The sequence below is a fragment of the Amycolatopsis sp. NPDC003865 genome, from assembly GCF_053605345.1.
In genome coordinates this window covers 506,178-561,616 of the sequence record NZ_JBSGJA010000002.1, presented here as the reverse complement: position 1 = coordinate 561,616, position 55,439 = coordinate 506,178, and the positions used below count along the sequence as shown (strand labels likewise).

The 55,439-nt window shown below is 70.3% G+C and carries 57 protein-coding genes (2 of these 57 cut by a window edge); 36 read left to right on the top strand and 21 right to left on the bottom strand.

What is annotated here, in order from left to right; genetic code table 11:
- The 3 genes from ACWEVP_RS07595 to purD form a co-directional block, all read right to left on the bottom strand.
- On the bottom strand, positions 1-91 hold the start of the coding sequence (locus ACWEVP_RS07595; RefSeq protein WP_452061958.1) for a DUF3558 domain-containing protein. Its footprint begins 476 nt before the window's first position; 91 of the gene's 567 nt are visible here — the first part of the coding sequence; its start codon is at positions 89-91; the stop codon falls past the left edge of the window.
- A gap of 25 nt (positions 92-116) precedes the next feature.
- On the bottom strand, positions 117-497 hold the full coding sequence (locus tag ACWEVP_RS07590) for a hypothetical protein (RefSeq protein ID WP_452061782.1): 381 nt from the start codon (positions 495-497) through the stop codon (positions 117-119).
- 115 nt (positions 498-612) lie between these two features.
- The gene (gene purD / locus ACWEVP_RS07585) at positions 613-1,884 is read right to left on the bottom strand and encodes a phosphoribosylamine--glycine ligase (RefSeq protein ID WP_452061781.1); all 1,272 of its coding nucleotides are present in this window, start codon (positions 1,882-1,884) and stop codon (positions 613-615) included.
- A gap of 588 nt (positions 1,885-2,472) precedes the next feature.
- On the opposite strand from purD, the gene ACWEVP_RS07580 reads away from it, so the two are divergent.
- From ACWEVP_RS07580 to ACWEVP_RS07570, 3 genes are all read left to right on the top strand, one after another.
- The gene (locus ACWEVP_RS07580; RefSeq protein ID WP_452061780.1) at positions 2,473-3,612 is read left to right on the top strand and encodes a glycerophosphodiester phosphodiesterase; all 1,140 of its coding nucleotides are present in this window, start codon (positions 2,473-2,475) and stop codon (positions 3,610-3,612) included.
- Between the two features lie 40 nt (positions 3,613-3,652).
- A complete protein-coding gene (locus tag ACWEVP_RS07575; RefSeq protein ID WP_452061779.1) occupies positions 3,653-4,567 on the top strand; it encodes a serine hydrolase domain-containing protein in 915 nt (304 codons plus the stop codon).
- 70 nt (positions 4,568-4,637) lie between these two features.
- Positions 4,638-6,182: an amino acid permease gene (locus tag ACWEVP_RS07570; protein ID WP_452061778.1), complete on the top strand. Its 1,545-nt coding sequence runs from the start codon at positions 4,638-4,640 to the stop codon at positions 6,180-6,182.
- Here ACWEVP_RS07570 and ACWEVP_RS07565 read toward each other — a convergent pair.
- On the bottom strand, positions 6,166-7,395 hold the full coding sequence (locus ACWEVP_RS07565; protein ID WP_452061777.1) for an MFS transporter: 1,230 nt from the start codon (positions 7,393-7,395) through the stop codon (positions 6,166-6,168). The two genes, ACWEVP_RS07570 and ACWEVP_RS07565, sit on opposite strands and share 17 nt — an antisense overlap.
- A 149-nt stretch (positions 7,396-7,544) precedes the next feature.
- Between ACWEVP_RS07565 and ACWEVP_RS07560 the strand changes: the two genes are divergently transcribed.
- The gene (locus tag ACWEVP_RS07560; RefSeq protein WP_452061776.1) at positions 7,545-9,077 is read left to right on the top strand and encodes a cation:proton antiporter; all 1,533 of its coding nucleotides are present in this window, start codon (positions 7,545-7,547) and stop codon (positions 9,075-9,077) included.
- 25 nt (positions 9,078-9,102) lie between these two features.
- Here the strand turns inward: ACWEVP_RS07560 and ACWEVP_RS07555 are convergent, their stop codons facing one another.
- Positions 9,103-9,330, bottom strand: coding sequence for a hypothetical protein (locus ACWEVP_RS07555; protein ID WP_452061775.1), 228 nt, complete (start codon positions 9,328-9,330; stop codon positions 9,103-9,105).
- Between the two features lie 198 nt (positions 9,331-9,528).
- Here ACWEVP_RS07555 and ACWEVP_RS07550 point away from each other — a divergent pair, with 198 nt between their 5' ends.
- Positions 9,529-10,026: an OsmC family protein gene (locus ACWEVP_RS07550; RefSeq protein ID WP_452061774.1), complete on the top strand. Its 498-nt coding sequence runs from the start codon at positions 9,529-9,531 to the stop codon at positions 10,024-10,026.
- On the opposite strand, the gene ACWEVP_RS07545 is transcribed toward ACWEVP_RS07550, so the two are convergent.
- Positions 10,023-11,309, bottom strand: a complete 1,287-nt coding sequence (locus ACWEVP_RS07545; RefSeq protein ID WP_364447908.1) for an adenylosuccinate synthase — start codon at positions 11,307-11,309, stop codon at positions 10,023-10,025. The two genes, ACWEVP_RS07550 and ACWEVP_RS07545, sit on opposite strands and share 4 nt — an antisense overlap.
- Before the next feature lie 76 nt (positions 11,310-11,385).
- Between ACWEVP_RS07545 and ACWEVP_RS07540 the strand changes: the two genes are divergently transcribed.
- From ACWEVP_RS07540 to ACWEVP_RS07505, 8 genes are all read left to right on the top strand, one after another.
- Positions 11,386-12,066, top strand: a complete 681-nt coding sequence (locus ACWEVP_RS07540; protein ID WP_452061773.1) for a hypothetical protein — start codon at positions 11,386-11,388, stop codon at positions 12,064-12,066.
- A gap of 140 nt (positions 12,067-12,206) precedes the next feature.
- Positions 12,207-12,845, top strand: a complete 639-nt coding sequence (locus tag ACWEVP_RS07535) for an HNH endonuclease family protein (protein WP_452061772.1) — start codon at positions 12,207-12,209, stop codon at positions 12,843-12,845.
- 127 nt (positions 12,846-12,972) lie between these two features.
- A complete protein-coding gene (locus ACWEVP_RS07530) occupies positions 12,973-14,580 on the top strand; it encodes an ABC transporter substrate-binding protein (protein ID WP_452061771.1) in 1,608 nt (535 codons plus the stop codon).
- Positions 14,577-15,530, top strand: a complete 954-nt coding sequence (locus ACWEVP_RS07525; RefSeq protein WP_452061957.1) for an ABC transporter permease — start codon at positions 14,577-14,579, stop codon at positions 15,528-15,530. Before ACWEVP_RS07530 ends, ACWEVP_RS07525 begins: the two co-directional genes overlap by 4 nt.
- Positions 15,531-15,573: 43 nt before the next feature.
- A complete protein-coding gene (locus ACWEVP_RS07520) occupies positions 15,574-16,362 on the top strand; it encodes an ABC transporter permease (RefSeq protein ID WP_452061956.1) in 789 nt (262 codons plus the stop codon).
- On the top strand, positions 16,359-17,909 hold the full coding sequence (locus tag ACWEVP_RS07515; protein WP_452061770.1) for a dipeptide ABC transporter ATP-binding protein: 1,551 nt from the start codon (positions 16,359-16,361) through the stop codon (positions 17,907-17,909). The genes ACWEVP_RS07520 and ACWEVP_RS07515 overlap by 4 nt, the downstream gene beginning before the upstream one ends.
- Positions 17,910-17,978: 69 nt before the next feature.
- Positions 17,979-18,872 (top strand): glycosyl hydrolase family 18 protein, encoded by an 894-nt coding sequence (locus ACWEVP_RS07510; protein ID WP_452061769.1) that lies wholly within the window; start codon positions 17,979-17,981, stop codon positions 18,870-18,872.
- Positions 18,873-18,889: 17 nt separating this feature from the next.
- Positions 18,890-19,996: a glycosyltransferase gene (locus ACWEVP_RS07505; protein WP_452061768.1), complete on the top strand. Its 1,107-nt coding sequence runs from the start codon at positions 18,890-18,892 to the stop codon at positions 19,994-19,996.
- Here the strand turns inward: ACWEVP_RS07505 and ACWEVP_RS07500 are convergent.
- Complete coding sequence (locus tag ACWEVP_RS07500; protein ID WP_452061767.1) at positions 19,980-21,857, bottom strand: FAD/NAD(P)-binding protein; 1,878 nt, start codon at positions 21,855-21,857, stop codon at positions 19,980-19,982. The two genes, ACWEVP_RS07505 and ACWEVP_RS07500, sit on opposite strands and share 17 nt — an antisense overlap.
- A gap of 185 nt (positions 21,858-22,042) precedes the next feature.
- Between ACWEVP_RS07500 and ACWEVP_RS07495 the strand changes: the two genes are divergently transcribed.
- From ACWEVP_RS07495 to ACWEVP_RS07480, 4 genes are all read left to right on the top strand, one after another.
- Entirely contained in the window at positions 22,043-22,333 is a 291-nt protein-coding gene (locus tag ACWEVP_RS07495; protein WP_452061766.1) for a hypothetical protein, read from the top strand.
- Between the two features lie 81 nt (positions 22,334-22,414).
- A complete protein-coding gene (locus tag ACWEVP_RS07490) occupies positions 22,415-23,560 on the top strand; it encodes an LLM class flavin-dependent oxidoreductase (protein WP_452061765.1) in 1,146 nt (381 codons plus the stop codon).
- A 312-nt stretch (positions 23,561-23,872) separates the two neighbouring features.
- On the top strand, positions 23,873-25,132 hold the full coding sequence (locus ACWEVP_RS07485) for an MFS transporter (RefSeq protein WP_452061764.1): 1,260 nt from the start codon (positions 23,873-23,875) through the stop codon (positions 25,130-25,132).
- 319 nt (positions 25,133-25,451) lie between these two features.
- Complete coding sequence (locus tag ACWEVP_RS07480; RefSeq protein WP_452061955.1) at positions 25,452-26,618, top strand: GGDEF domain-containing protein; 1,167 nt, start codon at positions 25,452-25,454, stop codon at positions 26,616-26,618.
- Here the strand turns inward: ACWEVP_RS07480 and ACWEVP_RS07475 are convergent.
- On the bottom strand, positions 26,615-27,259 hold the full coding sequence (locus ACWEVP_RS07475) for a TetR/AcrR family transcriptional regulator (RefSeq protein WP_086671830.1): 645 nt from the start codon (positions 27,257-27,259) through the stop codon (positions 26,615-26,617). The genes ACWEVP_RS07480 and ACWEVP_RS07475 overlap by 4 nt on opposite strands.
- 88 nt (positions 27,260-27,347) lie before the next feature.
- Here ACWEVP_RS07475 and ACWEVP_RS07470 point away from each other — a divergent pair, with 88 nt between their 5' ends.
- Complete coding sequence (locus ACWEVP_RS07470) at positions 27,348-28,562, top strand: alpha/beta fold hydrolase (protein ID WP_452061763.1); 1,215 nt, start codon at positions 27,348-27,350, stop codon at positions 28,560-28,562.
- A 42-nt stretch (positions 28,563-28,604) separates the two neighbouring features.
- On the opposite strand, the gene ACWEVP_RS07465 is transcribed toward ACWEVP_RS07470, so the two are convergent.
- Positions 28,605-29,015, bottom strand: a complete 411-nt coding sequence (locus tag ACWEVP_RS07465) for a DUF3151 domain-containing protein (RefSeq protein WP_452061762.1) — start codon at positions 29,013-29,015, stop codon at positions 28,605-28,607.
- Positions 29,016-29,301: 286 nt separating this feature from the next.
- On the opposite strand from ACWEVP_RS07465, the gene ACWEVP_RS07460 reads away from it, so the two are divergent.
- Genes ACWEVP_RS07460 through ACWEVP_RS07450 form a run of 3 tightly spaced genes read left to right on the top strand, consistent with a single transcriptional unit; the run spans position 29,302 to position 31,172 of the window.
- Positions 29,302-30,474 carry a hypothetical protein gene (locus ACWEVP_RS07460; RefSeq protein WP_452061761.1) on the top strand — a complete coding sequence of 391 codons (1,173 nt, stop codon included), beginning with the start codon at positions 29,302-29,304 and terminating at the stop codon, positions 30,472-30,474.
- A gap of 22 nt (positions 30,475-30,496) precedes the next feature.
- On the top strand, positions 30,497-30,775 hold the full coding sequence (locus ACWEVP_RS07455) for a type II toxin-antitoxin system Phd/YefM family antitoxin (protein WP_452061760.1): 279 nt from the start codon (positions 30,497-30,499) through the stop codon (positions 30,773-30,775).
- Positions 30,768-31,172 (top strand): type II toxin-antitoxin system VapC family toxin, encoded by a 405-nt coding sequence (locus ACWEVP_RS07450; protein WP_452061759.1) that lies wholly within the window; start codon positions 30,768-30,770, stop codon positions 31,170-31,172. The genes ACWEVP_RS07455 and ACWEVP_RS07450 overlap by 8 nt, the downstream gene beginning before the upstream one ends.
- Positions 31,173-31,225: 53 nt before the next feature.
- Here ACWEVP_RS07450 and fbaA read toward each other — a convergent pair whose 3' ends face one another.
- Both fbaA and ACWEVP_RS07440 read right to left on the bottom strand, forming a co-directional pair.
- Positions 31,226-32,257 (bottom strand): class II fructose-bisphosphate aldolase, encoded by a 1,032-nt coding sequence (gene fbaA, locus ACWEVP_RS07445; protein WP_452061758.1) that lies wholly within the window; start codon positions 32,255-32,257, stop codon positions 31,226-31,228.
- Positions 32,258-32,412: 155 nt separating this feature from the next.
- Positions 32,413-33,234 carry an LLM class F420-dependent oxidoreductase gene (locus tag ACWEVP_RS07440; protein ID WP_452061757.1) on the bottom strand — a complete coding sequence of 274 codons (822 nt, stop codon included), beginning with the start codon at positions 33,232-33,234 and terminating at the stop codon, positions 32,413-32,415.
- Between the two features lie 63 nt (positions 33,235-33,297).
- Between ACWEVP_RS07440 and ACWEVP_RS07435 the strand changes: the two genes are divergently transcribed.
- The 6 genes from ACWEVP_RS07435 to ACWEVP_RS07410 all read left to right on the top strand — a co-directional run bounded on the left by ACWEVP_RS07435 (position 33,298) and on the right by ACWEVP_RS07410 (position 39,064).
- The gene (locus ACWEVP_RS07435; protein WP_452061756.1) at positions 33,298-34,224 is read left to right on the top strand and encodes an aldo/keto reductase; all 927 of its coding nucleotides are present in this window, start codon (positions 33,298-33,300) and stop codon (positions 34,222-34,224) included.
- Positions 34,225-34,279: 55 nt separating this feature from the next.
- Positions 34,280-35,191 (top strand): SDR family oxidoreductase, encoded by a 912-nt coding sequence (locus tag ACWEVP_RS07430; RefSeq protein ID WP_452061755.1) that lies wholly within the window; start codon positions 34,280-34,282, stop codon positions 35,189-35,191.
- A 2-nt stretch (positions 35,192-35,193) separates the two neighbouring features.
- Entirely contained in the window at positions 35,194-35,670 is a 477-nt protein-coding gene (locus tag ACWEVP_RS07425) for a pyridoxamine 5'-phosphate oxidase family protein (RefSeq protein WP_452061754.1), read from the top strand.
- 81 nt (positions 35,671-35,751) lie between these two features.
- Entirely contained in the window at positions 35,752-37,224 is a 1,473-nt protein-coding gene (locus ACWEVP_RS07420; RefSeq protein WP_452061753.1) for a flavin-containing monooxygenase, read from the top strand.
- Positions 37,221-38,078, top strand: coding sequence for a metal-dependent hydrolase (locus tag ACWEVP_RS07415; protein ID WP_452061752.1), 858 nt, complete (start codon positions 37,221-37,223; stop codon positions 38,076-38,078). The genes ACWEVP_RS07420 and ACWEVP_RS07415 overlap by 4 nt, the downstream gene beginning before the upstream one ends.
- 50 nt (positions 38,079-38,128) lie before the next feature.
- A complete protein-coding gene (locus ACWEVP_RS07410; protein WP_452061954.1) occupies positions 38,129-39,064 on the top strand; it encodes a PDR/VanB family oxidoreductase in 936 nt (311 codons plus the stop codon).
- On the opposite strand, the gene ACWEVP_RS07405 is transcribed toward ACWEVP_RS07410, so the two are convergent.
- Positions 39,059-39,343 (bottom strand): YciI family protein, encoded by a 285-nt coding sequence (locus tag ACWEVP_RS07405; RefSeq protein WP_364447974.1) that lies wholly within the window; start codon positions 39,341-39,343, stop codon positions 39,059-39,061. The genes ACWEVP_RS07410 and ACWEVP_RS07405 overlap by 6 nt on opposite strands.
- A 189-nt stretch (positions 39,344-39,532) precedes the next feature.
- Between ACWEVP_RS07405 and ACWEVP_RS07400 the strand changes: the two genes are divergently transcribed.
- From ACWEVP_RS07400 to ACWEVP_RS07385, 4 genes are all read left to right on the top strand, one after another.
- On the top strand, positions 39,533-40,105 hold the full coding sequence (locus ACWEVP_RS07400; RefSeq protein ID WP_163046624.1) for an RNA polymerase sigma factor: 573 nt from the start codon (positions 39,533-39,535) through the stop codon (positions 40,103-40,105).
- A 91-nt stretch (positions 40,106-40,196) separates the two neighbouring features.
- Complete coding sequence (gene nagA / locus ACWEVP_RS07395; protein WP_452061953.1) at positions 40,197-41,348, top strand: N-acetylglucosamine-6-phosphate deacetylase; 1,152 nt, start codon at positions 40,197-40,199, stop codon at positions 41,346-41,348.
- Positions 41,349-41,372: 24 nt separating this feature from the next.
- Positions 41,373-41,726 (top strand): hypothetical protein, encoded by a 354-nt coding sequence (locus ACWEVP_RS07390; RefSeq protein ID WP_452061751.1) that lies wholly within the window; start codon positions 41,373-41,375, stop codon positions 41,724-41,726.
- A gap of 45 nt (positions 41,727-41,771) precedes the next feature.
- Positions 41,772-42,479 carry a DedA family protein gene (locus tag ACWEVP_RS07385; RefSeq protein ID WP_452061750.1) on the top strand — a complete coding sequence of 236 codons (708 nt, stop codon included), beginning with the start codon at positions 41,772-41,774 and terminating at the stop codon, positions 42,477-42,479.
- Positions 42,480-42,620: 141 nt separating this feature from the next.
- Here ACWEVP_RS07385 and ACWEVP_RS07380 read toward each other — a convergent pair whose 3' ends face one another.
- Together ACWEVP_RS07380 and ACWEVP_RS07375 are read right to left on the bottom strand one after the other, a co-directional pair.
- Positions 42,621-44,012, bottom strand: coding sequence for an FAD-binding oxidoreductase (locus ACWEVP_RS07380; protein WP_452061749.1), 1,392 nt, complete (start codon positions 44,010-44,012; stop codon positions 42,621-42,623).
- 57 nt (positions 44,013-44,069) lie between these two features.
- On the bottom strand, positions 44,070-44,495 hold the full coding sequence (locus tag ACWEVP_RS07375; protein WP_452061748.1) for a PPOX class F420-dependent oxidoreductase: 426 nt from the start codon (positions 44,493-44,495) through the stop codon (positions 44,070-44,072).
- Between the two features lie 186 nt (positions 44,496-44,681).
- Between ACWEVP_RS07375 and ACWEVP_RS07370 the strand changes: the two genes are divergently transcribed.
- The 4 genes from ACWEVP_RS07370 to ACWEVP_RS07355 all read left to right on the top strand — a co-directional run bounded on the left by ACWEVP_RS07370 (position 44,682) and on the right by ACWEVP_RS07355 (position 49,399).
- Positions 44,682-45,212 (top strand): MarR family winged helix-turn-helix transcriptional regulator, encoded by a 531-nt coding sequence (locus ACWEVP_RS07370; RefSeq protein WP_452061747.1) that lies wholly within the window; start codon positions 44,682-44,684, stop codon positions 45,210-45,212.
- On the top strand, positions 45,209-47,782 hold the full coding sequence (locus ACWEVP_RS07365) for an MFS transporter (protein WP_452061746.1): 2,574 nt from the start codon (positions 45,209-45,211) through the stop codon (positions 47,780-47,782). Before ACWEVP_RS07370 ends, ACWEVP_RS07365 begins: the two co-directional genes overlap by 4 nt.
- The gene (locus ACWEVP_RS07360; RefSeq protein WP_452061745.1) at positions 47,779-48,600 is read left to right on the top strand and encodes a YceI family protein; all 822 of its coding nucleotides are present in this window, start codon (positions 47,779-47,781) and stop codon (positions 48,598-48,600) included. The genes ACWEVP_RS07365 and ACWEVP_RS07360 overlap by 4 nt, the downstream gene beginning before the upstream one ends.
- A 130-nt stretch (positions 48,601-48,730) precedes the next feature.
- Positions 48,731-49,399, top strand: coding sequence for a DedA family protein (locus ACWEVP_RS07355; RefSeq protein ID WP_452061744.1), 669 nt, complete (start codon positions 48,731-48,733; stop codon positions 49,397-49,399).
- A 1-nt stretch (position 49,400) separates the two neighbouring features.
- Here ACWEVP_RS07355 and ACWEVP_RS07350 read toward each other — a convergent pair whose 3' ends face one another.
- The 7 genes from ACWEVP_RS07350 to ACWEVP_RS07320 all read right to left on the bottom strand — a co-directional run bounded on the left by ACWEVP_RS07350 (position 49,401) and on the right by ACWEVP_RS07320 (position 55,002).
- Positions 49,401-49,811, bottom strand: coding sequence for a VOC family protein (locus ACWEVP_RS07350; protein WP_452061743.1), 411 nt, complete (start codon positions 49,809-49,811; stop codon positions 49,401-49,403).
- Positions 49,812-49,986: 175 nt separating this feature from the next.
- Positions 49,987-50,727 carry an SDR family oxidoreductase gene (locus ACWEVP_RS07345; protein WP_452061742.1) on the bottom strand — a complete coding sequence of 247 codons (741 nt, stop codon included), beginning with the start codon at positions 50,725-50,727 and terminating at the stop codon, positions 49,987-49,989.
- Positions 50,724-51,359 (bottom strand): nucleoside/nucleotide kinase family protein, encoded by a 636-nt coding sequence (locus tag ACWEVP_RS07340; RefSeq protein ID WP_400866600.1) that lies wholly within the window; start codon positions 51,357-51,359, stop codon positions 50,724-50,726. The genes ACWEVP_RS07345 and ACWEVP_RS07340 overlap by 4 nt, the downstream gene beginning before the upstream one ends.
- Positions 51,356-52,183: a PfkB family carbohydrate kinase gene (locus ACWEVP_RS07335; protein ID WP_452061952.1), complete on the bottom strand. Its 828-nt coding sequence runs from the start codon at positions 52,181-52,183 to the stop codon at positions 51,356-51,358. Before ACWEVP_RS07335 ends, ACWEVP_RS07340 begins: the two co-directional genes overlap by 4 nt.
- Positions 52,184-52,190: 7 nt before the next feature.
- Complete coding sequence (locus tag ACWEVP_RS07330; RefSeq protein ID WP_452061741.1) at positions 52,191-53,000, bottom strand: ATP-binding cassette domain-containing protein; 810 nt, start codon at positions 52,998-53,000, stop codon at positions 52,191-52,193.
- A complete protein-coding gene (locus ACWEVP_RS07325) occupies positions 52,997-53,989 on the bottom strand; it encodes an ABC transporter permease (protein WP_452061740.1) in 993 nt (330 codons plus the stop codon). The genes ACWEVP_RS07330 and ACWEVP_RS07325 overlap by 4 nt, the downstream gene beginning before the upstream one ends.
- Positions 53,986-55,002 carry a substrate-binding domain-containing protein gene (locus tag ACWEVP_RS07320; protein ID WP_452061739.1) on the bottom strand — a complete coding sequence of 339 codons (1,017 nt, stop codon included), beginning with the start codon at positions 55,000-55,002 and terminating at the stop codon, positions 53,986-53,988. The genes ACWEVP_RS07325 and ACWEVP_RS07320 overlap by 4 nt, the downstream gene beginning before the upstream one ends.
- Positions 55,003-55,109: 107 nt before the next feature.
- Between ACWEVP_RS07320 and ACWEVP_RS07315 the strand changes: the two genes are divergently transcribed.
- A protein-coding gene (locus tag ACWEVP_RS07315; protein WP_452061738.1) for a LacI family DNA-binding transcriptional regulator crosses the window boundary here: on the top strand, positions 55,110-55,439 show its 5' portion. It continues 708 nt past the right edge of the window; only the first 330 of its 1,038 coding nucleotides appear in the window; it begins with the start codon at positions 55,110-55,112; the stop codon falls past the right edge of the window.

Genomic DNA, 55,439 nt, shown 5'->3' with positions numbered 1-55,439 from the left:
TCTGCGACGCCGCTGTCGCGGCCGTCTCGACCGGGTAGGGGGTGCCTTCGGTGCCCGCCGAGCAGCCGGCGAGCGCCGCCGTCGCGAGCACGCCCCCGGTGATCCGCAGCGTCCGGCTACGCACCGTGCTTGCCGCGGTCACCGAACACCGCCGCCTTCTCCTCGTCGCTGACCTTGTAGTCCTTGGCGGCGTCACGCAGCTGCGAGACCAGGCGCTTCAGCCCGGCGACGTACTCGCGGACCTGGCCCGCGTAGGAGCGGTCGCCGTCGGCGATGAGGGCGTTCCAGGCCTCGATGGACTGGGTGCTGATCACGTCCGCCGACGGCGCGTCGATCCGCAGCAGGCCGAGCTTGGTCAGCAGCTGGTCTTCGAGGGCGTTGGCCTGCTCTTCGACGACCCGCGCGACGTCCAGCAGCTTGTCCGGGTGGACCAGGACGTCCGCGGCCGCCGGCGCCACCGGGACGGCCGGGCTGAGGTCGTACGAGGGTCCTGACATGCTCTCCCCTGACGTCATGCGGACAGTGACCGGCCGACTCCCGTCGAGGTTACCAACCCACGTGTAGCAGGAGCCTGAGGTTGGACGAAGACCGGACGCCGCCGGTTCCCGCGGATCAGGCGCGTTGTTTCGCCGGGGTGCCGACCTCGCCGTTCGCCGCCTTGAGGGCGATGTCCGTGCGGTGGTGCGAGCCCGCGAGGTGGATCTTCTCGACGGTCTCGTACGCGTGCTTGCGCGCCGACTTGAGCGTCTTGCCGGTGCCGACGACCGAGAGCACGCGGCCGCCGGAGGAGACGACGGCGCCGTCGTCGCGACGGCGGGTGCCGGCGTGCAGCACGCCCTCCAGCTCGGCGCCGCCGATGACGTCGCCGGTGCGCGGCTTGCCCGGGTAGCCGTCGGCGGCGATCACGACGGTGACCGCGGCGCCACCCGCCCACTCCAGCGGCGGGTGCTCGGCGAGCTTGCCGGTCGCGGTGGCGTGCATCAGCCCGGCGATCGGGGTGCGCAGCAGGGCCAGCACGACCTGCGTCTCCGGGTCGCCGAAGCGGCAGTTGAACTCGATGACCTGCGGGCCGTCGGAGGTCAGCGCGAGCCCGGCGTAGAGGAGGCCGGAGAACGGCGCCCCGCGCTTGACCAGCTCGTCGGCGACCGGCTGGACGACCCGCTCGACCAGGTCGTCGACGAGGTTCTCGGGCGCCCAGGGCAGCGGCGCGTAGGCGCCCATGCCGCCGGTGTTCGGGCCGGCGTCGTCGTCGCCGACGCGCTTGAAGTCCTGCGCGGGCAGCAGCGGGACGACGGTGTTGCCGTCGACGAAGCAGAACAGCGAGGCCTCCGGGCCGTCCAAAAAGGACTCCAGGAGGACCGGGTGACCGCCGTCGAGGAGCATGATGGCGTGCTTGCGCGCGACGTCGTAGTCGGTCGTGACGACGACGCCCTTGCCGGCGGCGAGTCCGTCGTCCTTGACCACCCAGGTCGGGCCGAAGCGGTTGAGCGCGGCGTCGAGGCGGGCCGGGTTGTCGACCACCTCGCTGCGCGCGGTCGGCACGTTCGCGGCGGCCATGACGTCCTTGGCGAACGCCTTGGAGCCTTCGATGCGGGCGGCGGCGGCCGAGGGCCCGAAGCAGGCGATGCCCGCCTTCCGGACGGCGTCGGCGACCCCGGCGACGAGCGGCACTTCCGGCCCGACGACGACGAGGTCGGCCTGCCAGCTCTTCGCCAGCGCGGCGACCGCCTCGGGATCGGCCGCTTCGACGCCGAGCTGCTCGGCCACGGCGGCGGTCCCGGCGTTGCCGGGCGCGCAGGCCAGCGCGGTGACCGCGGGGTCACCGGAGGCCGCGAGGACGAGGGCATGCTCACGAGCGCCGGAGCCGATTACCAGTACGCGCACGCCGCACAGCGTATCCGGCCGGTCCCGCGCCGGACATCGCGCCGTCGGTCGGGCCGGCCGGGGAGCCGGCGGACGGGCTTGTCCACAAGTCACCGGCGATGTGGACAACTCGACCTCCGGCCCCGGCGAGCCGGAGGTTTCGTCGGAGGGCGCCGATACGCTGGAAGCGGGGGCTCCCCAGGGAGGGCGGGCTGCGGCGCGAGGGCAGGCCGCGGCACGAGGGCAGGCCGCGGCACGAGGGCAGGCCGCGGCACGAGGGCAGACCGCGGCACGAGGGCAGACCGCGGCACGAGGGCAGACCGCGGCACGAGGGCAGACCGCCGCGCGAGGGCAGACCGCCGCGCGAGGGCGGGCCGCGGCACGAGGGCAGGCCGCGGCGAGACGACAGGCCCCCAGGGAGGGCAGGCCGCCGCGCGAGGGCAGGCACTCCCAGAGAGCCGAGCCCCACCACAGGACCGAGCCCCGCGCGGAACAGGAGTCCACGCGCCGTTCACCGCCCGGTTCGCCCGGATACGCACTTCGGACGCTTGCGACATCGAGGGTGGCGCGAGTAGTCAGGGTCAACCCTGTGTGAAAAGAGGTCACCAGATGAAGCGCAAACGTGTCGGCGTGCTGACACTCGCCGGACTGGCGTTGCTGAGCGTCACCGGACTGGCCGTCGGGTCGGCGAGTGCCGCGGAAAGCGGGGGGTCCGCCGATGCGGCCGCGCACGGGCGGGGCCACGATGACCCCGTGATCGTCGGACACCGCGGTGCCCCCGGCTACCGGCCGGAGCACACCCTCGCCTCCTACGAGCTCGCCTTCCGCATGGGCGTCAGCTACGTGGACGTCGACCTCGTGCCCACCAAGGACGGCCAGCTCGTCGCCCGGCACGAGCCGGAGATCGGCGGCACCACCGACGTCGCGAAGCACACCGAGTTCGCGAACCGCAAGAAGACGCTCGTCATCGACGGCGTCTCGACCACCGGCTGGTTCACCCAGGACTTCACGCTCGCCGAGCTGAAGACCCTGCGCGCGGTCGAGCGGATCCCGCAGAACCGCCCGCACAACACGCTGTACAACGGCCGGTACCAGATCGCCACCTTCCAGGAGGTGCTCGACCTGACCAAGCGGCTCGGCAAGGAGCTGCACCGGACGCTCGGCACCTACCCCGAGGTCAAGCACTCGACCTTCTTCTCTTCGATCGGCAACCCGACCGAGCCGAAGCTGGTCGCGCTCCTCGAGCGCAACGGCCTCGACCGGCCGGACGCGCCGGCGATCATCCAGTCGTTCGAGGTCTCGAACCTGATCGAGCTGCACAAGCAGGTCCGGACGCCGCTGCTGCAGCTGACGTCGGCCACCGGCGCCCCGGCGGACTTCGTCGCGAAGGGCGACCCGCGGACGTACAAGGACATCGTGACGCCGCAGGGCCTGCGTGACGTCGCGAAGTACGCGAAGTACCTCGGGCCGGAGAAGGGCCAGATCATCCCGCTCGACGCCGCCGGGAACCTGACCCAGCCGACCGCCCTCGTCGCCGACGCGCACAAGGCCGGCCTCAAGGTCCAGCCGTACACGTTCCGGAACGAAAACCCGTTCCTGCCGGCGAACCTGCGCTCCTCGGCCGAGCCGGACGCCTACGGGGACGTCTTCACCGAGGAGGCCGCGTTCTTGAAGGCCGGCGTCGACGGCTTCTTCGCCGACCAGCCCGACACCGCGCTCGAGTCGCTGCACGCGTTCTTGGGCCGGTAATCGCTTTGCCGTGAAGGGCGCTTCGGTGGACGCTGAGTCCATGGGAGCGCCCTTTTCCGGTGTCGTGCTGGTCAGCCGCGGTGACGAGACCCTGCTCGCCGAGGCATCGGGCCACGCACACCGCGCCTACGGCGTCGAGAACACGGTCGACACGCGGTTCGCGATCGCCAGCGGCACCAAGGGGTTCACCGCGCTGGTCGCGGTCGGGCTCATCGCCGAGGGACGCCTTTCGCTGACGACGAAAGCACGCGAAGCCCTCGGCGACGACCTGCCGCTGATCGACGACCGTGTGACCGTCGAACACCTGCTGACGCACACATCCGGCATCGGCGACTACTGCGACGACGAAAACCCGCCCGAAACCTCGCCTTGGCTCGTCACTTCGGCGGACTACCTCGCCGCGCTCGACGGCCACCCGCAGAAGTTCCCGCCCGGCGAACGGTTCCACTACAACAACGGCGCGTTCGTCGTCCTCGGCTTGATCGCCGAACGGATCGCGGACATACCTTTCGCCGACCTCGTGCGGGCGCGCGTCACCGAGCCCGCCGGGATGAGCGACACGGCGTTCCTCCGCTCGGACGCGCTGCCCGCGCGGACGGCCACCGGCTACCTGGCGGACGGCCGCACCAACGTGTTCAGCCTGCCGGTGGTGGGCCACGGCGACGGCGGGATCTACAGCACCGCACCGGATTTCCGGAAGTTCTGGCCCGCGCTGCTCGACGGCAGGCTCGTGCCGCGCGAGTGGGTCGGGCGGATGCTGCGCGGCGAGCGCTACGGACTCGGCTTCTGGCTGCCGCGTCCCGGTGTGGTCCGGCTGGAGGGCGGCGACCACGGCGTCCGCTTCCGGAGCACGCACCAGCCGTCCTCCGGCGTCACCGCGACGCTGATCTCGAACGACCACCGAGGTGGCGGGCCCCTGCTCGCGAGGCTGGACGAGTATTTGACGAAGGCTTGACACCCTCCGGGACCGGGGCTACCTTCGGCGAATTCAATGGTCTGGCCGCATACCTTTCAAGAGGTGCCCGATGGACGTTTCCGACCAGCAGACCACCCCCGACCACGCCGACGAAGACAGCGCGCGCCTGCACCAGCTCGGGTACGCCCAAGAGCTCAAACGGACGATGTCGGCGTTCTCCAACTTCGCCGTCTCGTTCACGATCATCTCGATCCTCTCCGGCTGCCTGACGCTCTACGGCTTCGGCATGAAGACCGGCGGCCCGGCCGCGATGATCTGGGGCTGGCCGCTGGTCGGGGTGTTCGTCATCCTGGTCGGCCTCGGCATGGCGGAGGTCTGCTCCAGCTACCCGACCGCGGGCGGCCTCTACTACTGGGCGGCGAAGCTGGCGCCGGACAGGTCCGGGCCCGTGTGGTCGTGGTTCACCGGCTGGTTCAACCTCATCGGGCAGATCGCGGTCACCGCGGGCATCGACTTCGGCGCGGCGCTGTTCCTCAACGCGTTCCTCGACCTGCAGTGGGGCTTCGAGGCGACGCCGGGGCACACGATCCTGCTGCTCGCGATCATCCTCGTGGTGCACGGCCTGCTGAACACCTTCGGCGTCCGGATCGTCGCGATCCTCAACAACGTCAGCGTGTGGTGGCACCTCATCGGCGTGCTGGTGATCGTCGGCGTGCTGGTGTTCGTGCCGGCCAAGCACCAGGACGCGTCGTTCGTCTTCGGCAGCTTCGTCAACCAGACGGGCTGGGGTTCGGCGTTCTACGTCTTCGCACTGGGCCTTCTGGTGGCGCAGTACACGCTGACCGGCTACGACGCTTCGGCGCACATGACCGAGGAGACGAAGAGCGCGGCGACGGCCGGGCCGCGCGGCATCGTCATGTCGATCGTGGTCTCGCTCGTCGCCGGCTGGATCCTGCTGATCGGCCTGACGTTCGCGATCCAGGACTACGACGGCGCGGTCGGCTCGGCCACCGGCGTCCCGCCCGCGCAGATCTTCATCGACGCCACCGGCGCGGTCACCGGCAAGTTCCTGCTGCTGATCTGCATCGGCGCGCAGCTGTTCTGCGGCATGGCGTCGGTGACGGCGAACTCGCGGATGATCTACGCGTTCGCCCGCGACGGCGCCATCCCGGGATCGGGCTTCTGGCACAAGATCAACAAGCGCACGCAGACGCCGACCAACGCGGTGTGGCTCGCGGCCGGCGGGGCGCTGGTGCTGGCGCTGCCGTACCTGTGGAGCGCGACGGCCTACGCGGCGGTGACGTCGATCGCGGTGGTCGGGCTGTACGTGGCGTACGTGATCCCGGTGTTCCTGCGCGTCCGCCGCGGCGATTCGTTCGAGCCGGGGCCGTGGTCGCTCGGCAGGTGGGGCAAGCCGGTCGGGATCATCGCGACGGTGTGGGTCGTGCTGATCTTCTTCCTGTTCATGCTGCCGCAGGTGTCGCCGGTGACGGTGGATTCGTTCAACTACACGCCGATCGCGTTCCTCGTGGTGCTCGGCGGCGCGGCCCTGTGGTGGGTCGTGTCGGCCCGCAGGTGGTTCACGGGTCCGAAGGTCCAGGGCTCGGCCGCCGAGCTCGCCGCGGTGGAGCAGGAACTCAAGGAACTCGGCTGACGTCCGGCGCGCTTTCCGCCACCGGGGTGCGGCGGCCGGGACGGACCACCGTCACGGCCGCCGCGCCCAGCGCGCCGACGCCGGCGAACGCGTAGAAGCCCCACGGGTATGCGATTCCCGCCGTCAGCAGCGCGCCGCCGAGGATCGGCCCGGAGATCGCGCCGATCCGGCCGATGCCGGCGGACCAGCCGAGGCCCGTCGCGCGGATCGCGTCCGGGTAGATCCGGCCGATGTAGGCGTACACCAGCACCTGCGCGCTGAACACGAAGCAGCCGGTCAGGAACACCGCCGCGTACAGCCCGACGGCGGGCAGCTTCACGCTCAGCAGAGCCAAGAACACCGCGCCCGCGCAGAACCACACGATCGCCGAGGGCCGGATGCCGACGCGGTCCGCCACGCGCCCCGCGACGAGCAGCCCGACGATGCCGCCGACGTTCAGCGTCAGCAGCAGGCTCAGCGCCGCGCCGAGCGGGTAGCCGGCCTGGCGCATGATCTCCGGCAGCCAGGTGTTCAGCCCGTACACCAGCAGCAGCCCCATGAACGACGTCACCCAGAACGCGATCGTCGCGCGCAGCAGACCGCCGCGGAACAGGCCGGCGACCGCGTGCCCGGCCGACCGCTCGGTCTCGCGGACCCGTTGGAACGTCTCGGACTCCGGCAGGAACTTCAGCATCAGCGGGATCAGCACGACGGCCGGGATCGCGCCGGCGACGAACATCGCGCGCCAGCCCAGCGGCGAGATCAGCACGATGCCCAGCAGCGCCGTCAGCACCGCCCCGACGTGGTAACCGGTCATCACCGTCGTCGTCGCGCTGCCGGCCTTGCCTTGGCGCGCGTACTCCGTGACCAGCGTGATCGCCGTCGGCAGACAGCCGCCGAGGCCGAGGCCGGCGACGAACCGCAACAGCCCGAAGACGAACGTCGAGGGCGCGAACGCGCACAGCAGCGTGCAGAGCGAGAACAGCGTCACCGAGATGATGAGCGACTTCCGGCGGCCGATGACGTCGGTGACGGTGCCGATCGCCAGCCCGCCCAGCATCATCCCGGCGAGCCCGACCGTCGACACGACCGACGCCGTCGCGGGCGTCAGGCCCCAGACGTGGCCGCGCAGCAGCACGGGCAGCACGGTGCCGAGCACGACCAGGTCGAACCCGTCGAGCAGGACGGCGGTCCAGGCCAGGGGCACGACCCAGGAGCGGGTGCCAGGGGACATGGGGAACCTCCGGATGTGCGTCGGTGCACGTGATCCGCACAAGTGTGCGTATTGCGCACAAGTATGCACACCGGAGAGGCCGTAATCCAGCTCACTTCCACTGAGCGGAAGCCGAGCGCAGGCCCGCTACCTGCGGGAAGATCACGCGAGTGGAGATCCTGACGCTGATGGGCGTGCTCGCGGGCTCATTGGCCCTGACCGCGCTCGCGCGGCGCTGCAACCTGTCGGCGCCGCTGCTCGTGGTGGTCGTCGCGCTCGGGGTCGCGCTGATCCCCGGTGTGCCGCGGTTCGAGCTGGAACCCGAGCTGGTGCTCACCGTGGTGCTGCCGCCGCTGCTCTATTCGACGTCGCTGGAAAGCTCGCTGACGCACTTCAAGAACAGCCTGCGGCCGATCGTCGCGCTCGGCGTGGTGCTGGTCGCGGTGACCGCGGTGGTCGTCGCCTTCGTCGTGCACCTGCCGCGGCGGCTGATGACCGTGCTGACCGGGGAGAGCCTGGTCAACGACGCCGCCGCGCTGACGCTGTACAAGGTCGCGCTCGCCGCGGTCGCCGGCACCGCGGGCTCGGCCGGGCACGGGTTCGCGGTGTTCGGCGTCGCGACCGTGCTGGGCATCGCGGTCGGCCTCGCGATCGGCGCGGCCGTCGTGCTGGTCCGGCGCCTGCTCGACGACCCGCTGATGGAGTCGGCGTTCGGGATCATCGTGCCGTTCGGCGCGTACGTCACCGCGGAGCACCTGCACCCCTTCGGGGCGGAGTTCAGCGGATCCGGCGTGCTGGCGGTCGTCGCGGCCGGGCTGTACCTGGGGGCGCGCTCGCTGTACGCGTCCCCGGCGACGCGCATGCAGGACAGATCGGTGTGGGCGTCCATCGACGTCCTGCTGGAGGCGTTGGTGTTCGCGCTGATGGGGCTGCAGCTGCCGGTCGTGCTCGACGGCGCCCAGCACGCGGCCCGCGACAACGGGACGCTCGCGCTCGTCGCGGTGGTCGTGCTGCTGGTGACGATGGCGGTGCGGATCCCGGCGGTGTTCGTCTTCGCGTACCTGCCGCGGGCGATGCGGCTGTTCGGCCGTGGGCGCGCGGCTCCGTCGTGGCGGTCGCTGGCGGTGCTGTCGTGGACGGGCATGCGCGGAGTGGTGACCCTGGCCGCGGCGGCCGGCGTTCCCGCCGGCACGCCGGGCCGCGAGGAGATCCAGCTGTTCGCGTTCACCGTGGCGATCGGGACGGTGCTGATCCAGGGGCTGACGCTGCCGCCGTTGATCCGGGTGCTGAAGGTGCAGGACCCGTCGGAGGCGTCGCGGGACGAAGCGGAGGAGCTGGCCGCGCGCGAAGTCGCCAAGAAGGCGGCGCACGACCGGCTGCGCGAGATCAGCCGCGAACGGCTGGCATCTCTGGACCTGCCACCCGAGAAGGTCCAGCACCTGAAGGAGCGGCTGCAAAGGCTGGTCGACACGCGCTACCGGTTCGCCGAAGCGACGATCAAGCTGTCGGGCGAGGACCGCCCGGGCACCCCCCAGGCCCAGTTCGCGAAGGCGCGCAAGGAACTGCTGATCATCCAGCGCAAGGCGATGATCGAGGAGAACCGGGCGGGCCGCCTCGACGACGAAGTCCTGCAGAAGGTGCTGCGCGAGCTGGACCTCGAGGAGATGTCGGTGACGGCGACCCTCACGAACCGGTTGGGCTGAGGACGGCACTGCCCACAGTGGACGATCAGCGCCGGCGAGCCAGCAGCCTGCCGAGGAACCGAAGCCGGCGTCGCGGCTCGGGCGTCCCGGCCCGCAGCACGAGCTCGAGCACCGCGGCCCGCTGGTCGGCCCCGGCCCGGGCGTAGCCGGGCGACGCGGTGACCGCCCGCCGGAGGTCGTCGGGGTCGGCGGTGGCGGTTCGGAACCCCGCCACCCGGGTCACGTCGATCGGGCCTCGGGTTTGCGTCTCCACGAGAAAGCTCTCCTGCTGTGCGGCTGCGGTGTCTGCCTTCTCGTTATCGCCCCGTTACCGCGGACGTTACCGCCCCTCGTGTCCCCCGGTCGAGTGCTTCCGCATGCCGGACACCGCTTCTCCCAGGAATTGAGAAACCGAGCACACCCCGCGAAATTCGCCCACCCTGTGCGGATCACCGATCACCGAGGAGCACCCATGTCGCTGACCGACGTCATCGAAGGCACCCGCAAGGCCGTCGACGCCGACCCGCACAACGCCGCCGTCTCCTTCTCCGTGGCCCACACCCTCGAGCCCGGCACCAAGACCGAAGTCCACGTCAAGGTCCGGGACCACAGCTTCACCGTCGACGAGCCGCCCGCGCTCGGCGGCGCCGACCAAGCCGCCAACCCCGTCGAATACGCCCTCGCCGCCCTCGGGTCCTGCCAGGTCATCACCTACCAGTTCTGGGCGGCGAAGCGAGGCATCCCGCTCGACTCCGTCAAGGTCACCGTCGATGGCGACCTCGACCTGCACGGCTTCTTCGGCTTCTCCTTCAACACCCGCCCCGGCTTCGGGGACGTGCGCGTGTCCGTGGAACTCGAAGGACCGGCGAGCCGGGAGCGCTACGAAGACCTCAAGCGCGAGGTCGACGAGCACTGCCCGGTGCTCGACCTCTTCCGCAACGAGACGCCGGTCAGCACCAAGCTGACTTAAACGAACTGGTGCCGGACGATCGTCTGGTCGCGGCCCGGGCCCACGCCGATCGCCGAAATCCGGGCGCCCGACAGCTCTTCCAGGCGCTCGACGTACGCGCGCGCGTTCGCCGGGAGCTCCTCGAACGTGCGGCACGCCGAGATGTCCTCGAACCAGCCCGGGTGCTCTTCGTAGATCGGGATCGCGTGGTGCACGTCGGTCTGGGTCATCGGCATGTCCGGCGTGCGGAAGCCGTCGACCTCGTAGCCGACGCACACCGGGACCTTCTCCAGGCCGGACAGCACGTCCAGCTTCGTGAGGAAGTAGTCGGTGATGCCGTTGACGCGCACCGCGTAGCGCGCGATCACCGCGTCGAACCAGCCCGTGCGGCGCGAACGGCCCGTCGTCACGCCGAACTCGCCGCCCTGCTTGCGCAGGTACTCGCCGGACTCGTCGTGCAGCTCGGTCGGGAACGGGCCCGAGCCGACGCGGGTCGTGTACGCCTTGAGGATGCCGAGGACCGTGGTGATCCGGCCCGGGCCGATGCCCGAGCCCGCGCTCGCGCCGCCGGACGTCGGGTTCGACGACGTCACGAACGGGTACGTGCCGTGGTCGACGTCGAGCAGCGTGCCCTGCGAACCCTCCAGCAGCACGGTTTCCCCGCGCTCGAGGGCCTGGTTGAGCTGCAGCCGCGTGTCGGCGATGCGGTGCGCGAACTTCTCGCCCGCGGCCAGCACCTCGTCGGCGACCTCGTTCGCGTCGAGGGCCTTGCGGTTGTAGACCTTCACCAGCACCTGGTTCTTGAACTCCAGCGCGGCTTCGACCTTCTGGCGGAAGATCTTCTCGTCGAGCAGGTCCTGCACGCGGACGCCGACGCGGGCGATCTTGTCCTGGTAGCACGGCCCGATGCCGCGGCCGGTGGTGCCGATCTTGCGGCTGCCGAGGTACCGCTCGGTGACTTTGTCGATGGCCACGTGGTACGGCATGATCAGGTGCGCGTCGGCCGAGATCAGCAGCTTGGACGTGTCGACGTCCCGCGCTTCGAGGCCGGACAGCTCTTCCAGCAGCACACCCGGGTCCACCACCACACCGTTGCCGATGACGTTCGTCACGCCGGGGGTGAGGATGCCGGACGGGATGAGGTGCAGGGCGAAGTTCTCGCCGTTCGGCAGGACGACCGTGTGACCGGCGTTGTTGCCACCCTGGTAGCGGACGACCCACTGGACGCGGTCACCCATCAGGTCGGTGGCCTTGCCCTTGCCTTCGTCTCCCCATTGGGCACCGATGAGCACGATGGCCGGCATGTGACACTCCAGGTGTTCGACGACTGAGGTTTAGTGTCCCGGACGGACACCGGTGGCGCTGAGGAAATGCCGGTGCATGACTGTAACGGAGGACCTGCGGGTGCGCGGAATCGTGGTGGCCTGTGGCGACGGCGCGGCCGGCTTCGAGGAAGTCGATGACGTCGAATCCGTTCGCGTGCCCAGCCGTCCCGGCAAGGCGGAAATCGACCCCTTGCTGGGCGAACACGATCACCTGGTCGTGTCGGGCACGGACGCGGACCTCGCGGCGGTCGTCCTGCGCCTGCTGCGGAAGGACGCGCTCTCGGGCGTGTCGGTCGGGTACGTGCCCTCGTCACCGGATTCGTCGGTCGCCGCGCTGTGGAACCTGCCGAAGACGCCGCTGCAGGCCGTCGCGCTCGCGCTGCGCGGCGAAGTGGACCCGGTGCCGCTGATCCGCGACGACGTCGGCGGCGTGCTCGTCGGGCGCGGCGAACTGCGGCTGGTGCGCGGGGTGGCCTACGCCGACGAGCAGGTGGCGCTGCGCGGGCCCGCTTCTTCGGTCGAGGTGACGCCGGACCCGGGCGGCCCCGGCCTGTCGATCCGCGTCGTGAAGGGGACCCTGTTCAAGCGGCCGACGACGTTCTACGCGCGCGCGTTCCAGATCGGCTGCATCCCGACGCGGCCCGTCAGCGACGACGTCGTCCACGAGCGGTCGGTGAACAAGTGGACCTGGTACCGGCACACCCAAGACCTTCGGCTGGTCCGCGGACCCGCCTGACCTGCTATTTTCACGATTGAGTGAGCCTGCGGCAACGCAGCGTTCACCAACGGGCAGCAACATGTCACCTATACGTGTTGCACTCGCCACTCCGGTGTATCAGGGTTAGCTGTCCCCACACCTGAACCGGAGGTAGCAAAATGCCAACCAGGCGTGCTGTTCGTCATTCGTTCACCATCCTCGCGGCCACCGCCGTGCTCTCCGGGACGCTGGTCAGCGTCGCCGAGGCCACCCCGCCGGGCATCCCGTCGGCTTCGACGGCGAAGACCGAGCTCGCGTCCCTGACCGTCAAGGCCGACGGTTCGCAGGACGGCTACAGCCGCGACAAGTTCCCGCACTGGATCGACCAGGGCGGCGGCTGCAACACCCGCGAGGTGGTGCTCAAGCGCGACGGCACGAACGTGGTCACCGACTCGAGCTGCGCGGCGACCTCCGGCAGCTGGAAGAGCCCGTACGACGGCGAGACCTGGACCGCCGCGTCCGATGTGGACATCGACCACGTCGTGCCGCTGGCCGACGCGTGGCGCACCGGCGCGTCGTCGTGGACCACCGCGCAGCGCCAGGCGTACGCGAACGACCTCACCGACCCGCAGCTGATCGCCGTGACGGACAACGTGAACCAGGAGAAGGGCGACAAGTCGCCCGACCAGTGGAAGCCGCCGCTCACGAGCTACTGGTGCACCTACGCGAAGATGTGGGTCGCGGTGAAGTACAAGTTCAAGCTGACGATCAACACGGCGGAGAAGTCGGCGCTGACGGACATGCTCGGCCGCTGCTGATCGCTGTCAAGGGCGAATCCTTGCGGTGCCACGGTTTGGGACCGCGGTTCGCCTGGTGGGACGGCCTTCAGCGCGTGGTTAGCGTCGCTCATCGAAGACGCAACCGCTCCCCGCTGGAGGCCGTCCGGTGTCCCCACTCTTCCGCGCCCGCAACGCCGCGGCCCTGCTCGCCCTGCCCGTCCTGCTGACCGCCTGCTCCGCCGCGGGCACCGAACAAGCCGCTTCGGGTCCCCCGAAACCCGGTGGCACGCTGCGCCTCGGCATCTCCTCGGCGCCCGACTGCATCGACCCGCAGCAGGTCGCCACGAACGCGTCGATCAACGTCGCGCGTCAGCTCGTCGACTCGCTCACCGACCAGGACCCGAAGACCGGCGAGATCAAGCCGTGGCTCGCCGAGAAGTGGGAGAGCAACGCCGATTCGACGGCGTTCACCTTCCACCTGCGCTCCGGCGCGACCTTCTCCGACGGCAGCCCGGTCGACGCCGCCGCGGTCAAGACCAGCTTCGACGGCATCAAGGCCCTCGGCACCAAGGCCCAGCTCGGCTACGGCTACCTCGCCGCGTACAAGGCGTCGGCAGTCGTCGACCCGCGGACCGTGCGCCTCGAATTCTCCGCGCCCAGCGCCCAGTTCCTGCAGGCCAGCTCGACGGTCTCGCTCGGCGTCCTCGCGCCCGCGGCGTTCCGGAAGACGCCGGAGCAGCGCTGCCAGGGCGCCGGCCTGATCGGCTCCGGGCCGTTCGTCTTCGAGAGCCTGAAGCAGAACCAGGAGATCGTCCTGGCCAAGCGCAAGGGTTACGCCTGGGGCTCGTCGCTGTTCGAGCACCAGGGCGAGGCCTACCTCGACAAGATCGACTACAAGATCGTGCCCGAGCCCGGCGTCCGCACCGGCAGCCTCGCCTCCGGCCAGCTCGACGCCGCCACGGACATCCAGCCGGTCGACGAGCCGCAGTTCACCGGCGGCGGCTTCAGCGAGAACATCCGGCCGAACCCCGGCGTCGTGTTCAACCTGCACGCCAACACCACGCGCGGGGTGCTCACCGACGAGAAGGTGCGCCAGGCCGTGCTCAAGGGCGTCGACCGCGCCGAGGTCGTGAACACCGTGCTGACGCCGAGCTACAAAGCCGCCACGAGCATCCTCGGCTCGGCGACGCCGCTGGTCAGCGACTTTTCGCAGCAGCTCGCGTACGACCAGAAGGGCGCCGCCGCGCTGCTGGACGGCGACGGCTGGGCGCCCGGTCCCGACGGGATCCGCGTCAAGAACGGGCAGCCGCTGAGCGCGTCCGTCGTGTTCTCGCCGGTGTTCAACCAGAACCGCAGCGTGCTGGAGCTGATCCAGCAGCAGCTCCGCAAGATCGGCTTCGACCTGCGGATCGAGCAGCACACGACGGCCGAAACCACGCAGATCCAGCTCTCCGGCAACTACGACTTCCTCTGGTACAACGTCACCCGCGCCGACCCGGACATCCTGCGCGGCCAGTTCTCCACCAAGGCCGGCAACCGCAGCAAGCTGACGCCGGGCAACCCGCTCGACGTCGCGCTCGACGCGCAGTCGTCCACTGTGGACAACGCCAAGCGCAAGCCGTCCGCCGACGAGGCGCAGAAGCTCATCATCGACCACGCCTACGCGGTCCCGGTGTTCGAGCTGACCCAGGTCGTCGCACTCGGCTCGAAGGCGCACGCCGTCGACTTCGAAGCGTCGTCACGGCTTCAGCTGTTCGACGCGTGGCTGTCGTGAGGCGCTACCTCCTCCGCCGCGCCGGGCAGGCGGTGTTCGTGCTGTGGGCGGCGTTCACGCTGTCGTTCCTGATCCTCTACCTGCTGCCGGGCGACGCCGTCTCGGCGAAGCTCGCCAACGGGGAGGCCGGTTCGTCGGCCACGCCCGAGCAGCTCGCCGCCGCCCGCGCGGAGTACGGCCTGGACTCGCCGTTGCCCGTCCAGTACGCGAAACGCCTGGTCTCGGCCCTGCACGGCGATTTCGGGCGTAGCGTCGCCACCGGCGACGACGCGACGCACATGGTCGTCACGGCGTTGCCGCCGACGCTCGCGGTGACCGGCCTGGCGCTGGTGTTCGCGGTGCTGTTCGGCGGCGGGTCGGCGTTCCTCGGGACGTTCACGCGGTTCCGCTGGCTGCGGCAGGCCCTGCTGTCCCTGCCGTCGCTGGCCATCTCGCTGCCGCCGTTCTGGGTGGGGCTGCTGCTGATCCAGTTCTTCTCGTTCCGGCTGCGGTGGCTGCCGGCGCTGGGCACGCAAGGCTTCGAAACCATCATCCTGCCGGCGATCACCCTGGCCCTGCCGACCGGCGCGATCATCGGGCAGGTGCTGGCCAAGAGCTTGGCGACCCAGCAGGAAGAGCCGTACGCGGAGATCGCGGCGGCCAAGGGCGCGAGCCGCTGGCGCGTCCACTTCGGACACCTGCTGCGCAACGCCGCCGTACCGACGCTGACCATCGCCGGCGTGGTGGCGGGCAACCTCGTCGCGGGCTCGGTGATCACCGAGACGGTGTTCTCGCGCGACGGCGTCGGCCGGATCACCGCGGCCGCCGTCACCGCGCAGGACGTGCCGGTGGTGCAGGCGGTGATCGTGCTGGCCGCGCTGGTGTTCGTGGTGCTCAACCTGGTCGTCGACCTGCTGTACCCGCTGCTCGACCCGCGCATCGCCCGGACGCCGGAGGTGGCCCGTGGTTGACCTCGCCCAGGCCCCCAAGCCGCACTTTCACGTGAAAGTGCGGATCCCGCCCGGGCTGGTGCTGGCCGTGGTGGTGCCGGCGTTCGTGCTGCTCGCGGCCTTCGTGCCGGGGCTGCTGACCGGGTACGACCCGCTCACCGGCGTCCCGAAGGAACGGCTGCAGGGCCCGTCACTGCAGCATCTGTTCGGGACCGACGAGACCGGCCGGGACGTCTACGCGCGCGTGATCCACGGCGCGTCGCTCTCGCTGCGGGCCACCGCGATCGCCGTGCTAGTGGCGCTGGTCGCGGGCTCGGCGCTCGGCCTGCTCGCCGGCTTCCGCGGCGGCTGGGCGGACACCGCGATCATGCGGGTCGTCGACGTCTTCCTGGCCGTCCCGCCGATCCTGCTGTCCCTGGCCCTGGTCACCGCGCTGGGCTTCGGCACGACGAACGTCGCGATCGCCGTCGGCATCGCGAACCTGGCGTCCTTCGCGCGGGTCATGCGCGCGGAGGTGCTGCGCGTGCGCAACGGCGTGTACGTCGAAGCCGCACGGGCCGGCGGTGTGCGGTGGACGGGCGTGCTGCTCCGGCACGTCCTGCCGAACGCGGCGGGCCCGGTGCTCGCGCTGGCGACGCTCACGCTCGGCACGGCGGTGCTCGAGGTGTCGGCGCTGAGCTTCCTCGGCTTCGGCGCGACGCCGCCGACGCCGGAGTGGGGCTCGCTCGTCGCGGGCGGGCGCAGCTTCCTGGCCACCGCTTGGTGGATGACGACGTTCCCGGGCCTGACGGTCGCGGCGGTGGTGCTCGCCGCGAACCGGCTGTCCCGCGCGCTGGACGGAGGAGACCGATGACCCTGCTGCGGATTTCGGACCTGGCCGTGTCGTACCGGGGTGTGCCGGCCGTCCGTGACGTCGGCTTCGATGTCGACACGGGCGAAGTGGTCGCGGTCGTCGGCGAGTCGGGCTCGGGCAAGTCGACGACCGCGCACGCGGCGATCGGCCTGCTCCCGCGCGGCGGCCGGATCGACGGCGGTTCGATCACCTTCGACGGCCGGGACCTGACTGCGCTGAAACCGAAGCAGTGGCGGGGCGTGCGCGGGCGCGAGATCGCGCTGGTGCCGCAGGACCCGGCGGTGTCGCTGAACCCGGTGCACCGGGTCGGCGACCAGGTCGCGGAGGTGCTGAAGATCCACGGTCTCGCGGACCGGCGTTCGGCGTCGCTGCGGGCGATCGAGCTGCTGGAGCGCGCCGGCGTCCCCGACCCCGAGCTGCGGGCGCGACAGTACCCGCACCAGCTTTCGGGTGGGCTGCGCCAGCGCGTGCTGATCGCGTCGGCGCTGGCCGGGCAGCCGAAGCTGATCATCGCGGACGAGCCGACGTCGGCGCTGGACGTCACGGTCCAGCGCCGGATCCTCGACCACCTGACGTCGCTGGCGCGTGAATCGGGCACGGCGATCCTGCTGATCACGCACGACCTCGGCGTCGCGGCGGACCGGGCTTCGCGGATCGTCGTGCTGTCGCGGGGTTCGGTCGTCGAGGAAGGTGCGTCGGTGGTGAGCGCGCCGGCGCATCCGTACACGCAACAGCTGATCGCGGCGGCACCGAGCCTGTCGAGCACGCTGCGCCCGCCGGCACCGGCTGCCGAGCCGCTGGTTTCGGTGCGGGACCTGGCGAAGACGTTCGACGGCGGAATCCGGGCGGTGGACGGCGTTTCGTTCGACGTCCCGCGTGGCCAGACACTCGCGTTGGTGGGCGAGTCGGGCTCGGGCAAGTCGACGACGGCCCGCATGGTGCTCCGGCTGGAGACGCCGTCGGCGGGCTCGGTTTCGTTCGACGGCCAGGACATCACGTCCCTCGACGGCGAGGAACTGCGGCGGCTGCGGCGGCGGATGCAGGTCGTATACCAGAACCCGTACGCGTCGCTGAACCCGAAGTTCTCGATCGAGGACGTCGTGGCGGAACCGCTGCGGGCGTTCAAGCTGCCGCGCACGCGGGTCCCGGCGCTGCTCGACCAGGTCGCGCTGCCCGCGTCGGTGGCCCGCCGCAAGCCGGCCGAGCTGTCGGGCGGCCAGCGCCAGCGGGTGGCGATCGCCCGGGCGCTGGCGCTGCGGCCGGACCTGGTGGTGTGCGACGAACCGGTGTCGGCGCTGGACGTTTCGGTGCAGGCGCAGATTCTGAAGCTGCTGGCCGAGTTGCAGTCTTCGCTGGGGTTGTCGTACGTCTTCATCTCGCACGACTTGGCGGTGGTGCGGCAGCTGGCGGACCAGGTGGGCGTGCTGCGCTCGGGCAAGCTGGTGGAGCTGGGCCCGGTGGCGCAGGTACTGGAGGAACCGCGGGCGGAGTACACGAAGGAGCTCCTCGCGGCGATCCCCGGGCGGTCGGTCCAGGAGGTCGGCTGAGACAGAAACCGGACAGATCACACGGTGGGTGGTTCCCCCACCACCCACCGTCGTCGTATGGTCTGGACCATGCGGAGGATCGGCGTGGCCTTCGTGGCCTTGGTGCTGATGATTTCGGGTGCGGTGCCGGCTTCGGCCGCCGCCGGGCGCAGGGTTGTCGTCTACTACCAGACCATCTACAACGGCTCCACCTACGTCTCGCCGCTCCCCCTGCGCGACGCCGGGGCCACGGACGTCATCGTCGGAGCAATCCACCTCGACGCCAACAGCGTCGTGCACCTCAACGACGACCCGCCGAACGCCGCCAAGTTCACGCGGATGTGGCAGGACCTCGCCACCCTGCGCAGCCAGGGCGTGCACGTCCTCGCGTTCGTCGGCGGGGCCGCCGCGGGCAGCTTCCAGCGCCTCGAGACCCAGTTCGACACCTACTACCCGTTGCTGCGGAACCTCATCCGCACCTATTCGCTGTCCGGCATCGACCTGGACGTCGAAGAGCACATGTCGAACACCGCCCTCAACAAGGTGATCGACGCGCTGCGGGCCGACTTCGGCAGCTCGTTCCTCGTCACGCTCGCGCCGGTCGCCACCGAGCTCAGCGGCGGCGGCGGGCTTTCGGGCCTGAACTACGACACCCTCTACCGGGACCGCGGCGGCCAGATTTCGTGGTTCAACGCGCAGTTCTACTGCGGCTGGGGCTCGCTTTCGAGTACATCGGGCTACGACAGCATCATCCGCCGCGGGGTCGTGCCCGCGAGCAAGGTCGTCGCCGGGACGGTCACGAACCCCGCCAACTGCAGTGGGTACGTGGACATGTCGACCCTCCAGTCGACCGTGCGGAGCCTCAAGAGCAAGTACGCGGACTTCGGTGGCATCGACGGCTGGGAGTACTTCAACTCGCTGCCCGGCGGCACGTCGGCGCCGCAGCAGTGGGCGCAGCAAATCGCTCCGGTCGTGAAGGGCTGAGCAGTACGCTCGGGTGCGTGCGTATCCTCTTCACGTGCCGCCCGGCGTACGGCCACCTGTACCCGTTGCTGCCGCTGGCGAACGCGGCCGCGGCGGCCGGCCACGACGTCGTCTTCGGCACCGGCGAAGCCTTCGTGCCCCAGGTGCGTGACCTCGGGTTCGCCGTCCACCGAGCCGGGATCGGCATCGGCGAGGCGGAGGCCGAAGCCAAGAAGCGGCACGGCGAAGACGCCGGGTTCATGGACGTCGGCATCACGATGTTCGCCGAACTGCTGCCGCGGTCGCTGCTCGCCGACCTGACGCCGCTGCTCCCGGAGCTCCGTCCCGACCTGGTCGTCTACGAGATGAGCGACGTCGGCGCGGGCATCGCGGCCCGCCGCGCGGGCATTCCCGCGGTCTCGGTCGTGATCGGGCGCTCGATGCCGCCGGAGCTCCTGACCGTCGCCGTGGAACGGCTGCGGCCGCTTTGGGGCACGCTCCCCGCGGACGCGCTGTTCGGCGACGCCTGCGTCGACGTCTGGCCGGACAGCGTCCGCGACCCGGGCACCGCGGCCGTCCCGAAGGTGTTCCGGATGCGCCCGACGCCGTACGACCCCGACGTCCCGCTGCCACCGCTGCCGGAGGACGGCTTCGTCTACCTGACGCTCGGCACGGTGGTCTTCGGCGCGACGGACGTCCTGCGCGGGGCGATCCGCGCGCTGGCGAACCTCGACGTCGACGTCCTGGTGGCCGTGGGTCCCGGCGACCCGGCTCTTCTGGGCGACCTGCCGCCGCGGGTGCACGCGGCGGGGTTCGTCCCGCAGGCAACGGTGCTGGAGCACGCGGGCCTGGTGGTCCACCACGGCGGCACGGGCACGGTGCTCGCGTCCCTCGCGGCCGGGCTGCCGCAGCTGATCCTGCCGCAGGGTGCCGACCAGTTCGCCAACGCGGAGACCCTCAGCGCCCTCGGTGTCGCAAAAGCCTTGCTCGGCGACGAGGTCCGGATCCCCGCGATCGAGGCGGCGGCGCGCGAACTGCTCACCGCCCCGAAGCCCCGTGACGTCGCCCGTGGCATCGCGGCCGAGATCGCGGAAATGCCACCACCGGAACGGGTCCTGGCCGAAATCGTCAGCTGGGCGGGCTGACCAGCGCCAGGATCTCGCGGGCCACGGCGTCGTTCTGGCGGAAGCTCGCCGCGTTCGTCCGGGGCCGGGTGAACGCCGCCGCCGAGCGGGCGCTCGTGTGCGGGCCCACCGCGAACCGGTGCGGGTGGGGACGGCCCGTGCCGTCGAGGAGGCGCGAGTCCGACACCCGCGTGTGGATCCGGCCGGACGGCAGCACCGCGCCGGTCACCGGGTCCGCCACGGTCTCCTCGGCCAGCTCGCCCGCGTCGCGCAGCTGCCGGAGCAGGCCGTCGGCCGCGCGGGTCACACTTGGGCCGGGGAGCCGCGCTTCGACGAGCGTGCGCGCCGAGACCGTTCCCGGGTAGCTCGCGGTGGTCGCGACGAACGCGCCGCCGTCGGTCGTCACCTGCATTTCCGCGCCGGCGAACGAAACCACGCCGGCCTCGTGCAGCGCCAGCAGTTCCTCGAGCCGGCGCGGCGGCGGCCCACTGGCGTAGTAGGAGAAGAAGCCGTGGAACCAGCCGTCCATATCGGACACCTGGGACGACGCGGCCAACCGTCCTTTTTGGACCAGCACCGGCAGCTGGCCGTACACCGACAGCAAGGCCGTGAACGCGCCCAGATCGGCGCTGAACTCCTGGTCGGCGCGGCGCGCGAGGTCGGCTTCGACGTACTCCCGCAGCTCCTTGCCGAACTCCTCCGCCGTGCCGAACGCGCGGCCGTCCAGGGGACGGTCCAGGCGGTCGAGGTCGAGGCGGTCGGCCTCGGCGGGCACCGCCCGCGCCACGAGGTCCCGCATGTCCGGTGAATCCCACGGCAGGTCGGCGAAGGCGTCGGCGAACACCGCGAAGTCCATGCGCACCCGCTCGGGGTGCCCGGTGAACAGCTCGCTGTAGTAGCCCCAGGCCAGTTCCTTCGCGATCAGCGGCCAGACGTCCGCGCGGAAGTCGAGCGCGTCGCCGGGCAGGTTGTCCATGGCGTAGGCGTCGAAGAACCTGGGCAGCCGCAACGGTTTCCCGCGCAGCCGGTAGCCGATCTTCGCGTGGTAGGGGACCCCGCGCCGCGAGCCGACGTGCAGCACCGGTTCGGCGCCGCTCGGGTGGTAGCGCAGGCCGCCACCCGGCAGGTCTTCGAACCGGCCGCCGCGGCCCTCGGTGAGCAGCAGCATCAGGTCGACGAACGCCAGCCCGAACCCGCGCACCAGCACCGTTTCGCCCGGCGCGATGCCGGAGTAGTCGACGTCGGCGGTGTAGCCGGCCGGGTAGTAGGCGAGCCCGTGCCGCGCGGCGAACGTGACGAGCTCCCGCTCCCGCTCGTCCGGCTCGGCGTCGAGGTGCCCGACGGTGAAGACGACGGCGTCCGCGCGCACGGTCGTGCCGTCGGACAGGCTGACGGTGCAGCCGTCGGACGCGGCCGCGCGGGCCGCGTGCTCGACGACGTCGATGCCGTCGGGGAGGCCGGCGAGGACCGTGCGGTAGAACCAGGTCAGGTAGGCGCTCTGCAGCCGCCGGGTCGGGAAGTCGAAGCTGCCGAGGGCGGTCAGCTCGGCGACGACGTCGGGCGGGACCTCGGCGTCGAGCGCGCCGTCACGCACCTTGCGCGCCCACTCCAGCAGCGTCGGCCCCGGCCGGACCGGGCCCGCCATCTGCACCGACTCGTCGGTGAACACCGTGACGTCCTCGGGCATGGAGTTCATCCGCAGCAGCGGCGACTGGTCGTACCGCCACACGCGGCCGGGCCCGGGCGGGAACGGGTCGATCAGGTGCACCTCGAGCCGCCGGTCGCGCAGCAGGTCCGCGTTCGCGCCGAGCCGCTCGAGGACGCCGACCCCCCGAGGTCCGGCGCCCACGATGGCGAGGGTGAACGGCGCGCGATCGGCCACGGGTCCGAAGCTACGCGCGGGATCCGGCCCGGGACGGCCTTCCCATACTCCGGAACTCCGGGAATAAAACCAAACACTCCGGGACGCGGCGCCGAATGCCTCGGGCAGGTTGGCGAGAGGAGCGGATTTGTCCGTAGTCCACCAAGGCGCCGCGGCCTTCGCGATCTTGTGCCGGCTGCGAAGACGTGCCGGATGAGATCAGTCCGCCGAACCGCGTCCACACCGCGCAGGACGTGGTCGGCACCCTGCTCAGGGGCAACTGGGCGATCTTCGCGCACGAGTGGGCCGATCCGGACGGGATCGACCCGGAGCACTGGCGGGACGTCGTCGAGGCCGCGTCGGAGGCGGCCGGGGTCGACGTCGAGTTCGTGGTCATCCCGCGCCGGTCCCTGACCGTCGTGTTCAACCGGGCGGCTCCGCCCACGTTCGAGCAGGTCCGGGCGTCGATCGAGGTGATCGAGGCGCACCGGCGCTAGTTCCACCCTGCGGACTCCGTTGCCGCCCTGCCGCGTGAGGCGTAGCTCTGGCTTCACCGACGTGAGAGAAGGTGACGGCGAATGCCGGTGGAGTTCCTGGGCATCGGGGGCACGCACGACGGGTCCGAGACGCACGCCCGCTCGGGCGGGGTGTTCGACAAGGAGTACACGCTGCGCCTGGCCCGCGCGCACGAGGACTTCGGCTGGGACCGGGTCCTGTTCGCCTACGGCTCCGGCTCGCCGGACCCGGCGCAGGCGGCCGCGTACGTCGCCACGAAGCTCGACAAGCTGCAGATCCTGCTCGCGCACCGCCCGAACGTCTCGTACCCGACGTTCGCGGCGAAGACGTTCGCGACGCTCGACCAGATCTCCGACGGCCGCCTGACAGTCCACTTCATCACCGGCGGCAACGACCACGAGCAGCAGCGCGAAGGCGACTACCTCACGAAGGACCAGCGCTACGCCCGGACGCGCGAAGCCATCCAGATCATCAAGAAGGCCTGGACCTCGGACGAACCGTTCGGCTTCGAGGGTGAGTACTACCGCTTCGCCGACTACGTCTCCGACGTGAAGCCGGTGCAGCAGCCACGTCCGGGCGTGTCGTTCGGCGGCTCGTCGCCGGCCGCGTACGCCGCCGGCGGCGCCGAAGCGGACATCTACTGCCTGTGGGGCGAGCCGCTGGCCCAGACCGCGGAGCAGATCGAGTCGGTGAAAGCCGCGGCGCGGGCGGCGGGCCGGACGGACGTGCCGCGGATCCAGGTCGCGTTCCGCCCGATCATCGCGCCGACCGAGGAGCTGGCCTGGGAGAAGGCGTACGCGACGGTCGGGGCGATCAAGGACCGGACGAAGGGCGGCCGGCCGCTCACCCGGCGGCACAAGCTGACCGAGCCGGAGAACACCGGCTCCCAGCGGCTGCTGGCGGTGGCGGCGCGGGGCGAGCGGTTCGACCGGGCGCTGTGGACCCCGACGGCGGCCGCGACGGGCGGCGCGGGCAACTCGAACGCGCTGGTGGGGACGCCGGAGACGGTGGCACAGGCGTTGCTCGACTACTACGACCTGGGGGTCGAGATCCTTTCGGCGCGGCGCTACGACATGCTCGGCGACACGATCGACTTCGGCCGGTACGTCATCCCGATCGTCCGGGAAGAAGTGGAGAAGCGTGACGCCGAACGGGCCTCGGCGGTGAAGCGCACCCCCGCGGAGGACGCCCTCGCCGTCGACGGCTGATCCGTCGGCGTTCCCCCGGTAGCCACCTCGCGTCCGCGAGGTGGCTACTTTTGCCTCTGGTCCTGGGCCAACGGGTACGGAATGATCCATTGGTGACTCCTGGGCGACCGGTCGGACACTGCGGGCTATCGTCTGACACGTTCGGGGAGCTCCGTGACACGTTGGATACCGGCTAAAGCACCTAGGAATTCACCAACAGTCACGGGACACTAGCTGGACAACTCACGTACCGTGACTGCCCGATGACCGGCTGATTCATGTGCCGCCGCTGGTCATGCGCGCCACGGTCTGCACAGAGGTCGGGAGAAACGCATGGCAGCACCGCCGGACCGGGTCACGTTCCGCGAGGTGTTCGGGATCGCCGAGTTCCGCGCGCTGTGGTTCGCGGAACTGCTGTCCATGGCGGGCGACCAGCTCGCGAGAGTCGCGCTGTCCGTGCTCGTCTTCACCGGTACCGGCTCGGCCACGCTCACCGGCCTCACCTACGCACTGACGTTCGCCCCGTCGCTGGTCGGCGGCATCTTCCTGACCGGGCTCGCCGACCGCTTCCCCCGCCGCTCGGTGATGGTCGCCGTCGACGTCGGCCGCGCCGCGCTCATCGGGCTCGTCGCGCTGCCCGGCCTGCCGTTCTGGCTGGTGTGCGTGCTCGTCGGCGGTGTCTCGCTGCTGAACCCGCCCTTCAAGGCCTCCCAGCTGGCCCTGCTGCCGCAGGTGCTCGAGGGCGACCGGTTCGTCGTCGGCATGGGCATCCGGAGCATGACCGTGCAGTCGGCCCAGCTCCTCGGCTTCGCCGGCGGCGGCGCGCTGCTGCTGGCCGTCGAGCCGCACATCGCGCTGGCCATCGACGCCGCGACGTTCCTCGTCTCCGCCCTCTTCGTCCGGTTCGGCCTGCGCGCCCGCCCCGCCGCGGCGACCGGCGAGAAGCGCAAGAAGTTCCTCGCGATGATCAGCACCGGCGGCAGCGTGGCCTTCCGCGACTCGGCGCTGTGCTCGCTCGTGCTGTTCACCTGGCTGATGGGCCTGCTCCCGGTGTACGAGGGCATCGCGGCGCCCTACGTCGCTTCGGCGGGCGGCGGTTCGGCCGCGATCGGCCTGCTGCTGGCCGCGGACCCGGTCGGCAGCGTGATCGGCACGTTCATCTACACCCGCTGGGTGCCGGCCAGGGTCCGGCCGCGGCTGATCGGGCTGATGTCGCTGCTCTGCGCGATCCCGTTGCTGCTGTGCCTGCTGCAGCCGGGGCCGTGGGTGTCGATCGCGCTGTTCGTCGTCTCCGGCGGGTTCGGCACGATCGCGCTGCTGCAGGCGACGGCGTCGCTGACGCTCGCGGTTCCCGACGAGACCCGCGCCCAGACGATGGGGCTGTCCAACACCGGGTTGACGACGATGCTCGGCATCAGCCCACTGATCGGCGGGCTCCTAGCCGACCACGTGAGCCCGCAGACCACGGTCGGCATCTTCGGCCTTGTCGGAATCGTAATGACCCTGCCACTGGCGCTGGTGTGGCAGCGGAGCCTCGGCGCGAACCCCGGGCGATGGGTCGACGAAGAAGCCACACGCGCGGAACATGCATGACATGCCCCAGCGCGTGGGCTGACCTGCGCGACCTTGGCGGTGCGGCTAGTCGGTCACTGTTCCTTCGTGCGCATCGCTGGTCACCCTTCATCCGGCGTCAGAGAAAAGGTACACACCTCAGGCCCTTGTGGACAGGCGGCAAACGGGCTGAAACTGTGCGTGAGTAGTTTGTCACGGCATAGTTGCGCAAGCCAATGGGGGAAGAATGATTACATCGGGGGAACAAACTGGACAAGCCTCGGTTTCTCTGATCCGTAACTGGGCACTGTGGTCGCGTCCGCGCATGTGGATCGCGGTCACGCTCACGGCGATGGCCGCGATGGTGGTCTGGACCGTCACCACGGCCGTGGTGGTTCCGGTGACGAGCAGCGCACTGGGGATGTTCGCGTTGATCACCGGGCTCGCCGTGGCGCAGACGGAGATCAGCAGGCGGATCGAACGCCAGCGCCGCACCCTGAGCAAGGGCCCGCACATCAGCACCACCTCGGTGTGGCTGGTGCCGGCGAGCCTGCTCCTGCCGCCGCAGCTGGTCACCGCGCTCGGTCTCGTCCTCTACGTCTACCTCGCGTTCCGCAGCTGGTCCGGCACCCGGCCGGGGCAGCCGCACCGCGTCGCCGCGAACATGACGACGGCCATCCTTTCCGGACTGGCGGCGAACCTCGTGGGCCCGGTGGGGAGCGGGCACACGGTGGCGACGGTCGGCGCGGCGGCGCTCGTGTTCTTCGTGGTCAACACCGCGCTGACCGGCCTCGGCCTGTACTGCGCGGACCCGGCCAAGGCCACCCTGGCGTCGTGCCTGGGCACCATGGACGACAACCTGCTGGAGCTGGCGCTGCTGTCGGTCGGCGGGCTGCTGACGATGATGCTGGCCGACGAGCCCTACCTGTCCGTGCTGGTCATCCTGCCGCTGTACGTGCTGCAGCGGTCCGTGCTGATCAAGCGGCTCGAGGAGCTCGCCACCACCGACCAGAAGACCCAGCTGCTCAACGCCACGACCTGGCAGGACGGCGCCCAGCGCGAGATCTCCCGCGCGGAGCGCGAAAACGGCAGCTTCGGCGCCATGATGATCGACCTCGACCACTTCAAGCGGATCAACGACACCTACGGGCACCTCGCGGGGGACGACGTGCTCAAGGCGGTCGCCGCCGTGGTCAAGCAGGAAACCCGGGCGCACGACCTGGTCGGCCGGTTCGGCGGCGAGGAGTTCGTCGCGCTGCTGCCCGCGACGTCCAAAGAAGACGCCATCGTGACGGCGGAACGGATCCGGCAACGGGTCAGCGAACTGATCATCAGCACGACGACCAACGAAGGCGCCGCCGTCGACATCGAACGCCAGACGGCGTCGATCGGCGTCGCCGCCTACCCGCTCGACGGGGCGTCGATCGAGGAAGTGATGGCGTCCGCCGACGCGGCCGTGTACGCGGCCAAACACGGCGGCCGCAACCGCGTGGTGGGGTCCGCCGAGGTGGCCCTCGCCGCGGCTTAGCGCAGCCGGTCGATGACGTCGCTCGCCTTCGTCTGGAGGCGGGCGACGCCGCCGACCGTGAATTCGGTGAGCAGGTCGATCAGGGCCTCCTGGTCCGGCGGCTCGCCGTCCCACGTCGCCTGCACCAGTGACTCCGTCATCGCGAAGAAGAGCGTGACGAGCGCGCGGTCGGCGCGGCCGGAGTCGATGCCGTGCGCGGCCCACCGCTTGCGGGCGGCGCCGGCGTAGACGACGGCCAGCCTCTCCCTCAACCGGGTGAGAGCGGGGTCGCCGGCGCGCTCGGCCGCCCGGAGTACGCCGTAGGCCTCCGGGCTGTCCGCGACGAACGTGACCATGTTGGCGTAGTTGGCCCGCGCCCAGGCGCGCAGACCGGGCTGCGGGTCGGTCACCGCCGGGCTCGCGATGGCGGCGAACGCCTGCTCCTCCGTCACGGCCACGACCTCGGAAAACAGCGTCGCGCGATCACCGAACTGCTCGTAGACGGCCTGGCGGGAGACACCGGCTTCGCGCGCGATCTGCTCGATCGTCGCGCCCTGCATCCCGTGCTGCGCGACGACCTTCGCCGTCGCGTGCAGGACGCGGGCGCGCTGCTCACCGACCGGGAGCTTGCGCGGCCGCCCGCGCGGAGCGGGGCTTGACATTGTGGTCCACCTCACGTGATTCTTTTTCCGACACCTCTGTCAAAAAAGGTGTTCCCCGCGCACTAGTCCTGCTCAACGAGGAGCAAGCATGCGTATCTTCTCTCGTCGCGCCCTCTCCGCGGCGGTCGCCACGATTTCCGTCCTGGTCTTGGCGACTCCCGGCGCCTCCGCCGCGTCCTTCTACGATCCCCCGTCACCACTGCCGGCCGGCGGCGACGGTGACGTCATCCGGCACGAGGCCTCGACGTTCTACATCGACCCGGTCAAGCTGATCAAGGCCGACGCGAACGTGCAGCGGATCATGTACCGCAGCACCGACACGCACGGTTCGCCGATCGCCGTCACCGGTACGGTGCTGACCCCGCGCACGGCGTGGAAGGGCGCCGGCGTGCGCCCGGTCGTCTCCTACGCCGTCGGCACGCAGGGCGAGGGCGACGGCTGCGCGCCGTCGAAAGCGCTTGCCGCCGGCTTCGAGTACGAGGGCCCGTTCATCGCGGGGCTGCTGACGCGGGGCTACGGCGTCGTCGTCACCGACTACGAAGGGCTCGGCACGCCGGGCGACCACACGTACGTCAACCGCGCGGCGGAAGGGCACGCGGTGCTCGACGCGATCCGCGCGGCCCAACGGCTGCCGGAGGCGGGGCTTCCCGACGACGGCCCGGTCGCGATCGCGGGCTACTCCCAGGGCGGCGGCGCGTCGGCCGCGGCGGCGGAGCTGCAGCCGAGCTACGCACCCGAGCTGAAGCTGAAGGGCGCGTACGCCGGCGCGGTGCCGGCGGACCTGGCTTCGGTGGCGAAGAACCTCGACGGGCACTACGCGTTCGGCTTCCTCGCGTTCGCGATGGTGAGCATGAACTACGCGTACCCCGAGCTGAACATCCCGGCGCTGCTCAACGCGCGCGGCAAGCAGGTGTTCGAGCAGGTCCGCACCGAGTGCACGGTGGAGGCGATCGCCGCGCACGCGTTCACGCAGTCCGCGGAGCTGACCAACGACGGGCGGCCGGTGACCGGGTTCCTCGGTGAGGAGCCCTACGCGTCGCGAGTGGCGGAGCAGAAGATCGGGAGGCTGAAGCCGTCGGCGCCGGTGCTGATCGTCCACAGCGCGCTCGACGACATCGTGCCCTACGCCCAGGACCGCGACCTGGGCCGGACGTGGTGCGGCAAGGGCGTGAAGGTGCAGTTCAGCACGTCACTGGTGCCGACGCACGTGCTCACCGCGGTGCGCGCGTTCCCGGAGGCGTTCGCGTGGCTGGAGGGTCGCTTCGCGGGTCTGCCGGCGGTGAGCAACTGCGGCCTGTTCTGAGGTCTGCCGGGCCCGGGACCGCGCGGTCCCGGGCCCGCGTGGTCACTTGAGGCCGGTGGCTTCCGCGGCGGCGGGGTCGGAGTCGGCGAGGAAGGTCTTGCAGCGGTCGTACTCCTCGGTCTCGCCGATCTTCCCGGCGGCCTTGCCGAGGACGGCGAGGGCGCGCAGGAACCCCTGGTTGGGGCGGTGGGACCACGGCACCGGGCCGAAGCCCTTCCAGCCGGCGCGGCGCAGCTGGTCGAGACCCCGGTGGTAGCCGGTGCGGGCGTACGCGTACGCGGCGACGGTCTCGCCCGCGTCCAGGGCCTTCTCGGCCAGCGAGGCCCACGCCTCGCTGTAGTCGGGGTGTTCGGCCGCGACGGCGGCCGGATCGGTCCCGGCGTCGAGCGCGGCCTGGGCGGCGGTGTGCTCGGGCAGCAGCGTCGGCTCGGGGCCGAGCAGGTTGTGCGTCATGCCGCCCATTCTGCCCTCAGAAGAACAGCGCTCCGAGAACCCCGCCACCGGCCAGGACCAGAGCGCCGACCAGGACGGCGGCCACAACTCGTTTCGGCATCATGGCGGGACACCATGCCAACCCGCGCACGCCGAAAGCAAGTCGTCCACCCCTAAGGGTGAATCCGGGCGCGAAGCGCCTCCGTTGAGGGTGGCGGTGGGGAAGAAGGTAGGGGGAATCCCGATTTTCGCGTCTTTCGCCACGGTCTTGGCCCGCTCGTGACCATGACCGGCCATGATGTCCGGCATGGCCAAGGCAGTGGACGTCCCGGTGGACGTGATCCCGCGCAGCCCCATCGGCAAGACGCGGCTGTTCTTCACGCGGCACTGGCACCGCGGCGCCCCCGGGCAGCCGACCCCGGACTGGGTGCTCCGGTTCTGCTACGGGATGTGGCTGGCGGCGTTCGCGTTCAAGCTGCTGGGCTCGTCCTGGGACATGTCGTGGCACTTCAGGTGGCTGCGCGACGACCTGGCGCCGCCGCACCTCATCAACACGGTCGGCACGGTGATCATCGTCGTGCTGGTGGCGATCCACAGCTACACGGGCCTGGGTGCCGACAAGACGTCCTTGCGCCTGATGCAGATCGGCCTGCTGACGTTCCTGGTGGCGGCGCCGCTGGACGTCATCAACCACCGCGTCAACGGCCTGGACCTGACCGCGTGGAGCCCATCCCACATGATGCTGTACCTGGGCACGGGCATCATGCAGGCGGGCGTCCTGCTGGGCTGGCTGCGGCTGTCCCCGCCGGGCCGCTTCCGGACGGGCGTGCTGCTCGCGCTGTGGGCGTTCTTCCTGGAGAACACGTTCTTCCCGAACGGCCAGCAGGAGTACGGGATCCTGGGCCTGCGCGCGTGGGAGCGCGGCGAGCCCGAGGCCGAGAAGTCGCTGCTGGACTTCGCGGCGAACCAGATCGGCCACCCGGTCGACCGGACGGCGGTGCTGCACTTCACGATGCCGATCCCGGAGTGGGTGTACCCGCTGTGGGGCATCGGCGTGATGGCGTTGATCCTGGCCCTGGCGCGCAAGACGCTGGGTTTCCGCTGGGCGGCTTCCGCGGTGGCGCTCGCGTACGTCGCTTACCGGTCGGTGATGTGGCCGCTGCTGCTCGGGCTGGGGTTCCCGGTGTCGACGGTGCCGTTCTACCTGCTGTTCGTCGGATTGGCGGTGGACCTGGCGTTCGCGATGTCTTCCGGAGTGCTGCGTGCCGGCGCGGGAGCGCTGCTGGTGACGGCGTTCGGGTACGGGGCGCTGTGGGTGCAGTCGCAGTTCCGGCCGTGGGTGCTGGGTGACGCGCACACGGAGTCGGCGCCACCGGTGGCGTACTGGACGGCGTTGGTGGTGCTGATGGGGGTGTTCGCCCTCTGGGCGGCGGCCGGCCCGGCTTCGCGCCGCTGGACAGCGCGGCGGGTAACGGTGTAGCACCCGGTGCTACACTCGCTTGGTGAACGTCATCAGCCAGCGGGAGTTCCGGAACAACTCGGCCGCGATCATGGACGCGGTCGAAGCAGGCGAGACGTACCACGTCACCCGGAACGGCGTGGAGATCGCCGAACTGCGCCCGGTGTCACGCCGGAAGCGGTTCACCGCGGCAGAGCTGGTCGAGCGGCACAGGCGACTGCCCCGGGTCGACGCCGCCGACTTGCGGCGAGATGTCGACGAGTTCTTCGGCGACGATCGCCTCAGCGACGACGACAACCCCTGGGAACGCACGCGTGGCTGAACGTCACACGGCCGGCGTGCTCGACACCTGCGCTTACATCGAACTCGGCTCGCTGGACCCGGAGACGCTTCCGGACTTTCCGGAGATCACCGCCGTGACCATGGCCGAACTCCATCAAGGCGTCGTCATGACGACGGATCCGGCCGCGAAGGCGCTGCGGAACGAGCAATTGGGCGCGGCCATCGTCGAATTCACTCCGTTGCCGTTCGACGGCGAGGCCGCCGCGCGATACGGCACGCTGGTCGCGCTGACCATCGCCGCGGGCCGATCACCACGGCCGCGCCGGATGGACCTGATGATCGCCGCGATCGCCTCCGTGCGCGGCTTGCCGCTGTACACCCGCAACGCGAAGGACTTCCGCGGTCTCGAAAGCCTGCTCGAAGTCGTCGAGGTCTGAACACGACGAAGGGGCCGCACTTTCACGTGAAAGTGCGGCCCCTTCGCGCGTGACTACTTGAGCTTCGTGCCGGCCGAACCGAGCGCCTGGCAGGCCTCGACGACCCGCTGGGCCATGCCGGCCTCAGCCGCCTTCAGGTACGACCGCGGGTCGTAGACCTTCTTGTTGCCGACCTCGCCGTCGATCTTCAGGACGCCGTCGTAGTTCTTGAAGAAGTGGTCCACGATCGGACGCGTGAACGCGTACTGCGTGTCCGTGTCCACGTTCATCTTCACCACGCCGTACGACACCGCCTCGCGGATCTCCTCCGGGAGCGAGCCCGAGCCGCCGTGGAAGACCAGCTCGAACGGCTTCGCACCGCTGTCCAGCCCGAGCTTCTTCGCCGCCGCCTCCTGGCCGCCCTTCAGCACGTCCGGGCGCAGCTTCACGTTGCCCGGCTTGTACACGCCGTGGACGTTGCCGAAGGTCGCCGCCAGCAGGTAGCGGCCCTTCTCGCCCGCGCCCAGCGCGTCGATCGTCTTCAGGAAGTCGCCCTCGGCGGTGTACAGCTTCTCGTTGATCTCCGCCTCGACACCGTCCTCTTCGCCGCCGACGACGCCGATCTCGACCTCGAGGATGATCTTCGCGGCCGCCGTCTTGGCCAGCAGCTCCGCGGCGATCTCGAGGTTCTCGTCGAGGTCGATCGCCGAGCCGTCCCACATGTGGGACTGGAACAGCGGGTTCTGGCCGTTCTTGACGCGCTCGGCCGAGATCTCGATCAGCGGCCGGACGAAGCCGTCCAGCTTGTCCTTCGGGCAGTGGTCGGTGTGCAGCGCGACGTTGACGTCGTACTTCGCGGCGACGACCTGGGCGAACTCCGCCAGCGCGGTCGCGCCGGTCACCATGTCCTTGACCTTCTGGCCGGACGCGAACTCGGCACCGCCGGTGGAGAACTGGATGATGCCGTCGCTCTCCGCCTCGGCGAAGCCGCGGATGGCGGCGTTCACGGTCTCGGACGAGGTCACGTTGATGGCCGGGTAGGCGAACTCGTTCGCCTTGGCCCGGTCGAGCATCTCCGCGTAGACCTCGGGGGTGGCGATGGGCATCGTTGACTCCTCCTTGGCACAGGGTGGTCCCGACCGCATCGTACGAGGTGGACCGCCGCCGCACACCGGTCCCCGGGGAGAAACTTCTCCGCACGTGGAATCGGTTCAGAAGGGGGCGTGTCCGGCCGCCGGGGTAACCGGCGGCCGGACGGAGATCACAGCAGTTCGGACGCCAGCGCGCGGTAGGCCGGCCACGGGTCCTCGTTCAGCACCTGGATGTTGACGTGGTCCGCACCGGCCTCGAAGTGCTCGCGCAGGCCCGCCGCGATCGTCGCGGCCTCGCCGTGCAGGACCAGCGCGTCGACCAGGCGGTCACTGCCCTCACCCGCGAGGTCGTCGTCCGTGAAGCCGAGTTTCCGCAGGTTGGCGACGTAGTTCGACAGCCCGAGGTAGAACTTGACGGTGGTGCGGCCGATCGCCCTGGCCTCGGCCGCGTCGGTCCCGAGGACCACCTTGTGCTCCGGGGCCAGCAGCTTGCCGACGCCGAGGATTTCCCGCGCCTCGCGCGTGTGCTGCGGCGTCACCAGGTACGGGTGCGCACCCGCCGTGCGGTCGCCGGACAGCTTGACGACCTTGGGCCCGAGGGCCGCCAGCGCGCGGCCGGCCACCGGGACGCCCGCCGCGTCCAGGCCGTCCAGGTATTCGACGATCGCCGCGTAGGGCTTCTTGAACTCCTGCGTGTGCTCGGGGTGGCCCGCGCCGATGCCGAGCAGGAACCGGTCCGGGTACTTCCCGGCGATGCGCTCGTACGCCTTCGCGATCGAGGCGGGTTCGTCCTGCCAGATGTTCACGATGCCGGTCGCGACGACCAGGGAGTCCGTCGCCGCCAGCAGGTCGTCCACGTAGGCGAGGTCACCACCGGGTGAACCGCCCAGCCAGATCGCGGTGTAGCCGAGCTTCTCCGCCTCGGCCGCGAAGCTCGCGTCGACCTGCGCGTAGTGCCGCCAGATACCGATCTTGCCCAGTTCGATTGCCATGGAACACTCCAACGCGTGGGACGGCGATTTTCCTCCCGGCTCCGGCGAATTACTGTCGGGAACATGACCAAGCTGGGCAACACCGACCTCGACGTGTACGGGCTCAACCTCGGCGGCAACGTCTTCGGCTGGACCGCCGACGAGCCGCAGTCCTTCGCCGTGCTCGACGCCTACACCGCGGCCGGTGGCAACTTCGTGGACACCGCCGACCTCTACGGCGGCGGAGGCGGCTCCGAGGAGATCCTCGGCAACTGGCTGGCCGCCCGCGGCAACCGGGACGACGTCCTCGTCGCGACCAAGGTCGGCATGTGGGACGGCCGGCCGGGTCTGTCCGCGAAGAACATCCGGGCCGCGGCCGAGGATTCGCTACGCCGTCTCAAGACCGACCACATCGACCTCTACTACGCGCACCGGGACGACCCGGACACCCCGCTCGAGGAGACGCTGACGGCGTTCGACGCGCTGGTCCGCGCGGGCAAGGTCCGCCACCTCGGCGCGTCCAACTACAGCGCCGAACGGCTCGCCGACGCACTGTCCATTTCGGACAGGAACGGGCTCGCCCGGTACGCCGTGCTGCAGCCGCACTACAACCTCCTCGAGCGGGACTACGAACGCGACCTCGCCCCGCTCGTCGAGCGCGAAGGCCTGGCCACCCTGCCGTTCTTCTCGCTCGCGAAGGGCTTTCTGACCGGCAAGTACCGCACGAAGGACCACCACGTCGACAGCCCGCGCGCCGCCCGCGCAGAGTCCTATTTGGACGAACGCGGCGAGCGCGTGCTCGCCGAGCTCGACAAGGTGGCAGCAGCACACGACACCTCGGTCGCCGCGGTGTCCCTCGCGTGGCTCAGCCAGCAGCCGACGGTCGCCGCCCCGATCGCCAGCGCCCGGACGACCGAGCAGCTCACCGACCTGATCGCCTCGGTCACCCTGACCCTGACTCCAGAAGAAGTAGCCGCACTTTCACGTGAAAGTGCGGCTACTGCTGGGTAGCTTACTACGGGTAAGTTGAGGTACGGTGCCCTCAAGTGACGTCTAGGAGGGCACCGTGGCCAACCCGTTTTCGCTGCTGAGCGGCACCAAGAAGGTCGACGGCAAGGTCGTGCTGATCACCGGCGCCGCCCGCGGCATCGGCGCCGGACTGGCCGAGCGGCTCGCCGCGCGCGGCGCGAAGGTCGCCCTCGTCGGCCTCGAAGCCGACGAGCAGCAGAAGGTCGCCGACCGGATCGGCGCGAACGCGAAGTCCTGGGAAGCCGACGTCACGAGCTGGGACGCGCTCGAAACCGCGGCGAAGAGCGTTGTCGAGCACTTCGGCGGCATCGACATCGTCATCGCGAACGCCGGCATCGCGACCGCGGGCTTCGTCCGCTCGGTCGACCGCGCCGCGTTCGAGAAGGTCATCGAGGTAGACCTGCTCGGCGTCTGGCGCACGTTCCGCGTCACGCTCCCGCACGTCATCGAGCGCAAGGGCTACCTGCTCGCCATCTCCAGCCTCGCCGCGATCACGCACGCACCGGGCATGGCGAACTACGCGGCCGCGAAGGCGGGCGTCGAAGCCTTCTCCAACAGCCTCCGCGCCGAGGTCGCCCACCTGGGCGTCAAGGTCGGCGTCGCGCACCCGACGTGGATCCGCACCGACCTCGTCGAAAGCGCCGACGCGCACCCCGTGTTCGGCAAGCTGCGCGCGTCGATGCCCGGCCTGATCGGCAAGACCTACCCGCTCGACGTCGCCCTCGACGACCTCGAAGCGGGCATCCTCAAGCGCGCCCGGACCATCCACGTGCCGCGCTGGGTCGGCGGCCTCAAGCTGCTCCGCGCGTTCCTCCCGCCGATCATCGAAATCGGCTCTCGCAGCCGGGTACCTTCGGCGGACAAGGCCGCGCTCGCCGACATCGAGGCCCGCGGCGCGTTCGAGTCGGCGGTCACCGGCCACGGCGGCCGGGCCGCCACCAAGGGGTGAAGATGTCCCGTCGTGACCAGATCCGGATGACCGAAGACGAGGTGCGCGCGTACTTCGACGAGCAGAAGGTCATCAACGTCGCCAGCATCGGCCCGAACGGCCGCCCGCACCTCGCGCCGCTCTGGTACTACCCGCACGCGGACGGCGGCGTCGCGACCTGGACGTACGGCACGTCGCAGAAGGCGAAGAACCTCCGGCGGCTGCCGGAGGCGACGGTGCTCATCGAGGACGGCGACAGCTACGAAAAGCTCCGCGGCGTCTCGCTCGAAGCCGACGTCGAGATCGTCGAGGACACCGAAGAAGTCACCCGGATGGGGATCACGCTCATGCAGCGGTACGCCGGTGCCAAGCCGGGCGACCCCGTCCCCGACGAGCTGCGCGGATTCATCGCAGGTCAGGCCCCCAAGCGCGTCGGGCTCGTCTTCCGCCCGACCAAGGTCGTCAGCTGGGACCACACCAAGCTCGGCGGGACGTACTAACCAGTAGGGAGTACTTCCAAGTAACTGTTACCTGAGGTAACGTCATCTGGGCAGCATCCTCGAAGCAGCGGAGGCCGACAGATGACCGAGCGGTTCAAGGTCGTGATCGTGGGCACCGGATTTTCCGGGCTCGGCCAGGCGATCCAGCTCGAAAAGGCCGGCATCCGGGACTACGTGATCCTGGAGAAGGCCGACGAAGTGGGCGGGACCTGGCGCGACAACTCGTACCCCGGGTGCGCGTGTGACGTGCAGTCGCACATGTACTCGTTCTCGTACGAGCAGAACCCGGACTGGTCGCGGTCGTTCTCGCCGCAGCCGGAGATCTTCGGCTACCTCAAGGGTGTCGCGGACAAGTACCGGCTGCGCGAGAAGATCCGGTTCGGCGTCGAGCTCACCGGCGCCCACTGGGACGAAGGCGAACGCCGCTGGACGGCGACGACGAAGGACGGCCGCGAGTTCGTCGCGCAGTTCCTCGTCTCCGGCGTCGGCGGCCTGCACATCCCGCAGGTCCCCGAACTGCCCGGGATCAAGACGTTCAAGGGCCAGACGTGGCACTCGGCGCAGTGGAACCACGAGTACGACCTGCGCGGCAAAAAGGTCGCCGTCGTCGGCACCGGTGCCAGCGCGGTCCAGTTCGTCCCGAAGATCGCCCCGGACGTCGAAGAGCTGACGCTGTTCCAGCGGACGCCGCCGTGGATCATGCCGAAACCCGATCACGCGATGCCGTCGTGGGCGCAGACGCTGTTCAAGCGCGTCCCGGGCACCCAGCGCGTCTACCGCAACGCGCTGTACTGGCTACTCGAAGCCCGCGCCATCGGCTTCAACGGCCACCCGGCGATCATGAAGGCCGGCGAGCTGATCGCGAAGCGGAACATCGCGAAGGGCATCAAGGACCCGGCGCTGCGCAAGAAGGTCACGCCCGACTACACGATGGGCTGCAAGCGCGTCCTGATCTCCAACGACTACTACCCGGCGCTCGCCCGGCCGAACGTCGACGTGAACACCTCCGGCATCAAGGAGGTCAAGGCGCACTCGATCGTCGACTCCGCCGGAGTCGAGCACGAGGTCGACGCGATCATCTACGGCACCGGCTTCAAGGTCACCGACGCGCTGGAGTACCTCGACATCACCGGCGTGGACGGCCGCGACCTGGCCAAGGAGTGGGCCACCGAAGGGATGCAGACGCACAAGGGGATCAGCGTCTCCGGCTTCCCGAACCTCTTCTTCCTGCTCGGCCCGAACACCGCGCTGGGCCACAACTCCGTCGTGTTCATGATCGAGTCGCAGTCGCGGTACGTCGTCGACGCCATCAAGCTCGCCGACTCCCGCGACGCCGCCGCGCTCGACGTCCGGCCGGGCGTGCAGGAGAAGTTCCAGCGGGAGATCCAGGACAAGCTCGTCAAGGGCGTCTGGACGCAGGGTGGCTGCAAGAGCTGGTACCTCGACGCGAAGGGCGTCAACCGGACGATCTGGCCCGGCTTCACCTGGCGCTACTGGCTGGAGACGCGCAAGGTCGACCCCGCGGACTACGAACTGTCCGGCCGCTCGTCATGACCACCGACGACGAACAGCTCGTCCTGCACGCACGGGACGTCAAGTTCGGCTGGGCGGCGCTGCCGATGCACTGGATCCCCGGCGAGCCGCAGGTCACCCACACCATGAACGTCCTGCACCTGGCGCTGCCCGAAGGCGAGCGCTGGTTCGTCGAGGTGTTCAAGCAGGCGGTGCCGCTGATCCGGGACGAGCGGCTCAAGGCGGACGTCCTCGGGTTCATCGGCCAGGAGGCGGTGCACGCCGAGGCGCACGACGGCGCGGCGGCGCACCTGGAAGCGGCGGGCGTGCCGGTACGGCCCTTCGTCGCGCAGATGGAGTGGCTGTTCCGCAGGCTGCTCGGCGACCGCGACCTGACCGGGCGCGCCGCCGAGGAGTGGCTCGTCGAGCGGCTCGGGATCATCGCCGCGATCGAGCACTACACGGCGTTCCTCGGCCAGTGGGTGCTCGACGCGCCCCTGGAGGACGCCGGCGCGGACCCGGTGATGCTCGACCTGCTGCGGTGGCACGGCGCCGAGGAGGTCGAGCACCGGTCGGTCGCGTTCGACTTGTTCATGCACCTCGACGGCCGGTACACGCGCCGGGTGCGCAGCATGGCGGCCGTGACGCCGGTGCTGGCGTGGGTCTTCGCCCGCGGCACGCGATATCTCATGCGTAACGATCCGACGCGCCCAGGCCGCGCTTCGCTGCGCGACTACCGGCGGGCGGCCCGGCGGGGCCTGCTGCCCACCGGGCGGCAGCTGGCCCGGGAGATCCGGCCGTACTTCCGGAAGTCGTACCACCCGACCGAGACAGGCAACACCGCGCAAGCAGTGGCCTACCTGGCGAGCTCCCCGGCAGCCCGGGCGGCGGAGTGACGCTCGGCCGGCCCGCCCGGCTGGACGGCAGCGGCCGGACCGACCACCTGATGTCCACTTTGGTCGGTGTCGTGGGCGTTTACCGCCGGATGTCGCAGTTCAGCGGCCGACGGCGACCGCCGGTTCGCGAAATCGACCGGAACTTGCCGCTGGTCGTCGAATCCGTCGAACCCGAAGCCGAAGGGGTCGTAAGCCTGCGCCTCGGCAACGGCGGTCCGCTGCCGGGCTGGCGACCGGGCGCGCACCTCGACCTCGTCCTTCCGTCGGGTCTGGTGCGGCAGTACTCCCTCTGCGGCGATCCGTCCGAAAAGGATCATTACCGCATCGCCGTGCGCAAGATCGGCGTCGCGTCGGCCGAGGTGCACGCGCTGACGCCGGGCACGCGGGTCACCGTGCGCGGCCCGCGGACGGCGTTCCCCTTCGTCGGTGACGGGCCGTTCCTGTTCATCGCGGGCGGCATCGGGATCACGCCGATCCTGCCGATGGTCCACCGTGCCGCGGCGAACGGCGCCGACTGGCGGCTGGTCTACACCGGCCGCAGCCGCGAGTCGATGCCGTTCCTGGACGAACTCCCGGCCGGCGACCGCGTGTGGATCCGCCCGGACACCGAGTACGGCATCCCGGCTTCGGGCGCGGAACTGCTCGAAGATCTGCCCGAAGGGGCAGCGGTGTACTGCTGCGGCCCGGCGCCGATGATCACCGGTGTGCGCGTCGACCTGGCGGCGAAGCGAGGCGCGGTGCACTTCGAACGGTTCGCCCCGCCGCCGATCGTCGACGGCGAGCCGTTCCAGCTGACTTTGCGCAGGTCAGGGCAGGTACTGCACGTTCCGGGCGACCGAACCGCCCTCGACGTCCTCCTCGAGACGCGGCCCGCCACACCCTACTCGTGCCGCCAGGGCTTCTGCGGGACGTGCGCGGTGCCGGCGGCCGGCGGCGGGTCGATGCGGATCTGCGTCGACCGCGGCACCACGGCGCTCGACCTATGACTCCGCGGGCAGCCAGGCGCCGATCACCGGCTTGAACTCGCGGACGCTGCGCTCGGCGACGACCCCCTCCAGGAAGTACGGGTCCTGGTCGATCGTCTCCTTGAGGTGCGCCTCGTCGTCGGCCTGGTAGAGCGTGAGGCCGCCGGTGCCGTCGCCCAGCGGGCCGGCGACCGCGACGCGGCCCTGCTCGGCCAGCTTGCTCAGGAACTCGCGGTGCCGCGGCCGGACGTCCGGCATCTTCTCCTGGACGTAGGTGATTTCGACGAGGAACCAGGCCATGGGGGCTCTCCGGGGTCGGGCGGGCGGTACCGGTCCGACGCTACCCGTGTCGAGGCGGCCGATCTGTGGCGACGGCAGGCCAACCCGATAGGCTGGGCGTGCGTCAGTACCTGTGTGAACGCTGTGAATACCGGGAGCCTGCTGGCGCGACGCACCGTGCAAACCGGGGTCGAGGACAGGCAGGGGTTCATGCTCGAGGGCAATGCGGAACGCAGTGTCGAGGCGACCCTCGGCCACCTGCGGGTCATGGACGGTCCGGCCCCGGCGCAGACAGCCGCGCCGCTGACCCTCGAAGACCTCTACCGCCAGCACCGCATGCGGCTGGTCAGGCTGGCGATTCTGCTGGTCGACGAGCCCGCGACCGCGGAAGACGTCGTCCAGGAGGCTTTCACCGGCCTGCACCGCAACTGGGGCCGCCTGCGGGACGCCGCGGCCGCGGTCGGCTACCTGCGCACGGCCGTGGTCAACGGGTCGCGCAGCGTGCTGCGCCGCCGCAAGACCGCTCGCGAGTACGTGCCGCCGCACGCGGTCAACGCGCGGTCCGCGGAGAGCCTCGCGATGCTGTCCAGCGAGCACCAAGCGGTGGTCAGCGCGCTGTCCAAGCTGCCGCCCCGCCAGCGCGAAGTGCTGGTGCTGCGTTACTACGGTGGGCTGAGCGAAGCCGAAATCTCTGAGGCCGCAGGCATTTCCAAGGGTACCGTTAAGTCGACCGCCAGCCGGGCGCTCGAGGCACTCCAGAAGGCCATGCAGGCCCCACAGTGACCCGGGTGGACCATTCCGATCACTGAGTCGTATCACCATGCTTGGTCCAGACCAATATATGCTGGGGTGCGTGAGAGGCGCCGGAGATTTCGTGATCATGGGCGGCCGGGTAGCTGCCCCGGACCGTGTACTCGACGACGGCTGGGTAGCCGTCTCCGACGGGCGGATCGCCGGCGTGGGTTCCGGGACCCCGCCGTCGGGCGAGCACGTCGACGTCGGTGGGGCACTGGTCGTGCCCGGGTTCATCGACACCCACTGCCACGGCGGGGGAGGTGCTTCGTTCACCTCCCTCGATCCCGAGGAACTCCTGACGGCGGTGCGAGCGCACCGCCGTCACGGCACCACGACCATGCTCGCCAGCCTGGTGTCCGACCCGGTGGACATCCTGCGCGACCAGGTCGCGGCGCTGCGTGAGCTCGTCCAGGACGGCGAGGTCGCGGGCATCCACCTGGAGGGGCCGTTCATTTCGAAGGCCCGTTGCGGGGCGCACGACCCGGAGACGCTCCTGGAGCCGGACACCGGCACGGTCGACAAGCTCCTGCGCGCCGGCCAGGGCGCGATCCGGATGGTCACCATCGCCCCGGAGCTGCACGGCGGCATCAAGGCCGTCCGGCAGCTCGCCGAATCGGGCGTCATCGCCGCCATCGGGCACACCGACGGCATCGAGGAGCAGCTGCTGCCGGCCATCGACGCGGGCGCGACCGTCGCGACCCACCTGTTCAACGGCATGCGGCCGCTGCACCACCGTGAACCGGGTCCGGTCGGGGCACTGCTCGATGACGAGCGCATCACGATCGAGCTCATCTGCGACCTGGTCCACCTGCACCCGACGGTGGTGCGACTGGCCGCCAAGCACGCGGGCCGCAACCGGACGGTGCTGATCACGGACGCGATGTCGGCCACCGACGCCGCCGACGGCCGCTACACGCTCGGCCGGCTGGAGGTCGACGTCCACGACGGCGTCGCCACGCTCGCCGACAACGGCTCGCTGGCCGGCAGCACCCTCACGATGGACACCGCCTTCCGCAATCTGGTCCGGGGTGCGAAACTCGGCATCCTCGACGCGGTGCACGCGACGTCGCAACGGCCCGCCGAGCTGCTCGGCATCGCCGACCGCACGGGGATGCTGTGCACCGGGTACGTGGCCGACATCGTCGTCCTCGACCAGGACCTGCGCCCCGCGAAGGTGCTGCGCCGGGGTGAGTGGGTCGCCGAGGTGGGTACGGCTACCTTGAGTACCTGATACGGACGAGCGAATTGGGCGGAGATGAGCGAGCCGAAGGACCCCGAGCAGTTGCTGGCGGACGCCCTTCGCGCGCAAGCCGTCTTCGCCCCTTCGGCGTCGCCGCCGCCGTCGCCGTCGCGGGAGAAGGAGCCGGAGGCCGTCCCGACCAACGAGCTGCCCTCCGCGTACGGGCTCCTCTCGGGCGCCGGCGCGGACTCGCTGGAGCGCGAGCGCGCGGCGCTGGACCCGATCGCCGAGGCCCCGACGGCGTACTCACCGCCGCCGCCTCCCCCGCCGCGCCAGTCGGCGCAGCTGCCCGCGTACTGGATCCTGCTGCTGGCGGTGCTGCTGGGCCTCGCCGCGGGGTCCGTGGTGGGCCTGCTGACGCTGGTCTGACCGGGTCTCAGTAACGACTCAGGGTGACCCTGTACCGTTTTTGGGGTGATTCTCGCCCAGAGCACGGTCAACACGATGTCGCTGCTGCCGTCATGGCTGGACCCGCAGCACCTGCTGAGCGGCCTGACGACGCCGGTCATCGCGGTGCTGTGCCTGATCATCTTCATCGAGAGCAGCATTTTCCCGGTGCTGCCCGGTGACTCCCTGCTGTTCACGGCGGGCCTGTTCATCGCGAACGGAACGCTCGACGCGCCGTTGTGGCTGGTCTGCGTACTGGTGACGGTCGCGGCGCTGCTCGGCAACGTGGTCGGTTACTACATCGGCTACTTCGTCGGGCCGAAGCTGTTCAACCGGCCGGACTCGAAGTTCTTCAAGAAGGAGTACGTCGACAAGACGCACGAGTTCCTGGAGAAGCACGGCCCCAAGGCGGTGGTGCTGGCCCGGTTCGTGCCGTTCGTCCGGACGTTCATCACGTGGATCGCGGGCATCGGCCGCATGGACCCGAAGCGCTACTTCACGTACACGGTGATCGGCGGCATCCTGTGGGCCGCGGGCATCACGGTGCTGGGGTCGCTGCTGGGCGGGGTGTCGTTCATCGCGAACAACGTCGACGCGATCTTCGTGCTGATCGTGCTCGTGTCGGTGGTGCCGATCTTGCTGGAGTACCTGAAGGCGCGGCGCGAGAAGAAGGGCGCTGTTCCGGCGGAGACCGATGCCGAGGTCACGCAGCGGATCCCGCGAGTGCGGGACTGAGGTTTGCTCCACAGGAAGGGCCCCACCGGTCGGCGGTGGGGCCCTTTTTTGTCAGACCCCCGCAGTAACGTGAAAGCAGGGGTCCCCCGGGCGGGGACCCCTGCGGTCAGCTCAGGTCGGCTCAGGTCGGCTCAGGTCGGCTCAGGTCATCGAGAACATCGACCCCGGGTTGAACAGGTTCCCCGGGTCCAGCGCCGCCTTGATCTGCCGGTGCACCCGCATCCCGACCGGCCCGATCTCGCGCTCCAGCCACTCCCGCTTGATCTTGCCGACGCCGTGCTCGCCGGTCACCGTCCCGCCGAGGGACAGCCCGACCTCGAGGATGTCGTCGAACGCCTTCCGCGCCCGGGAGAACTCGTCCGGGTCGTCCGGCTGGTAGACGATCGTCGGGTGCATGTTGCCGTCGCCGGCGTGGCCGACCACCGCGATCCGCAGGCCTACCTCGGAGCTGATCTTCTCGCAGCCCTGGATGAGCTCGGCGATGCGCGTGCGCGGGACGCAGACGTCGTCGGTGAGCCAGACGCCGTACGTCTCCAGCGCGGTCAGCACCACCCGGCGGGCCTGCAGCAGCATCCGCCCCTCTTCGAGGTCCTCGGTCGTGTACGCCAGGTCCGCGCCGCAGTCCACGCAGATCTGCTCCAGCGCCGCCAGCTCCCGGCGGGCGACCTCGCCGCCCGCGTCCGACTGGCCCAGCAGCAGCGCCTGGCAATCCGAGCCCGCGCCGAGGTCCGTCTTCAAGTACGCCTCGGACGCCTTGATCGACGACGCGTCCATGATCTCCAGCAGCGACGGCACCAGGCCCTCCCGCACGACCCGCGCCACGGCCTCGCCGGCCGCCTCCGTCGTCGAGAACCCCGCGACCAGCGTCGCCGGGGCCTGGGGCAACGGCTTGAGCTGGACCGTCGCCTGCGTGATCACGCCGAGCGTGCCCTCGCTGCCCACGAACAGCCGGGCGAGGTCGTAGCCCGCCACGCCCTTGACCGTGCGGCGGCCCGTCTTCAGCAGGGACCCGTCCGCCAGGACGACCTCCAGGCCCAGCACCGAGTCCGTCGTGACGCCGTACTTCACGCAGCACAGCCCGCCCGCGTTGGTCGACAGGTTGCCGCCGATCGTGCACCAGTCGTAGCTCGACGGGTCCGGCGGGTAGAACAGCCCGTGCTTCTCGACCGCGTTGCGGAAGTCCAGGTTGACCACGCCCGGCTGGACGACCGCCAGCCGGTTGCCCGGGTCGATCTCGACGATCTCGTTGAGTTTGGTCAGCGACAGCGTCACGCAGCCGTCGATCGCGTTCGCGGCGCCGGACAGGCCGCTGCCCGCCCCGCGCGGCACGATCGGCACCCCCGCTTCGGCGCACGCCTTGACGACCGCCTGCACCTCCTCGACGTTCGCGGGCAGCACCACCGCCAGTGGCTGCCCCGAGGGAGCCAGCGGCATCATGTCGCGCGCGTAGGACGCCGTGACGTCGGTGTCGGTGAGCACCGCGCTCTTGCCGAGCAGGTCGCGCAGCCGGGTGACCAAAGCTTCGTTGCCCATGGCCTCATGGTAAGCCCGGATAGTCCGCACTGCGGAACTTCTATTTCAAAACCGCCCCTACCGGACCAGTCCCAGCAGCTTCTCCACGCGCACCCGCAGCAGGACCCGCTGGTCGCTGACCATCGCGTCGCGGTACTCGTCCCAGTCGGGGTGCTCGCCGGCCGCCCGGCGGTAGTAGTCGACGAGCGCCTCGACGGTCTCGTCGTCCCGCGACGCCGCCGGCGGCGTGAGCGACGCCTGCCCCTCCGCGACGACGTAGCTCCAGCCGTCCTCGCTGCCCACGTGGTAGGTCACCCGCGGGTCGCGGCGCATGTTCTTCGTCTTCGCGCGGGTCTCGGTGATCGACGCGACGATCGTGTTCGAGTCGGCGTCGTACAGGTGCGTGATCGTGGACAGCTGGGGCCGCCCGTCGCGCCGGATCGTGGCCAGCACGCCGTGGCGGCGCGCCGCGAGGAAGTCCTTGAGCGCTGTGTCGTCCGTCATAGCTGTACCAACCGGGTGGCGCCGCGTTTGTTCCGAGGGCCACCGGGAAACTGCTTGCGTGTGACAACTAAAGTGGGTTCCGACACATCGACCCGGCTCCCGCTTGCATAACCGGTGGTTGAGGCACATCCTTGCCTGAGGCAACTAGTTGCAGCCGCCAACCAACGCCGTGAAGGAACCCCATCCATGGCACCGAACAACTCCGCCACCCGGCCCAAAGCCGAACTGGACCTCGCCGACCAGCTCGGGCACGAGCTCGTGCGCCTGGTCCGCCTGATCAACAAGGCGAAGTCCCAGGTGTCCAAGCAGGGTCCCGACGGCATCGAGCGGGCGGCCTACGCGATCCTCTTCACCCTCATCCACGAGGGCCCGCAGCGCACCAGCAGGCTCGCCGAGTCGCTCCACTCCGAGATCTCCACGATCAGCAGGCAGTCGAGCTCGCTCGTCCAGCACGGCCTGGTCGAGCGCCAGGCCGATCCCGAAGACGGCCGGGCCTGCCTGCTCGCCCCGACCTCCGAGGGCATGCGGGTGTTCGAAGAGAACCGCAAGCAGCGCAACCAGTGGCTGGCCGAAGTGCTCGGGGACTGGACCGAAGGGGAGATCCAGACCCTGAACAAGCTGTTCGGCCGGCTCAACACAGGTATCGAGAACCACTCTCCACAGCTGGCCGACGCGAGTGCGTCCGCCGCTGCTCCGGCCAAGGGGGCCAACGCATGAGTACCACCACCGTCGACCAACCCGTGGCGAAGGAACCACCACGGCTGAGCCACCGCCAGATCGTCACGATCCTGAGCGGCCTGATGTGCGGCATGTTCCTCGCCGCGCTGGACCAGACGATCGTCGGTACGTCGATCGTCAAGATCGCCAACGACCTGCACGGGTTCGACCTGCAGGCGTGGGCGACCACGGCGTACCTGATCACCTCGACGATCGTCACGCCGATCTACGGCAAGCTCTCCGACATCTACGGCCGCAAGCCGTTCTACCTCGCCGCGATCACGATCTTCGTCGCCGGTTCGCTGGCCTCGACGTTCGCGCAGTCGATGTACCAGCTGGCCGCGTTCCGCGCGGTGCAGGGCCTCGGCGCCGGCGGTCTGATGTCGCTGGCCATGACCATCCTCGGCGACATCGTGCCGCCGCGTGAGCGGGCCAAGTACCAGGGTTACATCCTGGCCGTGTTCGGCCTCTCCACCGTGCTCGGCCCGGTGCTGGGCGGCTTCTTCGCCGGCATCGACAGCCTGGCCGGCCTGCACGGCTGGCGCTGGGTCTTCCTGATCAACGTCCCGATCGGCGTCATCGCGCTGTTCGTCGTGGCGAAGGTCCTGAACGTGCCGCACACCCCGCACAAGCACAAGATCGACTGGTGGGGCGCGCTGACGCTGGTCGTCGCGGTCGTGCCGTTCCTGATCGTCGCCGAGCAGGGCCAGAAGTGGGGCTGGGGCGACCAGAAGTCGATCCTCTGCTACGTCATCGGCGGCGTCGGCGTGATCGCGTTCATCGTGGTCGAGAAGCTGATGAAGGACGCCGCGCTGATCCCGCTGCGGCTGTTCAAGAACTCGACGTTCACCGTGGCGATCATCGGCGGTGTCATCGTCGGTGTCGCGATGTTCGGCGCGATCACGATGATCCCGCAGTTCATGCAGGTCGTGCAGGGCTACACGCCGACCGAGTCCGGGCTGCTGATGCTGCCGCTGATGGCGGGCATCATGACCAGCTCGATCGTGTCGGGCCGGCTCACCGGGAAGACCGGGCGCTACAAGATCTTCCCGATCATCGGCACCATCCTCATCGCCGGTGGCGCGTTCTTCTTCGCCCAGGTCAAGTACGACTCGCCGCTGTGGCACCCGCTGGTCGCGGCCGCCATCATCGGTCTCGGCCTCGGCCAGTGCATGCAGACGCTGATCATCGCGGTGCAGAACGCGGGCCCGCGCAGCGACATGGGTGTGTCGACCGCGTCGGCGACCTTCTTCCGCCAGATCGGTGGTACCGCGGGTGTCGCGATCTTCCTGACGGTCCTGTTCAACACCCTGCTGCCCAACATCACCAAGGCGTTCGGCGGGCAGCTGCCCGCCGGTGCCGGGGCGGGCATCAGCAGCCTGTCCGGCGACACCAGCGGCATCCAGAACCTGCCGGAGGCGATCCGGACCCCGGTGCTGATCGGCTTCACCGATTCGATCACCACGGTGTTCTACATCGCCGGCGGCGTGGCCCTGCTGGCCACGGTCGTGCTGCTGTTCATGAAGGAGATCCCGCTGACCAACGCGGCCCCGGCCGCGGCGGCCATGGAGGGTGGCGAGGCGCTGCTCGAGGCGGACGACCACGCGGACGAGCCGACCGAGATCGTCGAGCCGGTGAAGCCGGCCGACCGCGAGCCGGCGCTGGTCGGCGGCGGGCGGCACGCGCTGAGCACGAACGGGCACGGTGACTACCAGGCCGTTTCGGGTGCGCTGCCGATCACGAACTCCGTCGCCGACGCCGAGCTGGACACCCCGGTCGGCGCGGGTGGCGTGCCGGTGACCGGCCACGTCCGCCGCCAGGACGGCAGCCACGTCCCGGGTGCCGCGCTGACCCTGATCGACCAGCGCGGCCGCCAGGTCGCGCGGGCCACCGGCGCCGCGGACGGCAGCTACTCGGTGCCCAGCCAGGGCCCGGGCGCTTACGTCCTCATCGTGTCGGCCCACGGCCACCAGCCGCAGGCCTCCAGCGTCGTGATCAGCAACGGGCCGGCGACGGTCGACGTCACGCTCACCGGGTCCGGCGAGCTGACCGGTACCGTCCGGGCGGCCGCCACCGGCTCGCCGCTGGCGAACGTGACCGTGACGCTGACCGACGGCCGCGGCGAGGTGAACGGCGCGTTCATCACGACCACGGACGGCACCTACGCCTTCGTCGGGGTCGGCGCCGGGGCCTACACCCTGGTCGCCAGCGGCGCGGGCCACCGGCCGGTCGCGGTGACGCTGACCGTGCCCGACAGCGGCGTGCTGCGCCACGACATCGAGCTGTCCAGCTCGGTGCAGCTGAGCGGCGTCGCGCGGACCGAGGGCGACCGGGTCGTCCCGGACGCGCGGATCACCGTGCTCGACGCCGAGGGCAACGTGGCGGCCGTGGCGCGGACCGACGCCGAAGGCCGGTACCTGGTCAGCGACCTGCCCGCGGGCGCGTACACCGTGGTCGCGAGCGGCTACCCGCCGGCGACCAGCCAGGTGGAGCTGACCGGCGGCGAGGCGGGCCACGACGTCCGGCTGAGCTACGACCAGGCCCTCGACGAGCTGGTCGACCGGTCATGACCGGCTTGCGCGCGACCTTCCGCACGGCCGAGGGGTGGGCGGTGGAGCACGCGGTGCTCACCGTGACCGACCCGGCCGGGCGGCAGGTCGCCCGGCAGGCGGCCGACGTCCGCGGGGAGGTCGTCACCGGCGGCCTCCCGGCGGGCACGTACACCGCCGTCGTCACGGCGGCCGGGTACACCCCGGTCGCCCGGATGGTCCAGATCGCTTCGGACGGCTCCGGCTCGCTCGGCGACGTCGTGCTGGCCCCGGTCGCCGAGGCGATCGAGCTGCCGCCCGCCGGGCCGTGGGTGATCGACCCGATGCACTCGTCGGTGGTCGCGACCGCCCGGCACCTGGGCATCGCGAGCATCAAGGCGCGGTTCCCGGACGTGTCCGGCCGGATCGAGATCGGCCGCCCGGCGGAGCGGTCGTCGGTGCACGCCGAGATCAAGGCGGCGAGCATCGACACGAACATCAAGATGCGCGACGACCACCTGCGGTCGCCGGACTTCCTCGACGTCGACGTCCACCCGGTCATCACGTTCACGAGCACCGGGCTGCGCCAGCGCGGCGTGGACTCGTGGACGCTGGCCGGCGACCTGACGCTGCACGGCGAGCGCCGCGAGATCGAGCTGGAGCTGACCTACGGCGGCTGGGGCCCGGACCCGTGGGGCGGCGTGCGCGTGGCGTTCCACGCCGAGACGACACTGCACCGGAACGACTTCGCGATCAACTACAGCGCGATGGTCCGCGCCGGCGTCGCGGCCGTGGGGACGACCGTGAAGGTCGAGCTGGACATCGAAGCGGTGCAGGGCGAGTCGCTGCCGCAGTTCTGAAGCCGTTTCCGGGAAGGCCCTCTCACCGCCGGTGAGGGGGCCTTCACCGTTCGTAGAACCTGAATATTCCGGACAGCTCGATTCGACCGTTCGCCGTGGGGTGTTCACCTGGGCCACGTAGGCTCGCGGTGTGAACGTCGTGAGCATCGAGGCCGCGGGCGTCGGCGTGAGCTGGCTGGACACCGCCGGGCCGCTGCTCGTGTGGGTGATCGTGCTGAGCTTCGTGCTGGTCGAATGCGCGCTGATCATCGGGTTGTTCCTGCCCGGTGACTCGCTGCTGTTCGGGGCCGGCGTGGTGCTGGCGCAGCACGGATCGGACGCGAACGCGTGGTTCCTGTCGGGAGCCGCGCTGATCGTCGCCGTGCTCGGCAACCAGATCGGCTACTACATCGGCCGCACGAGCGGGACGAAGCTGATCGCCCGCCGCGACGGCAAGGTGCTGAACCGCCAGGCCCTGGAGCGCGCGCAGCGGTTCCTGGACCGCAAGGGGTTCTTCGCGATCGTGGCGGCCCGGTGGATCCCGTGGATCCGCACGCTGGCCCCGCTGATCGCGGGCGCGGCCCGGATGGACCCGCGCCGCTTCCTGGCGGCGACGGCGCTGGGCGGGCTGCTGTGGGTGCCGACGCTGGTGCTGCTCGGCTACTACGGCGCGGGGTTGCTGGACGCCCTGCCGTGGCTGAAGACGGTGGCGCTGTGGGCCAGCATCGCGTTCTTCGTGGTGGGAACGGGTTACGGGGTGCTGCGCTACCGCCAGGAGATGCGCCGCCCGGTCGAAGAGCGGGACGACGCCCGCGCCTGAGTCACTGCGGGTCGGCCCAGACTTCCAGCTGGATGCCGTCCGGATCGCGGAACACCACGACCTTCGAACCCTCGAACGTCCGCGACGGCGCGGCGGGCAGGTACGACACCCCGAACTCCGCGAGCCGGCACTCCCACTCGGCCAGCTCGGCGGTCGACTGCACCCGGAAGGCGACGTGGTCGAGCCCGGTCCGGCGCTCGTCGAAGCCGCGTCTGCCGGTGTCCGCGTGCTGGACCAGCACCACGGAGAATTCGTCCCCGGCGGACCGGAGCACGACCTTGCGCAGCCCGGTGTCCGGCTCTTCGCGCCGGGTGACCTCCTCGAGGTCGAGGACGCGCACGTACCACGGCACGCTGCGGTCCACGTCGGTCACGGTGAGCGCGAGGTGGTGCACGGACATGAGTTTTGCCATGGCTTCCGAAGCCGTCCTTTCGCGTGGCGGCTTCCCAGAGTTGCACAGCGTTCGCCGACCGAAACCAGGGTGACCAAGTCCGCGTCCGATCGTGATCTCGCCGTCTCCGGGCGTCCCAGCAGGCGGACGCCGGTGACCGAAGGTCATTCCCAATTATCGGAGCGTGCCTGATCGGTCACCGGCCGCCACCGACGTCGAGCACCGCTCCCGTCGTGAACGACGATGCCGGCGACAGCAGGAACAACACCGCTTCCGCGATTTCCGCCGGTTGCCCGGCGCGGCCCAGCGGAATCTGCGGCGCGTACTTCGCCATCCGATCGGGCAATCCCGCGGCCGCGTGCAGACCGGTGTGGATCATCCCCGGCCGCACCGAGTTGACCCGCACGCCCTCGCCGCCGACCTCCTGGGCCAAGCCGAACGTCAGCGTGTCCACCGCCGCCTTCGACGCCGCGTAGTGCACCCACTCGCCGGCCGAGCCGGTGCGCGCCGCCGTCGAGGAGATGTTGACGATCGCGCCGCCCTCGCCGCCGTAGCGCGTCGACATGCGGCGGACGGCCTCGCGGCAGCACAGGAACACCCCGGTCACGTTGACGTCGAGGGTGCGCCGGACGACCTCGACGTCGTAGGAGTCGAGCCGCCCCGGTGTGTTGCCGACGATCGCCGCGTTGTTGACGAGCGCCGTCACCGGTCCCAGCTCCGCGGCCGCGTCGAACAGCGCGCGGACGTCGTCCTCGACCGAGACGTCCGCGCGCACCGCCAGCGCCTGACGGCCGGACGCCCGCACGACGTCAGCCACTTCGCGAGCGGGTCCGGGATCACCGGAGTAGTTCACGACGACGTCGTGGCCGCGCGAAGCCGCCAGCGTGCAGATGGCCGCGCCGATCCCCCGGCTGCCGCCCGTGACGATGAGCGTCAAATCGCGAAGTTCGCCAGCGGCAGGTTCTCCAGCACCAGGTCGGCTCGGTCACGCGTCTGCGAAATCAGGTCGGCGTTGCGCTGGTCCGAGCCCAGCGCGCGCCGCCGGGCCTCGACCAGGGAACGGCCGTAGCGGCGGTGGCGCGACACCAGCCGTTCGATCCGCTCGGGCTCGTCCGGCGCGAGGAACCACGCCTCGGTCAGCAGCGGCCGGATGCCGCTCCACGGGTCGTCCGGCAGCAGCAGGTAGTTGCCCTCGGTGATCACCAGCTGGACCTCCGGCGGCACGGCCACCGCGCCCGCGATCGGCTCCTCGATCTCGCGGCGGAACTCCGGCGCGTACACCGTCTCGCGGCCTTCGGCGAGCCGGCGGATCAGGTGGTAGTAGCCGGCCGCGTCGAACGTGTCGGGCGCGCCCTTGCGCTCGGTGCGCTCCAGCCGCCGCAGCTCGACCTGCGCGAGGTGGAAGCCGTCCATGCCGACCACCGCGGCGCGCGAGCCGAGCGCGTTGGCCAGCGCCCACGCGAGCGTGGTCTTGCCGGACGCGGGCGCGCCGATGATGCCCAGCACGTTGCGCTGCCCGCGCACGGTCAGGCCCTCGGCCCTAGCGAGCAGGTCGTCGAACGCCGTCATGTCCTGTTCCTTCCTGCGATCGCGGTCGTCCACGACCGCGGTCCCACATGCCGCACCCGTTCGGCGGCCACCTCGTTGGCGAAGCGGATCCGGTTCGTCACCGTCGGTTCGCGGGCCACGGCGACGGCGAAGGCGCCGTGCCAGACGTCGCCCGCACCTAGTGTGTCCCGCGCTTCCACGTCGGCGACAGGCACCTCACCCGACTCGCCGTCCGCAGTGGACCACCGCACCGGCCCGGGGCCCGCGGTGGTGATGACGGTGGGGACGCCCCGCGCGTGCAGCCCCGGTTCCGGCGCGGTGAAGTGCGCGGAGCAGGCGGCGACGTCGACCAGGGGCAGCAGCTCGTCGAGCACGGGCTTCCAGCTCCCGGCGTCGAGCACCACCGGCGCCTCCGTGCCCCGCGCGACGGCCAGCGCGAGCTCCGGGTAGTGCCCGTCGAGGAGCACCACGTCGGCCTCCGGAAGCGCCGCTTTCACGTGAAAGCGGCGGTCCGCGGCGTTGCGGGCGACGACCGTGCGTTCGCCGTCGCGGTCGCGGACCGCCACCGCGCTGACCGGTGGCGGGTCCGCGAGCGAAGGCGCGAGGTCGATCAGCCGGACGCCGTGCGCTTCGAGGTCGGCGCGGGCGAGCGCCGCCAGCGGGTGTCCACCGAGGACGGTCAGCAGGGTCGCTTCGGCCCCGAGCGCGGCGGCCGTCACCGCGGCGTTCGTCGCGGGCCCACCGGCCGCGACGTCCACCCGCAGCGACTGGACCTTCTCGCCCGGCACCGGAAGCTCGTCGACCCGCTGGACGACGTCCACGGTGCACAAACCCGCCAGCAGCACCCGCACCTCAGCTCAGCCCGCCCACGTGGGTCGCGGCGGCGGCTTCTTCCACTTCGCCGTTTTCGTTGAGCCGCAACGCACCCGTGAGCAGGCCGACGACCTGGTTCATCGAGTGCGTCTTCGGCGAGACGACCGCGACGCGCTTGCCGAGGCGGTGCACGTGGATGCGGTCGGCGATGTCGAAGACGTGCGGCATGTTGTGGCTGATCAGCACCACCGGCAGGCCGCGGTCGCGGATCCGGCCGATGAGGTCGAGCACCTTGCCGGACTCGGCGACGCCGAGGGCGGCGGTGGGCTCGTCCATGATCACGGCCTTGGTGCCGAACGCGGCCGCGCGGGCCACGGCGACACCCTGGCGCTGGCCACCGGAGAGCGTCTCGACGGGCTGGGTGATCGACTTGATGTTGATGCCCAGCTCGTCGAGGATCCGCTGCGCCTCGGACCGCATGGTCGCCGTGTCGAGCTTGCGGAACAGCACGAACGGCCCGCTCAGGCGTTTCTCGCGGCCAAGGAACATGTTCGACGCGATGTCGAGCGCGGGCGCGACGGCGAGGTCCTGGTACACCGTCTCGATGCCGTAGTGACGAGCGTCCAAAGGGGACTTGAAGTGGACGGTCTTGCCGTCCACTTTGATCTCTCCTTCGTCGGGAATCACCGCGCCCGAAAGGGCTTTGATGAGCGACGACTTCCCGGCACCGTTGTCCCCGACCACGGCGAGCACTTCGCCGGGCAGGAGGTCGAAGTCGGCGCCGTCGATGGCCGTGACGCGGCCGTAGCGCTTGACCAGTCCGCGAGCCTGGAGGATGGGTTCGGTCATGACTGCTGCTGCCTCCTCGCGATCCGGTCCACCACGACGGCGGCGATGAGCAGGGCCCCGGTGGCGAGGTCCTGGTAGTTGCCGTCGACGTTCATCTGCGTGAGGCCCGACCGCAGCACGGCCACGACCAGCGCGCCCATCAGCGTGCCGAGCACCGAGCCACGGCCGCCGAAGAGGCTCGTGCCGCCGAGGACGACGGCGGTGATCGAGTCGAGGTTGCCGAGCTGGAACTGGTTCGGGTCGGCGTTCGGCGTCCGGCCGAGCGCCTGCCAGGCCGCGATGCCGAAGGTCAGCCCGGCCACGATGTACACCGAGAGCACCGTGCGGTTGACCTTGATGCCGGACAGCCGCGCCGACTCCGGCGCGTTGCCGACCGCGTAGACGTGCTTGCCCCACGCGGTTTTCGTCAGCGCGTACCAGACGCCGAGGTACATCAGCAGCGCCAGCGTCATGCCGTAGGTGATCGGGATGCCGCCGAAGAGGTAGCGCTTGGTGCCGAGCCACTGCAGCAGCCCGTCGGTCACCGGCACGGCCTGGCCGCCGGCGATCAGCTTCGACACCGCGGTCAGCATGGTGAACGTGCCGAGCGTGATGATGAACGCGGGCAGCTTGATCCGCGTGGCGAGGCCGCCGATGAAGATGCCGACGATGATCGTCAGCACGACGCCGGCGAGCAGCGCGACGAAACCGTTCGTGCCGGCCGCGGCGAGCTTCGCCATGATCAGCGTCGCGACGACCATCGAGGACGCGTTGGACAGGTCGATGCCCGCGATGAGGATGACGAGTGTCTGTCCCAACGCGAGCGTCCCGACGACCAGCGACTGCTGGACCACTGTGGACAGGTTGTCGAGGTCGAAGAAGGTGTCCGTGGCGAGGGAGAACACCACGATCGCGACGACCAGGGCGAGCGCCGGGCCGACCGCGGGCGCGCGCAGCAGGAAGTCGCCGAGGGACTCACGTTCCTTCGCGGACACTGTCGCCGTCGTCATTTCGAGCCTCCCCAGCAGTTCTGCAGGCCCCACGCGGAATCGTGGCTCTCGATGCCGGGCAGCGGCTTGTCGGTGATCACGGCGGACCCGGTGTTCACGAAGCCGGACGGCTTCTTGCCGGTCTTGGCGTATTCGACGGCGGCGAGCACTCCCTGCTCGGCCATCTTCTTCGGGAACTGCATGACGGTCGCGGCGAACTGCCCGTTCTTGACGTTCTGGACGCCTTCGCAGCCGCCGTCGATCGAGCCCATCACGATCTGGCCGGTCAGCCCGCGGGCCTTGAGCGCCGCGTACGCGCCGCGGCCCATCGGCTCGTTCATCGAGTAGACGGCGTTGATGTCGGTGCTGCGCTGGAGCAGGTTCTCCATGCCCTGCTGGGCGAGGCTCTGGTCGCCGTTGGCCGCGGTGTGGCCCTTGATCTCCGGCGAGGAGTCGGTGAGCCCGATGCCCTTGAGGAAGCCGCCGTGGCGCTGGGTGTCGACCGAGCTGCCCGCCGTGCCGTCGACCATCAGCAGCTTGGGCGGGGTGCCGGCCAGCGCGGCCTTGACGTACGCGCCCTGCTGCTCGCCCGCCGCGAAGTTGTCGGTGGCGAAGGTGGCGTCGACGGCGTCGGCCGGCTCGGTGGCCGTGTCGAGGGCGATCACCAGGACGCCGGCGTCACGGGCGTCCTTGATCGCCTTCAGGACGCCGGTGGAGGAGCTGGGCGTGATCAGGATCGTGTTCGCACCCTGCTGCCGCAGGTTCTCGATGGCGCGGACCTGGCCGTCGTTGTCGCCGTCGAACTGGCCGGCGAGCGCGCTGAAGTCGGCGCCGTTGGCCTGCGCGGCCGCTCTCGCGGCGTTGCGCAGTTCGACGAAGTAGGGGTTCGTGTCGGTCTTCGTGACCAGGCCGACCTTGGCCTTGCCGCTCCCGCCGGTGTTGGTGTTGCCGCCCCAGTGGCGTTCGACCGTGCACCCGGTCGTCGCGGCGAGGACGGCGGCCAGCACGACCGCGGTGAGACTTCGCTGTCTCATGGGTTCCCACCCTTTGTTCGTGTCGGAGCTTGCCGATGGTCGGGAAGGTAGACAGACTGCACCGTGGACGCAAGCGTTTGCGCAAACGCTTGCCGGAAAGGATTGCCGTGCCCCAGCCGAGATCATCGCGGCCGACCCAGCGGGACATCGCCGAGCTCGCCGGCGTCTCGATCACGACCGTCTCGCACGTCGTCAACGGGACGCGGGCGGTCGCGGAGGACACCAAGGCGGCCGTCCTGCGGGCGATCGAGACGACCGGCTACACCGGCGACGCGATCGCCCGTTCGCTGGTCACCGGCGGGACGCGGTCGATCGGGATGGCGATCTCCCTGGTCGCGAACCCGTACTTCGCGACGCTGATGCAGGCGATCGAGCGGGAGGCGTCGGCGCACGGGTACACGGTCCTGCTGGCCGACACGCACGACACCGCGGACACG

Bases quoted from the DNA above. Each gene is read 5' to 3' on its own strand.
- ACWEVP_RS07510 (WP_452061769.1), top strand. From the start codon at position 17,979: ATGCGGAGGATCGGCGTGGCCTTCGTGGCCTTGGTGCTGATGATTTCG.
- ACWEVP_RS07400 (WP_163046624.1), top strand. From the start codon at position 39,533: ATGCTCGAGGGCAATGCGGAACGCAGTGTCGAGGCGACCCTCGGCCAC.
- ACWEVP_RS07350 (WP_452061743.1), bottom strand. From the start codon at position 49,811: ATGGCAAAACTCATGTCCGTGCACCACCTCGCGCTCACCGTGACCGAC.
- ACWEVP_RS07440 (WP_452061757.1), bottom strand. From the start codon at position 33,234: ATGGCAATCGAACTGGGCAAGATCGGTATCTGGCGGCACTACGCGCAG.
- ACWEVP_RS07360 (WP_452061745.1), top strand. From the start codon at position 47,779: ATGACCGGCTTGCGCGCGACCTTCCGCACGGCCGAGGGGTGGGCGGTG.
- ACWEVP_RS07540 (WP_452061773.1), top strand. From the start codon at position 11,386: ATGACTGTAACGGAGGACCTGCGGGTGCGCGGAATCGTGGTGGCCTGT.
- ACWEVP_RS07380 (WP_452061749.1), bottom strand. From the start codon at position 44,012: ATGGGCAACGAAGCTTTGGTCACCCGGCTGCGCGACCTGCTCGGCAAG.
- ACWEVP_RS07365 (WP_452061746.1), top strand. From the start codon at position 45,209: ATGAGTACCACCACCGTCGACCAACCCGTGGCGAAGGAACCACCACGG.
- ACWEVP_RS07570 (WP_452061778.1), top strand. From the start codon at position 4,638: ATGGACGTTTCCGACCAGCAGACCACCCCCGACCACGCCGACGAAGAC.
- ACWEVP_RS07375 (WP_452061748.1), bottom strand. From the start codon at position 44,495: ATGACGGACGACACAGCGCTCAAGGACTTCCTCGCGGCGCGCCGCCAC.
- ACWEVP_RS07480 (WP_452061955.1), top strand. From the start codon at position 25,452: ATGGTGGTCTGGACCGTCACCACGGCCGTGGTGGTTCCGGTGACGAGC.
- ACWEVP_RS07590 (WP_452061782.1), bottom strand. From the start codon at position 497: ATGTCAGGACCCTCGTACGACCTCAGCCCGGCCGTCCCGGTGGCGCCG.
- ACWEVP_RS07405 (WP_364447974.1), bottom strand. From the start codon at position 39,343: ATGGCCTGGTTCCTCGTCGAAATCACCTACGTCCAGGAGAAGATGCCG.
- ACWEVP_RS07320 (WP_452061739.1), bottom strand. From the start codon at position 55,002: ATGAGACAGCGAAGTCTCACCGCGGTCGTGCTGGCCGCCGTCCTCGCC.
- ACWEVP_RS07370 (WP_452061747.1), top strand. From the start codon at position 44,682: ATGGCACCGAACAACTCCGCCACCCGGCCCAAAGCCGAACTGGACCTC.
- ACWEVP_RS07435 (WP_452061756.1), top strand. From the start codon at position 33,298: ATGACCAAGCTGGGCAACACCGACCTCGACGTGTACGGGCTCAACCTC.
- ACWEVP_RS07330 (WP_452061741.1), bottom strand. From the start codon at position 53,000: ATGACCGAACCCATCCTCCAGGCTCGCGGACTGGTCAAGCGCTACGGC.
- ACWEVP_RS07550 (WP_452061774.1), top strand. From the start codon at position 9,529: ATGTCGCTGACCGACGTCATCGAAGGCACCCGCAAGGCCGTCGACGCC.
- ACWEVP_RS07485 (WP_452061764.1), top strand. From the start codon at position 23,873: ATGGCAGCACCGCCGGACCGGGTCACGTTCCGCGAGGTGTTCGGGATC.
- ACWEVP_RS07465 (WP_452061762.1), bottom strand. From the start codon at position 29,015: ATGACGCACAACCTGCTCGGCCCCGAGCCGACGCTGCTGCCCGAGCAC.
- ACWEVP_RS07460 (WP_452061761.1), top strand. From the start codon at position 29,302: ATGGCCAAGGCAGTGGACGTCCCGGTGGACGTGATCCCGCGCAGCCCC.
- ACWEVP_RS07565 (WP_452061777.1), bottom strand. From the start codon at position 7,395: ATGTCCCCTGGCACCCGCTCCTGGGTCGTGCCCCTGGCCTGGACCGCC.
- ACWEVP_RS07340 (WP_400866600.1), bottom strand. From the start codon at position 51,359: ATGACGGCGTTCGACGACCTGCTCGCTAGGGCCGAGGGCCTGACCGTG.
- ACWEVP_RS07575 (WP_452061779.1), top strand. From the start codon at position 3,653: ATGGGAGCGCCCTTTTCCGGTGTCGTGCTGGTCAGCCGCGGTGACGAG.
- ACWEVP_RS07425 (WP_452061754.1), top strand. From the start codon at position 35,194: ATGTCCCGTCGTGACCAGATCCGGATGACCGAAGACGAGGTGCGCGCG.
- ACWEVP_RS07470 (WP_452061763.1), top strand. From the start codon at position 27,348: ATGCGTATCTTCTCTCGTCGCGCCCTCTCCGCGGCGGTCGCCACGATT.
- ACWEVP_RS07390 (WP_452061751.1), top strand. From the start codon at position 41,373: ATGAGCGAGCCGAAGGACCCCGAGCAGTTGCTGGCGGACGCCCTTCGC.
- ACWEVP_RS07325 (WP_452061740.1), bottom strand. From the start codon at position 53,989: ATGACGACGGCGACAGTGTCCGCGAAGGAACGTGAGTCCCTCGGCGAC.
- ACWEVP_RS07580 (WP_452061780.1), top strand. From the start codon at position 2,473: ATGAAGCGCAAACGTGTCGGCGTGCTGACACTCGCCGGACTGGCGTTG.
- ACWEVP_RS07420 (WP_452061753.1), top strand. From the start codon at position 35,752: ATGACCGAGCGGTTCAAGGTCGTGATCGTGGGCACCGGATTTTCCGGG.
- fbaA (WP_452061758.1), bottom strand. From the start codon at position 32,257: ATGCCCATCGCCACCCCCGAGGTCTACGCGGAGATGCTCGACCGGGCC.
- ACWEVP_RS07410 (WP_452061954.1), top strand. From the start codon at position 38,129: ATGTCCACTTTGGTCGGTGTCGTGGGCGTTTACCGCCGGATGTCGCAG.
- ACWEVP_RS07490 (WP_452061765.1), top strand. From the start codon at position 22,415: ATGCCGGTGGAGTTCCTGGGCATCGGGGGCACGCACGACGGGTCCGAG.
- ACWEVP_RS07415 (WP_452061752.1), top strand. From the start codon at position 37,221: ATGACCACCGACGACGAACAGCTCGTCCTGCACGCACGGGACGTCAAG.
- ACWEVP_RS07475 (WP_086671830.1), bottom strand. From the start codon at position 27,259: ATGTCAAGCCCCGCTCCGCGCGGGCGGCCGCGCAAGCTCCCGGTCGGT.
- ACWEVP_RS07545 (WP_364447908.1), bottom strand. From the start codon at position 11,309: ATGCCGGCCATCGTGCTCATCGGTGCCCAATGGGGAGACGAAGGCAAG.
- ACWEVP_RS07515 (WP_452061770.1), top strand. From the start codon at position 16,359: ATGACCCTGCTGCGGATTTCGGACCTGGCCGTGTCGTACCGGGGTGTG.
- ACWEVP_RS07535 (WP_452061772.1), top strand. From the start codon at position 12,207: ATGCCAACCAGGCGTGCTGTTCGTCATTCGTTCACCATCCTCGCGGCC.